Annotated in this window: 55 protein-coding genes and 1 riboswitch (2 of these 56 cut by a window edge); of the genes, 28 read left to right on the top strand and 27 right to left on the bottom strand. The window is 38.1% G+C overall.

The genetic code is table 11. The annotated features are described in order from the left end of the window. Both H5R88_RS00260 and H5R88_RS00265 read left to right on the top strand, forming a co-directional pair. A protein-coding gene (locus H5R88_RS00260) for a nucleoside hydrolase (RefSeq protein ID WP_182578645.1) crosses the window boundary here: on the top strand, window positions 1-374 show its end. It extends 589 nt beyond the left edge of the window; 374 of the gene's 963 nt are visible here — the last part of the coding sequence; the start codon falls outside the window, past its left edge; the stop codon is at window positions 372-374. 146 nt (window positions 375-520) lie between these two features. Next, window positions 521-1276 (top strand): glucose 1-dehydrogenase, encoded by a 756-nt coding sequence (locus tag H5R88_RS00265; RefSeq protein ID WP_003664876.1) that lies wholly within the window; start codon window positions 521-523, stop codon window positions 1274-1276. 67 nt (window positions 1277-1343) lie between these two features. Here H5R88_RS00265 and H5R88_RS00270 read toward each other — a convergent pair whose 3' ends face one another. Further along, window positions 1344-2129: a sulfite exporter TauE/SafE family protein gene (locus H5R88_RS00270; RefSeq protein ID WP_182599991.1), complete on the bottom strand. Its 786-nt coding sequence runs from the start codon at window positions 2127-2129 to the stop codon at window positions 1344-1346. 118 nt (window positions 2130-2247) lie between these two features. Further along, a riboswitch (TPP riboswitch) is annotated at window positions 2248-2337 on the top strand. Window positions 2338-2405: 68 nt separating this feature from the next. Here H5R88_RS00270 and H5R88_RS00275 point away from each other — a divergent pair. The 5 genes from H5R88_RS00275 (at window position 2406) to H5R88_RS00295 (ending at window position 7430) form a co-directional block, all read left to right on the top strand. Next, window positions 2406-2966, top strand: a complete 561-nt coding sequence (locus H5R88_RS00275; protein ID WP_182578643.1) for an ECF transporter S component — start codon at window positions 2406-2408, stop codon at window positions 2964-2966. A gap of 4 nt (window positions 2967-2970) precedes the next feature. Beyond that, complete coding sequence (locus H5R88_RS00280) at window positions 2971-4353, top strand: ATP-binding cassette domain-containing protein (protein WP_182599992.1); 1383 nt, start codon at window positions 2971-2973, stop codon at window positions 4351-4353. Continuing rightward, a complete protein-coding gene (locus tag H5R88_RS00285; RefSeq protein ID WP_182599993.1) occupies window positions 4343-4996 on the top strand; it encodes an energy-coupling factor transporter transmembrane component T family protein in 654 nt (217 codons plus the stop codon). Before H5R88_RS00280 ends, H5R88_RS00285 begins: the two co-directional genes overlap by 11 nt. Before the next feature lie 40 nt (window positions 4997-5036). Then, entirely contained in the window at window positions 5037-5378 is a 342-nt protein-coding gene (locus tag H5R88_RS00290; protein ID WP_182599994.1) for a magnetosome magnetite crystal formation protein family, read from the top strand. A 90-nt stretch (window positions 5379-5468) separates the two neighbouring features. Continuing rightward, entirely contained in the window at window positions 5469-7430 is a 1962-nt protein-coding gene (locus H5R88_RS00295; RefSeq protein WP_182599995.1) for a cation:proton antiporter, read from the top strand. A 48-nt stretch (window positions 7431-7478) separates the two neighbouring features. Here H5R88_RS00295 and H5R88_RS00300 read toward each other — a convergent pair whose 3' ends face one another. Together H5R88_RS00300 and H5R88_RS00305 are read right to left on the bottom strand one after the other, a co-directional pair. Continuing rightward, window positions 7479-7835 (bottom strand): DUF1304 domain-containing protein, encoded by a 357-nt coding sequence (locus H5R88_RS00300; RefSeq protein WP_182599996.1) that lies wholly within the window; start codon window positions 7833-7835, stop codon window positions 7479-7481. A 14-nt stretch (window positions 7836-7849) separates the two neighbouring features. Beyond that, window positions 7850-8830, bottom strand: coding sequence for an alpha/beta hydrolase (locus H5R88_RS00305; protein WP_182600027.1), 981 nt, complete (start codon window positions 8828-8830; stop codon window positions 7850-7852). 121 nt (window positions 8831-8951) lie between these two features. Here H5R88_RS00305 and H5R88_RS00310 point away from each other — a divergent pair, with 121 nt between their 5' ends. Then, window positions 8952-9365 carry a helix-turn-helix domain-containing protein gene (locus H5R88_RS00310; RefSeq protein ID WP_003664887.1) on the top strand — a complete coding sequence of 138 codons (414 nt, stop codon included), beginning with the start codon at window positions 8952-8954 and terminating at the stop codon, window positions 9363-9365. A gap of 10 nt (window positions 9366-9375) precedes the next feature. Then, a complete protein-coding gene (locus H5R88_RS00315) occupies window positions 9376-10233 on the top strand; it encodes an SAM-dependent methyltransferase (protein WP_182599997.1) in 858 nt (285 codons plus the stop codon). A gap of 348 nt (window positions 10234-10581) precedes the next feature. Here the strand turns inward: H5R88_RS00315 and H5R88_RS00320 are convergent, their stop codons facing one another. After that, window positions 10582-11994, bottom strand: a complete 1413-nt coding sequence (locus H5R88_RS00320) for a PTS transporter subunit IIC (RefSeq protein ID WP_182599998.1) — start codon at window positions 11992-11994, stop codon at window positions 10582-10584. Between the two features lie 154 nt (window positions 11995-12148). Between H5R88_RS00320 and H5R88_RS00325 the strand changes: the two genes are divergently transcribed. From H5R88_RS00325 to H5R88_RS00335, 3 genes are all read left to right on the top strand, one after another. Beyond that, window positions 12149-13318 (top strand): MFS transporter, encoded by a 1170-nt coding sequence (locus H5R88_RS00325; protein WP_182599999.1) that lies wholly within the window; start codon window positions 12149-12151, stop codon window positions 13316-13318. A gap of 260 nt (window positions 13319-13578) precedes the next feature. Continuing rightward, window positions 13579-14460 (top strand): XRE family transcriptional regulator, encoded by an 882-nt coding sequence (locus H5R88_RS00330; RefSeq protein ID WP_182600000.1) that lies wholly within the window; start codon window positions 13579-13581, stop codon window positions 14458-14460. 10 nt (window positions 14461-14470) lie between these two features. Next, window positions 14471-15181: a lantibiotic ABC transporter permease gene (locus H5R88_RS00335; protein WP_182600001.1), complete on the top strand. Its 711-nt coding sequence runs from the start codon at window positions 14471-14473 to the stop codon at window positions 15179-15181. A gap of 232 nt (window positions 15182-15413) precedes the next feature. On the opposite strand, the gene H5R88_RS00340 is transcribed toward H5R88_RS00335, so the two are convergent. The 3 genes from H5R88_RS00340 to lplA form a co-directional block, all read right to left on the bottom strand. Further along, window positions 15414-15872 carry a hypothetical protein gene (locus H5R88_RS00340; RefSeq protein ID WP_182578632.1) on the bottom strand — a complete coding sequence of 153 codons (459 nt, stop codon included), beginning with the start codon at window positions 15870-15872 and terminating at the stop codon, window positions 15414-15416. Then, entirely contained in the window at window positions 15869-16276 is a 408-nt protein-coding gene (locus tag H5R88_RS00345) for a hypothetical protein (RefSeq protein ID WP_182600002.1), read from the bottom strand. Before H5R88_RS00345 ends, H5R88_RS00340 begins: the two co-directional genes overlap by 4 nt. Before the next feature lie 129 nt (window positions 16277-16405). Next, on the bottom strand, window positions 16406-17419 hold the full coding sequence (lplA, locus tag H5R88_RS00350) for a lipoate--protein ligase (RefSeq protein WP_182578630.1): 1014 nt from the start codon (window positions 17417-17419) through the stop codon (window positions 16406-16408). Window positions 17420-17619: 200 nt separating this feature from the next. Between lplA and H5R88_RS00355 the strand changes: the two genes are divergently transcribed. Together H5R88_RS00355 and H5R88_RS00360 are read left to right on the top strand one after the other, a co-directional pair. Continuing rightward, complete coding sequence (locus H5R88_RS00355) at window positions 17620-18087, top strand: universal stress protein (protein WP_182578629.1); 468 nt, start codon at window positions 17620-17622, stop codon at window positions 18085-18087. A gap of 10 nt (window positions 18088-18097) precedes the next feature. Further along, a complete protein-coding gene (locus H5R88_RS00360) occupies window positions 18098-20026 on the top strand; it encodes an elongation factor G (RefSeq protein ID WP_182600003.1) in 1929 nt (642 codons plus the stop codon). 73 nt (window positions 20027-20099) lie between these two features. Here H5R88_RS00360 and H5R88_RS00365 read toward each other — a convergent pair whose 3' ends face one another. The 6 genes from H5R88_RS00365 to H5R88_RS00390 all read right to left on the bottom strand — a co-directional run bounded on the left by H5R88_RS00365 (window position 20100) and on the right by H5R88_RS00390 (window position 28237). Continuing rightward, a complete protein-coding gene (locus tag H5R88_RS00365; protein ID WP_182600004.1) occupies window positions 20100-21002 on the bottom strand; it encodes an ROK family protein in 903 nt (300 codons plus the stop codon). Between the two features lie 24 nt (window positions 21003-21026). Further along, window positions 21027-22379, bottom strand: coding sequence for a branched-chain amino acid transport system II carrier protein (gene brnQ, locus H5R88_RS00370; RefSeq protein ID WP_182578626.1), 1353 nt, complete (start codon window positions 22377-22379; stop codon window positions 21027-21029). 132 nt (window positions 22380-22511) lie between these two features. Beyond that, window positions 22512-23264, bottom strand: a complete 753-nt coding sequence (locus H5R88_RS00375) for an alpha/beta hydrolase (RefSeq protein WP_182600005.1) — start codon at window positions 23262-23264, stop codon at window positions 22512-22514. 24 nt (window positions 23265-23288) lie between these two features. Then, window positions 23289-24644, bottom strand: a complete 1356-nt coding sequence (locus tag H5R88_RS00380) for an APC family permease (RefSeq protein WP_182578624.1) — start codon at window positions 24642-24644, stop codon at window positions 23289-23291. Window positions 24645-24813: 169 nt separating this feature from the next. Next, window positions 24814-27225: a phosphoketolase family protein gene (locus H5R88_RS00385; protein ID WP_182600006.1), complete on the bottom strand. Its 2412-nt coding sequence runs from the start codon at window positions 27223-27225 to the stop codon at window positions 24814-24816. 280 nt (window positions 27226-27505) lie between these two features. Beyond that, entirely contained in the window at window positions 27506-28237 is a 732-nt protein-coding gene (locus H5R88_RS00390; protein WP_182578622.1) for a GntR family transcriptional regulator, read from the bottom strand. Window positions 28238-28366: 129 nt separating this feature from the next. Here H5R88_RS00390 and ybaK point away from each other — a divergent pair, with 129 nt between their 5' ends. Next, complete coding sequence (gene ybaK, locus H5R88_RS00395; protein WP_099979999.1) at window positions 28367-28873, top strand: Cys-tRNA(Pro) deacylase; 507 nt, start codon at window positions 28367-28369, stop codon at window positions 28871-28873. A 97-nt stretch (window positions 28874-28970) separates the two neighbouring features. Beyond that, the gene (locus tag H5R88_RS00400) at window positions 28971-30407 is read left to right on the top strand and encodes a C69 family dipeptidase (protein WP_182600007.1); all 1437 of its coding nucleotides are present in this window, start codon (window positions 28971-28973) and stop codon (window positions 30405-30407) included. Between the two features lie 247 nt (window positions 30408-30654). Here H5R88_RS00400 and H5R88_RS00405 read toward each other — a convergent pair whose 3' ends face one another. Then, window positions 30655-32487, bottom strand: coding sequence for an ABC transporter ATP-binding protein (locus tag H5R88_RS00405; protein ID WP_182578620.1), 1833 nt, complete (start codon window positions 32485-32487; stop codon window positions 30655-30657). After that, a complete protein-coding gene (locus tag H5R88_RS00410; protein ID WP_182600008.1) occupies window positions 32471-34213 on the bottom strand; it encodes an ABC transporter ATP-binding protein in 1743 nt (580 codons plus the stop codon). Before H5R88_RS00410 ends, H5R88_RS00405 begins: the two co-directional genes overlap by 17 nt. A gap of 175 nt (window positions 34214-34388) precedes the next feature. Between H5R88_RS00410 and H5R88_RS00415 the strand changes: the two genes are divergently transcribed. Then, window positions 34389-35393, top strand: coding sequence for a D-2-hydroxyacid dehydrogenase (locus H5R88_RS00415; RefSeq protein WP_182600009.1), 1005 nt, complete (start codon window positions 34389-34391; stop codon window positions 35391-35393). 64 nt (window positions 35394-35457) lie between these two features. Here H5R88_RS00415 and H5R88_RS00420 read toward each other — a convergent pair whose 3' ends face one another. Together H5R88_RS00420 and H5R88_RS00425 are read right to left on the bottom strand one after the other, a co-directional pair. After that, window positions 35458-36165, bottom strand: coding sequence for an MIP/aquaporin family protein (locus H5R88_RS00420; RefSeq protein ID WP_182600010.1), 708 nt, complete (start codon window positions 36163-36165; stop codon window positions 35458-35460). A gap of 161 nt (window positions 36166-36326) precedes the next feature. Next, window positions 36327-37271: a hypothetical protein gene (locus H5R88_RS00425; RefSeq protein ID WP_182600011.1), complete on the bottom strand. Its 945-nt coding sequence runs from the start codon at window positions 37269-37271 to the stop codon at window positions 36327-36329. A gap of 62 nt (window positions 37272-37333) precedes the next feature. Between H5R88_RS00425 and H5R88_RS00430 the strand changes: the two genes are divergently transcribed. Both H5R88_RS00430 and H5R88_RS00435 read left to right on the top strand, forming a co-directional pair. Next, the gene (locus H5R88_RS00430; RefSeq protein WP_182600012.1) at window positions 37334-38179 is read left to right on the top strand and encodes a sugar phosphate isomerase/epimerase family protein; all 846 of its coding nucleotides are present in this window, start codon (window positions 37334-37336) and stop codon (window positions 38177-38179) included. Next, entirely contained in the window at window positions 38176-39309 is a 1134-nt protein-coding gene (locus H5R88_RS00435) for an AI-2E family transporter (protein ID WP_182578614.1), read from the top strand. The genes H5R88_RS00430 and H5R88_RS00435 overlap by 4 nt, the downstream gene beginning before the upstream one ends. A 171-nt stretch (window positions 39310-39480) precedes the next feature. On the opposite strand, the gene H5R88_RS00440 is transcribed toward H5R88_RS00435, so the two are convergent. From H5R88_RS00440 to H5R88_RS00460, 5 genes are all read right to left on the bottom strand, one after another. Beyond that, window positions 39481-40206: a B3/B4 domain-containing protein gene (locus tag H5R88_RS00440; RefSeq protein ID WP_182600013.1), complete on the bottom strand. Its 726-nt coding sequence runs from the start codon at window positions 40204-40206 to the stop codon at window positions 39481-39483. A 23-nt stretch (window positions 40207-40229) separates the two neighbouring features. Further along, entirely contained in the window at window positions 40230-40682 is a 453-nt protein-coding gene (locus H5R88_RS00445) for a MarR family winged helix-turn-helix transcriptional regulator (protein ID WP_182600014.1), read from the bottom strand. A gap of 69 nt (window positions 40683-40751) precedes the next feature. Beyond that, complete coding sequence (locus tag H5R88_RS00450) at window positions 40752-41333, bottom strand: DUF1836 domain-containing protein (protein ID WP_182578611.1); 582 nt, start codon at window positions 41331-41333, stop codon at window positions 40752-40754. Next, on the bottom strand, window positions 41296-41820 hold the full coding sequence (locus tag H5R88_RS00455) for an NAD(P)H-binding protein (RefSeq protein WP_182600015.1): 525 nt from the start codon (window positions 41818-41820) through the stop codon (window positions 41296-41298). Before H5R88_RS00455 ends, H5R88_RS00450 begins: the two co-directional genes overlap by 38 nt. A 17-nt stretch (window positions 41821-41837) precedes the next feature. Then, complete coding sequence (locus H5R88_RS00460; protein ID WP_182600016.1) at window positions 41838-42701, bottom strand: P-loop NTPase family protein; 864 nt, start codon at window positions 42699-42701, stop codon at window positions 41838-41840. 157 nt (window positions 42702-42858) lie between these two features. Between H5R88_RS00460 and H5R88_RS00465 the strand changes: the two genes are divergently transcribed. Then, window positions 42859-44202, top strand: coding sequence for a hemolysin family protein (locus H5R88_RS00465; protein WP_182578689.1), 1344 nt, complete (start codon window positions 42859-42861; stop codon window positions 44200-44202). 111 nt (window positions 44203-44313) lie between these two features. Next, window positions 44314-44781, top strand: coding sequence for a class Ib ribonucleoside-diphosphate reductase assembly flavoprotein NrdI (gene nrdI / locus H5R88_RS00470; RefSeq protein ID WP_182578608.1), 468 nt, complete (start codon window positions 44314-44316; stop codon window positions 44779-44781). A gap of 36 nt (window positions 44782-44817) precedes the next feature. Here the strand turns inward: nrdI and H5R88_RS00475 are convergent, their stop codons facing one another. After that, the gene (locus H5R88_RS00475) at window positions 44818-45243 is read right to left on the bottom strand and encodes a VOC family protein (protein WP_182578607.1); all 426 of its coding nucleotides are present in this window, start codon (window positions 45241-45243) and stop codon (window positions 44818-44820) included. Window positions 45244-45409: 166 nt separating this feature from the next. On the opposite strand from H5R88_RS00475, the gene H5R88_RS00480 reads away from it, so the two are divergent. The 5 genes from H5R88_RS00480 (at window position 45410) to H5R88_RS00500 (ending at window position 52388) form a co-directional block, all read left to right on the top strand. After that, window positions 45410-46588 (top strand): CynX/NimT family MFS transporter, encoded by a 1179-nt coding sequence (locus H5R88_RS00480; protein WP_182600017.1) that lies wholly within the window; start codon window positions 45410-45412, stop codon window positions 46586-46588. A 291-nt stretch (window positions 46589-46879) separates the two neighbouring features. Beyond that, complete coding sequence (gene zwf, locus H5R88_RS00485; RefSeq protein ID WP_182578605.1) at window positions 46880-48361, top strand: glucose-6-phosphate dehydrogenase; 1482 nt, start codon at window positions 46880-46882, stop codon at window positions 48359-48361. 143 nt (window positions 48362-48504) lie between these two features. Continuing rightward, window positions 48505-49941, top strand: a complete 1437-nt coding sequence (gnd, locus tag H5R88_RS00490) for an NADP-dependent phosphogluconate dehydrogenase (RefSeq protein WP_182578604.1) — start codon at window positions 48505-48507, stop codon at window positions 49939-49941. A 109-nt stretch (window positions 49942-50050) separates the two neighbouring features. Beyond that, a complete protein-coding gene (locus H5R88_RS00495) occupies window positions 50051-50314 on the top strand; it encodes a hypothetical protein (RefSeq protein ID WP_182578603.1) in 264 nt (87 codons plus the stop codon). A gap of 127 nt (window positions 50315-50441) precedes the next feature. Beyond that, the gene (locus H5R88_RS00500) at window positions 50442-52388 is read left to right on the top strand and encodes a sugar MFS transporter (RefSeq protein ID WP_182600018.1); all 1947 of its coding nucleotides are present in this window, start codon (window positions 50442-50444) and stop codon (window positions 52386-52388) included. Between the two features lie 53 nt (window positions 52389-52441). Here H5R88_RS00500 and H5R88_RS00505 read toward each other — a convergent pair whose 3' ends face one another. Both H5R88_RS00505 and H5R88_RS00510 read right to left on the bottom strand, forming a co-directional pair. Beyond that, entirely contained in the window at window positions 52442-53548 is a 1107-nt protein-coding gene (locus H5R88_RS00505) for a low temperature requirement protein A (RefSeq protein ID WP_182600019.1), read from the bottom strand. Window positions 53549-53627: 79 nt separating this feature from the next. After that, window positions 53628-54092 (bottom strand): universal stress protein, encoded by a 465-nt coding sequence (locus H5R88_RS00510; protein ID WP_182578600.1) that lies wholly within the window; start codon window positions 54090-54092, stop codon window positions 53628-53630. Window positions 54093-54304: 212 nt separating this feature from the next. Between H5R88_RS00510 and H5R88_RS00515 the strand changes: the two genes are divergently transcribed. Next, complete coding sequence (locus H5R88_RS00515; RefSeq protein ID WP_182578599.1) at window positions 54305-54775, top strand: Lrp/AsnC family transcriptional regulator; 471 nt, start codon at window positions 54305-54307, stop codon at window positions 54773-54775. Window positions 54776-54825: 50 nt separating this feature from the next. Here the strand turns inward: H5R88_RS00515 and H5R88_RS00520 are convergent, their stop codons facing one another. After that, a complete protein-coding gene (locus H5R88_RS00520) occupies window positions 54826-56139 on the bottom strand; it encodes a cation:dicarboxylate symporter family transporter (protein ID WP_182578598.1) in 1314 nt (437 codons plus the stop codon). 251 nt (window positions 56140-56390) lie between these two features. Here H5R88_RS00520 and H5R88_RS00525 point away from each other — a divergent pair, with 251 nt between their 5' ends. Then, window positions 56391-57002 carry a DedA family protein gene (locus tag H5R88_RS00525; protein ID WP_182578597.1) on the top strand — a complete coding sequence of 204 codons (612 nt, stop codon included), beginning with the start codon at window positions 56391-56393 and terminating at the stop codon, window positions 57000-57002. Window positions 57003-57072: 70 nt separating this feature from the next. Here the strand turns inward: H5R88_RS00525 and H5R88_RS00530 are convergent, their stop codons facing one another. Further along, window positions 57073-57671 carry the 3' portion of a LacI family DNA-binding transcriptional regulator gene (locus tag H5R88_RS00530; protein WP_182600020.1) on the bottom strand. It continues 394 nt past the right edge of the window, so 599 of the gene's 993 nt are visible here — the last part of the coding sequence; its start codon lies off the right edge, out of view; the stop codon is at window positions 57073-57075.

Genomic DNA, 57671 nt, shown 5'->3' on the forward strand with positions numbered 1-57671 from the left:
TTACTCTTCGGACTCTCCTTACTAAGAACGAAACAAAGCAATGGCGTGAATTAGGCACTGCTTCTGGGAAGGCTTTTGCTGATATTACCGACTTCTACATCGACGCTTACTACAACCTTGATATTGATAAGCGTGGTTGTGCCCTCCATGATCCACTAGCTGTTGGTGTTGGTATTGACCCATCGTTTGTTTCAACAATTAGCTTATTCATGAAGGTTGTTTACGAAGAAGGTCCTTATTATGGTCGGACAATTGGTGACAACGCTAAGTTAAACGATCCTAACCCTAATGTTAAGGTTGCTGTTAACGTTGACAAAGAACGTTACCTCAAGGCCTTCATGGACCGCTTAAACAAGCTTTTCAAAGAAAATTAATTTATAGGCGTGTGAGACGTAACTATCCAGTTATTTCTCCCCGCCTTTTTATTTTACAAGGCATTATTCTCCTGTTTTTTTGCGATAGTTGTTATAATAAAATTGTAAAGGATTATTTTTGATTTTACTAAGGAAGTGTCTTATCAATGGGTCGTTTAGATAATAAAGTTGCAATTATTACTGGTGGTTCTAAAGGAATTGGAGCCGCTGTCGCAAAAAAGTTTATCGAAGAAGGCGCAAAGGTTGTTTTAACCGCTCGTAAGATGGATGAAGGACAAAAGGTCGCTGACCAACTAGGTGATAATGCGATCTTTATCCAACAAGACGTTGCTCGTAAAGGAGACTGGGACCGGGTAATTCGCCAAACTATCCAAGTCTTCGGCAAGCTCAATATTGTGGTTAACAACGCAGGAATTGCCGAATACGCCGATGTTGAAAAGACGAATGCTGAAATTTGGGATAAAACAATTGCCGTTAACCTTACTGGTACGATGTGGGGAACTAAACTCGGCATTGAAGCAATGAAGAACAACGGAGAAAAGAATTCAATCATCAATATGTCATCCATTGAAGGACTAATTGGTGATCCTGATCTCTTTGCATACAATGCTTCTAAGGGTGGTGTCCGCCTCTTAACGAAGTCCGCGGCGCTTGATTGTGCTCGGAAAGGCTATGACATCCGTGTAAATACAATTCATCCCGGCTATATCTCAACTCCACTAGTTGATAATTTAGTCAAGGATGATCCAAAAGCAGAAGGACACCTAGAAAGCCTTCATCCCCTTGGCCGTCTTGGAAAGCCAGAAGAGATTGCTAATCTTGCTTTATACCTTGCCTCAGATGAATCAAGCTTTAGTACTGGTTCAGAATTTGTCGCTGATGGTGGCTATACGGCTCAATAATAATTTCCACGTTATCTTAATAGTAAAGGCTGAGAGAAAATTTATTTTTCTCCCAGCCTTAATTGTTTTACATTAAATTCCGAATTACCAATGAAATTGCCAAAATCAATGATCCAATACCGACAATTATTTGCATAAGCCGGCTAGGTAAGTGACGAACAATAATCGGTCCTAAATAGCCCCCGATTACATTTCCAACCATCAATGGAATAACGTAATTCCAATAAATTGTCGTCTCAAGTGCGAACACTATCCAGGATGTTGTATTTGTCACAGTCATCGCAACGTTTTTTAGCGCATTATTAACCGCAAAGCTCTTTTGCCGATTGATCACTGTCAGCAAAGTTAGCATCAACACTCCGGCACCCGCATTAAAAAAGCCCGAATAAATTCCGACAATAAAGATACCAGTGATTGATAAAAATTGGCCGATTCGTGATTTACCAAATAATTTACTGTTTCCTGCTACTGTCCCCGTACTCTGCTTCGGATGATGGGGAAATAACAGGATAATGCCGGCCAACGCAATACATAATGGTACCAGTTCCGCAAACCACTTACTCGGGACAGCAAACAGCAAAAAAGCCCCAATAATGGAACCAGCAAAGACCAATGGCAAAATAATCCATAATTGTCGCCGATTATGCTCCAATTCCCTAAATGATGAAAAAACCGAACTATAACTACTGGTGATTGTTGAAAAAGCACTTGTTACGTTTGCCATCACTGGTGGTAATCCTAATGCAAGCAGTGAAGGATACGACACTAGTGATGCTAAACCAGCGGCGGCACTAATAATCCCCGCAAGAATCCCAATTCCTAATAATAATAAAATAAAAACTACGCCACTCATTCTTAAACCATCCCTTTAAATAACTAGTATTAATTGTAAACTACTTTCTTAAGATAGATAACCCTTACCTATATAATTAACGATTTGCATTCCGTTATAATATTAGCTATGATAATGGAAAATAAATCTGGGGTGCCAAACGGCTGAGATAATACCCATTGAACCTGCTCTGGTTAATACCAGCGAAGGGAGATTCAGTGATATTAACTTAATGATTAACTCCATGATTTTTTGTCATGGAGTTTTTTTTACCCTTATATCTTAAGGAGTTTTATTATGACTAAACGTTCACTTCATTTGCGTGACATTATTTTGCTTGCCCTGATTGGAATTATTTTTGGTGTAATTTATTTTGCAGCTGGCTTTGTCTATAACGGCCTAACCGTTCTGCTGACACCAATTGGCTATGGTCCAATGGCTAATGATTTAACAATGGGAATCTGGTGTATGGCTGGACCACTTGCCGGCTTTTTGCTGCGAACACCAGGAGCGGCTTTCCTCGGCGAGTTTTTGGGAGCAGCTGTTGAAATGCTTCTCGGTGATCAGTGGGGAGCGGTCAACTTAATTTCTGGTGTGGTTCAAGGTATCGGGTCTGAATTAGGTTTTACTTTTACACTTTATAAAATGTATAACTGGCTGACCCTGTTAATCTCATCTTTCACCCTTACATTTGTTACCTTTGGCTGGGATTGGTTCCGCAATGGCTATAATCACTTCAGCAGTCAAATGCTAATCATTATGCTCATTGCACGCTTCATTTCAATGTTTGTCTTCTCTGGAATTCTGGTTAAACTGATTACCAACCTTCTCCAACGAGCACACCTAATCAAACACTAAGACTATGAAAAATATACAATTTAAAGATCTTTCATTTAATTTTGATCAGCAACCCATTCTCAAAAATATCACCGCCGAATTTTCTACCGGAAGGATTCACTTGCTTACCGGGGTCTCTGGTAGCGGTAAATCCACGCTTCTCAAGTTAATCGCTGGTCTCCTGCCTAAATATGGCGGTGAAATAGTTAATGGAACAATCGAACGGCCAGCTGATGCCCAAATCGGGATGGTCTTCCAAGATCCGTTAATGCAGTTTGCCCTTGATACACCCCGCCACGAATTAGAATTCACCTTAGAAAATTGCCAGGTACCAACTAACAAAATTTCGGATCGCATTAAAGCAGCTTTACAATTCAGTAAAATTACCGACCTTGCTAACCGGTTAATCACAACTCTTTCCGGTGGTCAACAACAGCGGGTAGCTTTAGCAGCTGCTATGGCAATGCAACCTAATATTCTCTTATTAGACGAGCCCTTTGCTAATATTGATGAAGAAAACCGGCAATTTATTCTTAAACAATTAGTACGTCTTAACGTTGACTATCACTCAACAATCATTATTACAGACCATGATTTGCATGGCTACGAGCAGCTACATCCACTGGTTTGGCAATTAACAGAGAGTCACCTTATCCCACTCTCAAGTAAAGATAGTATCCAGCTTTTAACAGGGCATGCTAACCCCCAAGTTATTACTGAACTTCCTCCCTTAGCCTTACCAATTGCTATTAAATTTGACTGCTTATCAATAAAACGCGGTAACCAGCCCTTACTTTCACCAACCAATTTAGACATTCTTAAAAATAAAACAACTTTATTAACGGGGCCAAATGGTATTGGTAAATCTACCCTCTTAAAAGCGATTGCCCGGCTTTTAAAATATGAGGGAAAAATTAACTATGAAAGGAAAAATATTCAAAAAATATCACCTGGGAAATATTACAAGCATCTGGGATTAATTTTTCAACATGCAAACGATCAATTCCTAAATGTCACAGTTGGCGAAGAACTAGCGTTAGGCTTTAAAACTTGCCAAAACCCCTACTTTAATCAACAGCAAGTCAACGAAGCATTAACCGTGCTTGGGCTGAACGGGCGAGAAGATCAAGTTGTTTACTCCTTAAGTGGTGGTCAAAAGAAAAAGTTGCAAATCTTGCTAATGTTAATGCGGGGGCAAGAAACATTATTACTTGATGAGCCATTTACTGGTTTAGATCCAGCATCTTTAACGACTGTCCTACAACTAATCAAAGCATCGCAAAAAGAAAAGCCACAAACGTTACTAATCGTTAGTCATCAATTAAGCGGACTTGATGGTTTTGTTGATTATCACCTTGCAATGAATCATCATTGCCTTAATTATGTTGGAGGAAGTTATGAATCCTAGTTTAAAATTATTGTTGATTATCTTGATTTCACTTGAGCTGACTTTTGTGACTAAACTGTGGATTAACCTGATTGTCATTGTGGTATGTTTGTTAATCCTTATTCAGCGACGATTCCACTGGCAACAATTTTGTTGGTTAGCTTTTGTTCCTCTCTTCCCAGCCCTAGCTATTTTCATTACCATTGTCTTCTTTAGTCCTAGTCATAGCCTCTTTGATGGAACTGTTCTTTTCAGTCGCCTCTATGTTTATGTCTGCCTTGGAACGGTCTTTACCTTCACCACTAATACGTTAACTCTTGCTCGCTCATTAGAACAAAATTGTCATCTTCCAAGCAAATACGCTTACGGGGTGCTAGCCGCTTTGAACTTGATTCCAAAAATGAAACAGGCTGTTACGACTATTTATACCGCCGGGCAAATGCGGGGCGTTAATTTACATTGGTGGTCACCCACGCTTTACTTCAAAGCAATTCTGGTTGCACTTCAATGGTCGGATCAATTAGCGCAAGCCATGGAATCTCATGGCTTTGTTGAAGGACAAACACGAACCGCTACTGTGAATATTCCACTTACCGGCCGGGATTGGCGTTATTTTTTGAGTATTATTTGCATTGTTCAGATAATTGTAATTGCACTCCCCTAAGATTACATGCGATAATAATATAAAAGAAGGGACTGATACAGTGAACGATAGTAATTTAACTGACCGGATCGTTAATGCTTTATCCTATTTAAGTATCTTATTTTTACCAGTTATCTTTCCACTAATTGTGTGGATAATTGCCAAAAATAGCGATCGACCAACTATTGCTAAAAATGCTTGCTATGCATTTTGGAGTCAAATTTTCCCATTACTATACGTAATAGGTGCAATTCTAGTCTTTAGTGTCTTTTCATTAAACCTCGCTAACTTCCATGGGGGCGCCTTGTTTGGAATTCTTCTAACATTTGCTCTTTTATTAGCCCTTTTGTTATTTATTTATAATATTGCAATGGCCGTGAAGATGCTGATCGGTCGTGAGTAAGCTTAAGTAAGAGAGTAGAGACCCGGAAATGCTAGTATTTTTCCCGGTCTCTAATTTTTTATTAAAATTATCAAGTGAGGTGATTAATCGATGGAAATGATTTTGGGCATTGTTCTTCTATTAACTGCTGTTGTTGCAGCTAATGTTGTTCATCTTGTTTACCCTAAGATTCCACTATCCATCTATCAAATTATTGCAGGAATCCTTTTAGCATCCCTGCCTACTGAAGCTACTAACTTTACTATGCATCCTGAATTATTCATGATGGTAGTCATTGCCCCTTTAATGTTTAACGACGGACAGAATCAATCATTCCGTTATCTTTCGAGCAATATCAAGTCAATCTTATCACTGACTGTTGGATTAGCACTGGTGACGGTCTTGATTACTGGTAGCATTTTACATCTGCTCCAGCCAACAACTTTCTCCTTAGCGCTTGCCTTTATGCTAGCGGCAATTGTCACTCCGACTGATGCTGTCGCTGTAAAGTCAATTACTATTAATATGAAGGTCCCCAAAAACGTTAACGGTGCGCTGGAATATGAGTCACTCTTTAATGATGCATCGGGAATTGTTCTTTTAGATTTGGCACTTGAAACTTATCGTTCTGGACAATTTTCACTTAGTCATGGAATCTGGATCTTTGTTTATGTCTTCTTCGGTGGAATTATCTTCGGGGCAGTATTAGGAAGCTTATTAATTAGTCTTCGTACTAGTTTGATGCGGAAACACGTTGACATTGGCTCCATCGTTATTCCCATTAACGTAATGACGCCGATTGTTATTTACTGGTTTGCGGAAGAACTACACCTGTCGGGAATTTTAGCCGTTGTTGCTGCCGGAATTGTTCATAGTATTTTCTATGATCGAATGCGGTTAACATCTACTAAGGTCCAGATGTCTACTACCACTATTTGGAATATCATTAGTGATGCATTAAATGGATTAGTATTTGTTCTTTTAGGAGTTATGCTTCCGCAGGTACTTGGACGAACTTCTTGGCAAAATTTAGGGGCAATCATTGCACTAGCCTTTGTCATTTATGTTATTACAACCCTCTTAAGATTCTTATGGGTCCGCTTTAAGCTCGTTGACATTCAATCGACTAACCTTAATCGTGATAGTCTCTTAATGGCGCTAGGAGGAATTCATGGAACTATCACTCTGGCATTAGCTTTCTCGTTACCGGTCCTAATCAACAACCAACAATTTACTTTCCGGAATTCAATGATCCTGATTGCCGCAATTGTTATTTTGATTAGTATTGCTGTAGGCGCAATTGGGTATCCAATTATTTTACCGCCTAAATCTAAGAGTTATTCGAAGAGTGAGTTTCAAAAAGAACTTATTAAAACCGTTCAATATGCCATTAATGAACTACGAACTTCAGAAAAATATTCACCTGAAAAAGCAATTGTTATTGACCAATTGAGTAGTCAAATGACGCAATATCATGAATTTAATCGTAATGTTTACAGCCAATTAATGGGTAAAACTCATCAAATTGAATTAGCAACGTTGGATCGGCTTAACGAAGAAGGGCGCATTTCGGATAAGGAGGCCAATTTTCTCGTCAATTTTGTTACTCGGTCGATTTTCCGGGTAAATAAACACAGCTTTCTGGAATTATGGGTAATCTTATGGCACCGGTTAAAATGGCGCTTTGTTCGCTACCGTCATCTCAAAAAAGGATCTCGATACAATGTGGGACCACGGCATCAATTGACTAAGGAACAGCGTGCGGAAACAGCTGAGATCTTAGAAATAATTAATCGAGAAATTGATAAATACCTTCATTCGATTGAAACGCCACAAAATGCGAATGAAGTTGCAATGGTACGACGGACATACTTCCAACGCAAACGATTCTTCCTTCACGATATTTCTATGAATACTGACCTCATTACTTCTTTATTTATTGAAGCCTTTCAGCTAGAACACAGTTATGTTCAAATGCAACTTGCGGATGATCAATTCTCCCAAGAATTAGCAAACGCATTAAACGAACAGATTTCAACTGACGAATTGGTTTACACCCAATCACTAGACTAAAAAAGGAAATTGCCGCAACACCTTGCAAAGCAATTTCCTTTTTGGATTTTAAATAAATGTAAGTAAATATGCGATTAACGCTGGTAAAAATTGAATTAGAATAATTTTTTTGGTCGCAGTAAAAGCTCCAAATAATGCAACAACCATTATAAGAACCAATAACATCTGCCATACTAATACTAAGGTTGCCCCACTAAATAACCAGTAACTGGCGATGATAGCTGCTCCTAAAGCTCCGTTATAGATACCCTGGTTAGCGAATGAAACCCGGGCTTCATGCTGTTGCGTAAACTTAAGCGGTAAGTCAAACGCCTTGGCTTGCTGTACCGGGTTACCAAAGATTTCTAAGACCATAATACCTAAATGTTCGATTGCAACAAACATCGTAACAATAATTGCAAGCATCTTTTTTCCTCCAACTATTTAATATATTGATCTAAAAATCTTGTCAAATGGCGGCGATATTCGCTGGGATGAGTCGCATAGGACTTCGCATGCGCTGCTCCCGGCACCACCCATAATTCTTTACTTCCTTTTGTTGCCCGATAATTGCGATAAACCATGGCGGTTGGAACAAAATTATCTTTTGCTCCATGGATAAATAGCATTGGGCGATGATTATGATGCAACATATTTAAGGAGCTGGCTTCATGAATGTAAAAGCCATTCTTCACCCGGTTAATTAAACTCATCGTGCTTATTAATGGTACCCGTAAAAATTTCGGAATCCCATATAAATTACCAGCTTCATAATTCAATTCATCATTAAGACTAGTATATCCACAATCTTCTACAAATGCTTTTACTTGTGGTGGAAGGTTAATCCCACTAGTCATCATTGTTGTTGCACCACCCATGCTAACCCCAAATAAGACTACCTGACTATCTTCTCCATTATGACGAATAAGTTTATTAATCCATTTACGAATATCATAACGCTCTGGCCAGCCATAACCAATGTATTTTCCTTGACTTTGACCATGAGCACGCGCATCGGGCATTAAAACATTATACCCCATCTGGTGAAAAAGCGTGGCATATTCGCCCATCTTCTCTTTGTTACCCATAAAGCCATGAGCAATTACCACATTTTTAGTTGTCGGTTTAGCAGCCGGGATATAATCAGCAACTAACTTATAATTTCCGCCTGCCGATTTCATTATCCATTTTTCTTTATTCGCATGCTTAAACCACATTTTTTGCGCATACAATGGATCATTTCGTGAAATTTTAGTTGAATTATTAATGAAATTCTTATGCCCTGGTACCATTGCAACCGAGAAAAAATAGCTACTAGCCGCAAAAAGTGCTACGGCGATTACTACTATTAGCCCAATGAACCATCGCCAGGGATGCCATTGTTTCTTTTCTGTTTTTCTCTCCAAAATAATTAACCCCATGTCGTATTGTTTAATCAATGCGCCTAGTTTAGCACACTTTCTGTTATTTTGCATATACTTTTTATTCAAAATTGTTACGCTAATGTTAAAATAGATAATGATATATTAAGGGAGTGAAATAATGTTTCCAGAACGCCTACGAGCACTTCGCAAAGGACAAAAGATAACCTTAAAGGAGCTTGCTACTCATCTCAATGAAAACCTTGGCCCAAATGAAAAGCCAAACACTGCTTCACAAATCGGTAACTGGGAACGCGGTATTCGAACCCCGTCATACGTTGAAGCACGAAAATTAGCCGAATTCTTTGATGTCAGTCTGGACTATCTTACAGGAAAAACGGATCGTGATGACTTTGATTTAGCAAAATTATTTTTCTCTAGCAAGAATCTTTCGTTTAATCAAACGGTTCTTTCTAGTGATGATCGATATGAAATTTTTCAACTAATTGATGGTTACTTAAAAGGACGACATAATCGTCGGGATACGGATACATTCTATGGTAAGCAAGAACAACTAGACTTAAAACTTAAGTAAGGAGCTTCTGATGAATCCTAAAAAATTAAAACAGCTAAAAAAGCGTGTCAAAAAGGCACATCAAATTGTTAATGAACCCTCATATATTCAGGAATTAAATACTTATCGGGACCTATTCGATGACTTTCCGCCGGTAAAATACCTCATTAACAACGTTTTGGAAAGTGATCGCCTACTAAAGAACGGCTTATTGCCACAACCACTACCAAAATTACTATTACCGGATAACATTCAAGATACGATTTTCAAAAAGGTTAACGAACAGTTTCCACAAGGTGATCCACGTGGTGATAAACTTTGGAACAAATACAGTGAAGCACTACCAAAGTTAGATAAGGCGTTACGCAACTATCGGGATTATCTTGAAGAAACATACGGAATGTGGTCATACGTTAATGCTCCTTTTGCAAAGGCACTTTCTGATTATTTGGGTGGAGCACCAACACTGGAGATTATGGCTGGTAATGGTTATATTTCTAAAGGATTACGCAATAATAATGCTAACCAAAAAATTTATACTACTGATAGCCAAGCATGGGTAAAGGAAAATGAAACAGGTAAGCACCCTGTTACTAAAATTGAGAAATTAGATGCCCTAGCAGCAATCAAAAAGTACGGTGACGAGGTTGAATATGTCATTATGTCATGGGCTCCCGACAAAGGTGAAATTGACTGGGATGTCCTACAACTTCTTCGTTCAACATACCCTGAAGTCAAATTATTAGTTATTGGTGAAAAAGATGGCGCAACTAACTCTAAGAAATTCTGGCAAGCAGCACAATTGAGTCAAGATGATGAGTTACAGAAAGTTAATGCTAACTTGCATTCGTTTGATTTGATTGATGAACAGATTTATCTTGTTAATTAAAAGGGAGTGGAAAATAACCTTCTCAATAAGGCAGTAGAGTAAGCTAGAACGATGATTAGCACGGCACACGGGCTTGGATCGGACTGTTCATCATTCGTACTTAGACTCGAGCCTTGTGGTGACGTGCAGCTAGTTCCACGTTATCTTACTATTGTTTATAAAAGCAATTGAGGCCGAGAGAAAACAAAGATTTTCTCTCGACCTCTTTTATTTTATTCAATCTATTTTAACTACTGAGATCAGAACCAACACGCCCGCAAAATTCAAATCTTGCAATGAACAGTCTAATGTTTTTTCGACTACTAATGCTTTCATTTTTGGCTTTTTCTTAATTTTTCAACACTTTACCTAGGCATTCTTCATCGCCATCTTATTAAGGTAGCTCCAAATTTGTGAACGATATTTCCGTAGTCCGAATAACATCACAAGATAAATAATAACTGCTAGTGAAATCCAAACAGGACTTTCTGATATAAAGGCAGCAAAAACCAATGCATTCAATGGTCGTGCCACTAAATTAAAACTTGTTACCAAGACCACCCCAGTTGGAATTGCCACCCCATAGTGAGCCACTGCTGCCGTATAGACAGGACTAAGCCAACTTGCCGCATATAAGCCCAAACTAAACCACACAATTCCCGTCGCAATCACCTTTAGGATATTTCCACGAGTAACAGCGACAATTGATTCAATCATGTAAGGAATTGCAATTAAATCAACTACCGGAAGGGTCTTATTGCCAGGAAGAATAAAAGCAATTAAAACCATAATCGGAATTAAAATGATTCCTGAAATTAAAGTTGCTGATTCTCCATAGCCAACTCCATCATCCACTACTAGGAACCACCGCTTTTTATCATAACGGTTATTTTTATTTTCGCCATGTTGTTTCTTCTTCTGTTCATCAATTTCAGTGGCGATGGGGATAAATGCCTTTGCGAATACGTTTGTAACGAGGGGAAAAATCGCCATAACGGCAGCCAATTGAATCGCAAATTTAGTAATTTGTCCCCATGCACTTATTTTTCCTAGTGAAGATAAATTACCCAAGATTCCAATTATTAATCCCAAGATAATTCCCATTGTAATTGGTTCCCCAAAGACACCTAGTTTTTTTTGAAAACCTTTAGGAGTCATTTTTATTTTATTAAATCCCAATAAATTCCATACCGGATCTAAAATAATCGCTGGAATCACTTGTTCGATATTATGTAAGGCGTCGACGGTGGTATTCTCGATTCCATAATAGTCTGCCCACCGGTCTGCTTGAATCTCAGCTAAGGCTAGTGAGTACAGGAGCATAAAGAATTCTAATCCTAATGATAGCCAATAATTATGAGTTACATATAATGCTAGAGTCCCCCAAATCATATAACCAAAATTATTCCAAATATTAGAAGGCAGAAATACTTTGGTAACGCCAACCGCAAATAAAATCAATTCGGCCAATAACCCAAAAACAAAAAACGATAAACCAACCGTTGAGCCAAATGCCGCTAATGATCCTGCCTGCCAGCCAATATCAACTACTGGCAGCTTAATTCCTGTATTGTCAACCATCTGACGGACAATCTTAGTCACCACTGGCGTAAATTCCGTAATAATCCATGTAAAACCAGTTAGCCCAACACCAGCATAGAAGGCACTCATCATCGCTGTCTTAGGTTGTACTCGTAGTAACAAGGCAATGATAAAAATTATTATCGGAACAACTACACTTGCACCAAAGGTTTGAAAAATAGTATTAACTTCTTGAAGCATCCTTTACCCCCTTCATCGAATAAACTGTTACCTATATTTTCCCTAAGATCAATCTTTTTAGCAAGACAAAAGTTTTATCGTTGTTTGCTATAGAAATGCATTCAGAAATTTGCTACAGTATGGTGAGCTTAATCTATTAGGGAGGATACGTTTTATGAAATATCGCTTACAGGCTATTATTTTTGTATTTGTTGCTTTTATGCTTGGCTGTAACGAATATATGATTGTCGGCGTTTTACCTGATATCGCTCACGAATACCGTGATTCGCTTGGAAAATTAGGACTGCTTGTAACTGTCTTTGCCTTGGTTTATGCAATTTTCACTCCTATTATTACCTCAATGGCAAACCGGTGGCGACGACATCATGTGTTATTAGTTCTCATGGTGATCTTCTTTATTGGCAATACCTGGACAGCAATGGCATCAAACTTTACTTCAATGTTACTTTCACGGATCTTAACTGCAAGTGTTGCCGGCGCAATTATTTCAATGGTCCTCGTAATGGCAAGCTATGTTGCGCCGCGTGAAAAAAGGGCAAGTTTGGTATCATGGGTTTTCGCTGGCTTTAGTATCGCTTCTGTTATTGGAATTCCAATCGGGACCGTTATCAGTACTACTCTTACTTGGCATGACAGTTTTTGGATGATTTCGGGAATTACGATCATAGTTTTTGTAGCCTTAATCTGGCTCGTTCCACGTGATACCCCTCAATTTAAGAGTACCCTTAGCAAGCAATTCGTGTTATTTAAGGATTCACGAATCATTCTCGGTGTAGGTTTCATTGTTGCTATCTGTGCAGCTGACTACACAATCTATACCTATATTCGTCCCTTAATCACTAACGAAATGGGATTTGATAATACTTGGTTGAATTGGCTTTTATTCGGAATGGGTATTTTCTTCATTATTGGTAATAAATTTGGTGGGTACCTGGCTGACCGTGGCGGAATTCATCGTCTCAGTGGAATTTACGCAGCAATGACAATCTTATTTCTCATCTTTGGCCCCGTCTTACCATTCAAGTGGGGTGCCATTATTATTGTGGCTGTCTTATGTGTTGCCTTTTCATGCTATGGTTCTTCCACCCAGTTAATGTTTCTTGATATTGCCGAAAAACAATATCCCCAATCACTTGATTTAGCTTCATCTTTGAACTCGATTTTTGCTAATATTGGTATTTCACTTGGCTCTTTTACTGCCTCACAGGCTGTCACCTTCACTGCCATGAAAAATCTCGGTTACGTTGGATCAGTCTATGGACTTCTTGCAACAATCCTCGTAATGATCTTAAGCAAAAAGTATACTGGAATGCGTAATTACTAATCCGTTAGATGGAGAGTGAGAATGAATCTTCTCGACAAGGCAAGGCTAGTTCCATGTCATCTTACTATTGTTCGTGAAAGCAGTAGAGGCTGAGAGAAAGCAAAAGTTTTCTTCCAACCTCTACTTTTTTATTTCCCGGGAAATTTATATGCAACTAATAGTAGCGAGGTGAGCAATTGTTGTTATCCCAGGATTATATTGACCTTTTGATTAAATCCAATTAAATTCTAAATATAGATTTTGCAAAGGAGCTTTTTGCTATGTCGTACCCTTTTCCGCAGCAACTTCTCAAATTGCGGACTGAAAAACAATTATCACAAGCTGAACTAGCTACGCGTCTATTTGTTTCCCGCCAGGCCGTCTCCAAATGGGAAAATGGGGATGCTGAACCAAGTATCGATAAGCTAATTTTGCTTGCCAAAGTTTTTAATGTTTCATTAGACCGCCTCATTCTGGGAACAAACGACTTTAATCAACCACTGGTAAAACTTAATAATATTGTTAAAACTTTTAATTCACCAATTCTCAACAACCTTAATTTAACTATTCATAATAATGAACGCATTGCCCTTCTTGGTAGTAATGGCGCTGGTAAAACAACTTTAGTAAAGATAATTGAAGGGGCTTTGAATCCCAACGAAGGTACTGTTAAATGGTATTTTAATAAAAATGATTCTTTAAATATCATGTCACAAGAAAACATTTTAATTCCGACCCTAAAAGTTAAAGAGCAGATTATCTTGACAGCCGCCATAGCTAAGGTCGATTCAAAACAGCGAATTAATTATCTTCTTACTCAATTTAAATTATCATCCCAGCAAAATACAATTATTGCAAAACTATCAGGCGGACAAAAGCGCCGACTTTCGCTCTTGCTTAGCGTTCTCCGTCAGTCCAAACTTTTAATCTTAGATGAGCCGACTGTTGGGATGGATTTAGAATCAATTGACTATTTTTGGCATTTTATTGAAAAGGTTTCGGGAAGTATTTTAGTTATTACTCATGATTTCAATCAAATTGATAAATTCTTTTCCCGGGTTCTTCTCCTTAAAGACGGCCAAATCTCTCAAGACATCCCTGTTAAGGAAATCCACCAACATAATCAGACAATCGAACAGTGGTATCGTCAGCATAATCGTTAGGAGCTTTATTATGAGTATCATTGCAATTCAACTAAAACAAGTTTTACGTAATCGTCGTTTTTTTCTTTTTACTATTCTCTTGCCTGGTATTTGGTATGTATTTATGATTCAAATTGCTAGTCCATCCTTCCCCGCTACTGGCAATTTCCGGCTCGCTTTCCTCTTACTTGCTCTGCTGATGGGGATACTCGGTAATTCAATCGTTACTTTCAGCAAACGGATTTGTAGTAATAAAGACTTCTACATTCTTCAATCGCACATTAGCCACTACTCTCTGTGGAACTACCTATTTTCACAATTAATTACCCAAGTCATCATTAATTTATTCATTGCCACCGTGATTATCATTCTTGCTATGTTTCTTCATGCTATTGAGTTCAATTCCATTACCATCACCAGTATATTGTTAACCAATATCATTGGAATATATCTAAGCGTAATCGGGTTTGCAATTGGGCTTTCCTTTGATGCACCAACTGTCGATGCTGCTGGAACCCCAATCCTATTTACAATCGCAACCTTTATCACTCCATGGAAACAGCTCTTACCAGCTAATTCCTTTATTGATTTTTTTACTGATATTCAAAAACTATTTCCAACTTATTATCTTTACGCTGATCTTGATCAGCTCTCAGTTAGTCATCTTGGGCTACTGTTTGTAACTGCGATTATTACTCTTTTACCCTGGCTTGGCCTTATCTATCGAAAATTAATCAATTAAAAAAACCGGAATACCTAGTATTAAGCATACTAAGTATTCCGGTTTTTCGTGTATTGATATTATCTCAAGTCAATCAGCACTGTCCACATGGCTAATTAACTAGACACCTCACAATCCGGTGAGTTAATGTGTCCCACTGTCAAAATGTCAATGGTAGCTCTTAGGGTCGCTACCAGACCTCTCGACTCATCGTAAATTATAGTTTAACATATTAGATCCATCGGTGCAACTCTTATGCTCTTGCTTCCATTATGTCTGCAAGGTGTTCGGCTATCCATTCTTGAGTTTTAGTAACCAAATCAGTTATCTTTCCGCCTTGATCAGTTTCATTTGCTAGTTCATCGATCCGCAATCCCGTTTTATTAATATCTTCACTTTCCATTACTAAATAGAGATTAACAGGGTACTCAATCTCTTTATCCAATAATTTAACATCCAATCGCTCTGCCTCATCCATCGGTACGTTGATCAGGTTGGTTTCTAAGCGAAAGCTAACTGGATCACCTTTTTTCATTTTAATATTCATCTTATATTGCCCAAGGTGTCCCGTATCAAGCTGTTCAATCATAAAATTAATCGCAGTTGTTAATACTGTTTTTTGCTGTGATTGGGCAGCAGTTTTTTCAACTTCTTCTGTCACAACCTGATCGCTCGTCAACTGTGACAAATAATCAGCTACTGACATCTTCATTTTTTCATTTGCTCCTTCATTTTTTCAATTTTAGCTTTTGTATAGTCTGCACGCTGTTTTGCACCATAATAAACACCAGCAGCCCCTACTAAAATTCCAACAATACTTAGTGCTTGAATAAATAATCCGTATGCACTTTCTCGCGGACTTACCATTTGAAATGCTGCTAAACTAGCGATTGCAAAATAAAGGTTTACTAAAATAGTTGCATATCCACAAAAGCGCATCTTTAAAAATGATAAGCCATTAACAATAATTGCTAAAACGATAAAGAGGAGCAGGCGCGGCCATACAGATGATGATATCAGCGAGTGACCATGCTGAACAAACATAAAAGCATCAAGGACTAATGCAATTACTGCTGCTACTGATGTTACAATAACAACTTTTTCGTTATTTTTCATTTATTTTGCCAACTTTCCTTCTTGATATCCCCATGGATGACTAATATTTTTACATCCCCTTATTAACAAAAAAGGAATGTAACGATTAATTACACTCCTCATTTTACTAAATTAAGTTAAAAAGCTCAATTATGCGAGTAAGTCCGCTATTGCAACGGTTGGAATCCCTGTAATGTATTGTTGAGTCCCTTCTTGTTCAAGCACTTTTGCAATCTCGTCATGATCATACTTAACCCCTTGGAGCTTTTTTGCTAACTGGTTAATATCTTGTGGCCCAAAGAAATCACCATAGAATTTCACATTTTTGATTACGCCATCTTTAACATCAAAGCGGGCATCAATTGTCCCCATATCAAAGTGTTTCCGCCGCTTAACCGTAAATTCTGGCGACTTACCATAAACCCAATCCCAGTTGTTATAGTATTGCTCATAGATCTTATCAATTTCTTTTTGATCTTCGGGAGTAACCACGTATTGCTTATCCTTAATCTCATCAAGGTCATCAACATGGAAGAGACCCTTTAGCAATTCATCTCTAAATGTTGGCACATCAATATCTTGGTACTTTTCATCCAAGTATGGGCGGAGATTAGTAACCCGTGAACGAACGGATTTGATCCCTTTTGAAGCAATCTTATCTTTTGCCACATGGAGGGCATCAGCGACAACACTTAAGTCAACGTCAAGCATTAAAGTCCCATGGGAGAATGTCTTTCCATTACGTGAATACATTGCATTTCCCGAAAACTTCTTACCATCAACCAAAATATCATTACGACCGCTGACTTCTGCACTAGTAGCACCCATTTGATGAAGAACATTAACAATGGGCCGGGTAAACGACTTAAAGTCACCAAATTCTTCACTATCACTGGGAACTACAAAGCTAAAGCAAAGGTTTCCTAAGTCTTGATAAACAGCACCACCACCAGATAATCGACGGGTTACCCGGATATTGTGTTCTTTCACATAATCATGATTAATTTCTTCAAGCGTATTTTGGTTCCGTCCCACAATAATACATGGTTCTTCATAATAAAATAGTACTAAAGGTTCTTTACCAAAATCCTTATTATTCATTAAATATTGTTCTGTAGCCAAATTCATTCCAATATTATGGGAAGTCATTGAAACATAACGCATGTCTAGCACCCTCTTATAAAAACATCAACATAATTAAAATAAAGCTTTATTTTTGTCATTTAGTCATCCAATTGTAGTGTACGTCTTTCAGTAAGCGTTTGCAATATATTATTGAGAAAGTAAAAAATACTTTCTTTTTTACATCTTTTTAGGGCAAAAACATTTTATAATAAAGGTATAAACTTTCGGAGGTGTCTATTATGACAGAAATTTATCCATACAAACATATTTTGGTTGCTGTCGATGGCTCAAAAATTACTAGTAACGTCTTAGAAAGTGCCATTGATTCTGCACTACGGAATCATGCTAGCCTTGATATCTTACGGATTGTTCAAGTAACGCAACTAACAGATGGTTATAGTAATGCGGCTCTTAGCAACGAAGAAACATATAATATTGTTAAGACCACTAGGGAACGACTCAATGACTTAAAGAAACGTGCGGTTGATGCTGGGGTTGAAGACGTTAACGTTCATATCCGATTTGGCAATCCTAAACGCGTTATTGCCCATGAATTTCCATCAGATCACAATACAGACTTAATTGTCCTTGGTGCGACTGGTGTATCTGGTCTTGAGCGCTTTGTTCTTGGCTCTGTTACACACTATGTTAGTCGAATGGCAAAATGTGATGTTCTTGTTGTTCGCAAAAACGACCATGTTAACTAGGTGAAACAAGGTGAAACAAATTGTTACTGGTATCGTTGCTCATGTCGATGCTGGAAAAACAACTTTAACTGAAGCACTCATGTATGAAACCGGAGCTATTCGAAAGCTAGGCCGAGTGGATAATGGGGATGCTTTTTTAGATCCTAACACGCTTGAAAAGCAGCGCGGAATCACTCTTTTTACCCATCAAGCTGAACTAATATACAATGACCTTGCGCTTACCCTTCTCGATACCCCGGGACACGTCGATTTTGCTAGTCAAACAGAACAAGTCTTACCAGTTCTTGATTATGCAATTCTTGTAATTTCAGCTACTGACGGCATTCAAGGATACACACGTACATTATGGGATCTCCTTGCGCGTTATAATATCCCTACCTTCATTTTCATTAACAAAACTGACGTGATTGGTGCCGATCCTAGCGGCGTTCTTAAGCAACTGCAAAAAGAATTTTCACCGGGTTGCCTTAATTTTGCTGATCCATTAACTGATGAGGTTCGTGAAACGATTGCCATGCAGGATGACACAATTTTAGAGAACTACCTCAATACTGGCAGTCTTAGCGATCAAACAATTCAGCAATTGATTAAACAACGCAAAGTGTTCCCTTGTTATACTGGAGCAGCCCTAAAGTTAACTGGAATCACTAATTTCTTAATGGGCCTTGAGAAATGGACCGTTACTCCTGAGTTTACTAATGAGTTTGCGATGCGGGTATTTAAGATTTCCCATGATGACAAGGGTAACAGGCTTAGTTGGGTTCGCGTATTCGGTGGCAAAGTTCCAGCTAAATCAATTTTGTTAAACGAAGAAAAAGTGAACCAAATCCGAATATATAACGGGGCTAAATTTACCACAAGTCAAGTTTTAAGCGCTGGTCAAGTTGGTGCACTTACCGGTTTAACTTCCACATCCCCTGGACTGGGCCTCGGTAAAACAAAGTCACTCCCATCGCCACTTATAAAGCCAGTCCTAAATTATGCCGTTAAAGTTGATAAAGCGGACCTGCATACTTGTCTCAAGGCCTTAAAAGAGCTTGAAGATGAAGATCCACAACTACAAATTTCTTGGAATTCTCACATCCAAGAGATTCACGTTCAACTCATGGGAGAAATTCAACTTCAAATCCTACAACAATTGCTTCTGGAACGATACCAATTGAAGGTTACATTTGACGAGGGAAAAATTCTCTATCAAGAAACGATTACTAACAAAGTTGAAGGGGTCGGTCACTTTGAACCACTACGTCACTATGCCGAAGCTCACCTTCTTTTAGAACCCGGAAAACCAGGCTCTGGAATTACAATTAGTAGTGACTGCAGTCTGGATATTCTTGACCGTAATTGGCAACATCAAATCCTAACTAGTTTACAGGCTAAAGAGCATCTGGGGGTCCTTACGGGTACTCCACTTACCGATGTCAAAATTACCCTCATTGGTGGTCGCGGTCACATAAAACATACAGTCGGTGGAGATTTTCGTCAGGCTAGTTGGCGCGCTGTTCGTCAAGGATTGATGGAGTTGAAGAAACAAAACGAATGCCAATTATTAGAACCTTGGTATGCTTTTCATCTTAAAATCCCAAATGACCAAGTCGGACGTGCGATTAATGATATTCAACAAATGCATGGGACATTCGAACTTAAGGAAGCTAATGATCAAACCCTAACCACGATTACCGGGACAGCACCTGTTGTGGAAATGCGGGACTATGCCCAAAGTATTCGTACCTACACTCACGGCCAGGGACATCTCGATCTTGTCGTTGCCGGCTACCATCCATGCCATAATACTGAAGATGTTATCAGGGACATTGATTATGATCCGGTTGCTGACCTGGAAAACACTCCTGATTCTGTCTTCTGTACTCATGGTGCTGGCTTTCCCGTTCCCTGGAATGAAGTTCCCGTAATGGCGCATTATCCGTACAGAAAATAGGCCGTTGACATTGCTCTTAATAAAGAGGGAGGCAGAGAGAAAAAAGTTTTCTCTCTGCCTCCCTCTTTATTTTTCATTCAATTGTCAATAATAACCCATATAATGCACCTAATAAATTAGCTTCATTGCCAAATTTTGCGGTCATTATTTCTGGCATCGTAACATCATCACGAAGACGGTAATCATCCTTTTGCAGAATCATAAATTGCTTTTTTATTTCATCAATTAAAATTTTTTGTGCACTAATGCCACCGCCAATGAGCACACGTTCTAAATCAACAACTGTCTGAATATTTAAGATCAATACGGCTACCCGACGACAAAAGCCTTCAAATAAGGACCAAATAACTGGATTATGACGATTGATTTCTTTAAATACTCGCCGGCCATCTGTTTTATCCTTAATATCACAAATGTCAGCCATTGTTTCAATCATCTTAACTGCTGAAGTAGTAGCCCCCATGGTTGAATAGTGAAGTTCTGGCGCATCATTATCAATGATCATGGCACTTAATTCACCCGCCTGAAAATGTGGTCCATGCAAGAGCTGGCTATTAATAACAATCCCGCCCCCAACTGAAGTCCCTAATGTGATCACAGCACCATTACTGATACCGTTGAGATTGCCAAGCCACATTTCCGCCAATGTCGCACAATTAGCATCATTACCAACATATACTGGACAATGAGCTCGTAATTCCAGATAGGCCGCAAAGTTAAAGGTCCCCATAAAGCCAAGGGCACCAGTAAACTTTACCTCTCCCGTTGCCGGATTAACGACACCTGGAAGACTGACACAAATCGCAGTAACCTTGTCTAAAACTGGCTCAACAACAGCATAGATTGCAGCCAGAAACGCTTCTTTTTGATGAGGAGTTGCAACATGATTTTTCTCAAAGATGTTACCAGAGTGGTCAATTAAAGCACTCTTTATCTCTGTTCCACCAATATCAATACTTAAATACTGTCGTTGCATAACTCCTCACCTCATTCTCTTATATTATACACGACTCCGCTGATGAGAGTACCAAATACAAATACTGATGAATAGGCCAACAAAGGTAAAAGGTAACCAGCTAAAGCCAAGTTGGTACAAAGGAAAATACTTTTCTGCAAAATGGATCAATGTCATACTAATTGAGGTATCCCGTAAAACCGGTGGAAAGGCATTTACCATATCAAAAAAAGCTGGAATCATTGTTATACCTGTCGTGATCCGGTAAATTAAGGAAGCTCCCTTGAATAGGGGCGAAAAAATACCTAGTAGAATCAACACGATGGCTAGAGGGTAAAGAAACATTAAAACTGGTATCGACCATGAAACGATCCGGTCTAATCCCATGTTAGCAACCAGAAATGATAATAGGCAATTTCCTCGTAAAAAGGTTTTATAAGAAATCTGGGGAAAACGATAGTGAAAGTCTTGAGCAAAAGCGACCACTAACCCCATCGCCGTCGTCATACAAGTAATCGTCGCAAGAGTTAGCAATAATATATTTCCAAAATTTCCCATATAATAATGAGCAATTTGATTTAGGGTTGTTCCTCCATTATCTGCGATTGCGAATTGGTGCCGACTCGTTGTCCCCAGGTAAATTAGCCCGATGTACAAAACCCCAATTCCTAAAATCCCAATCATTCCTCCCTTAGTAGTAGCAAGTGAAACTGATTGTTGAGATTTAAAACCGAGTTGACGAATTGCGGTGATAATCGTAACACCAAAAACCAATGCCGCTAACGCATCAACGGTGTTATATCCTTGAATAAAACCATTACTAAAGGCATGATTAACATATTCTGGAGTTGGTTGGGGAGCAGTTGTACTTCCCATTGGATGAATAAAAGCAAGAAGAAAGATCAAAAATAACATAATGAGGAAAAGCGGATTTAAAACTTTTCCAATTATCTCGGTAATTTTCCCTTCCCGCACTGCAAAAAAGTAAACAATCAGGAAAAATGCCCCGGTATAGACTAATAATCCCCACCCTTGCATCCCCTTACTTAAATATGGCGCAACACCAATTGTATAGGGAACAGTTGCTGTGCGCGGGGTTGCACATAAGGGTCCAATAATTATTTGAACCAGAATAAGAAAAACAAGGGCAAATTTTTTCCCGTTTGGCAAAGCCAGTTCATATAATCCGTTTGCATGTGTAATACTAATCGCTAGTAATGCAAATAATGGTAGAAGAACACCGGAAAGCAAGAATCCACCCGTTGCTGATATCCACTGGTTACCGGCTAATTGTCCTAAGTGTACCGGAAAAATTAAGTTTCCCGCCCCAAATAACATTCCAAAAATTAGCGACCCAATTACCAAGTAGGTTTTACACACTGCTTTAATTGAGTTCATAGTTAATCACTCGCTCCTTTTCTTTAATTTAATCTGATGCTAAATTATACCATGAAATAAGCACTCAGATAGGGCGACATTTTAATCAAAAAGACCGTTACATTCTCTCAAACGTTAACGATCCTTTAATTATTAACCTAATTTTTTCAGAAACTTAGCTACCAGTTCCAGAATTTCTTGCCGTCGTGATCCATTAAACATATGTCCCTCTCCAGGAATTAAATGTAACTCACTATTAGGCATGATCACATTATATTTTTTGGAAGCCTCCGGGGAAACTACATTATCAGCTAATCCATGAATTAGCAGTGTAGGCCCTTGATAATGCTGCGCCGTTTCGTAAATTGGCAAGAGTTGCCCTGTGCGGAAATAGTTGCCTCCTACAGAAAAGCCATGCACATCAACTGTTTCTGGAATATGATTAGGATCATACTTACTTCCCTGACAAACTCCTTTTAAAGCGTCATCTTTCAAGGTTGCTGCAGGTGCCAGTAGTACAAGTTTTGTAACAATATCGCGGTAATAAGCTGCTAACATCGAGGCAACTACCCCACCTTGAGAATGGCCAATTAGGTAAATTTTCTTTGCTTGCATCGTTGTGTGAGCATAGTCGATGATTTTCATTCCATCTAAGATTTCACTGAAAACTGTCATATCCTTAAATTCACCATCACTATGACCAGTCCCATCAAAATCAAAACGTAATGTTGGAATTCCTTGTTGGTTTAAATAGTGCGAAAGAGCATAGATAATCTTGGAATCATCATATCCAAGGTCGCCCTTAAATCCATGCATAAGAATTGCAACTGTATCATTTTTGATCGTCGTTGTTCCTTCAAGAAGGCCATATAGTTTTAGACCATCTCGTTTGATTGTTATTTCCATTAAACCACCTCTCACCTAGTATAATTAATGTTTTAGCTTCTCCAACATTGCGTGATGATGAGCCTCGTGCTTCTCATCAACCTTAATAAAGAAGTAAGAAACCGCAGCTAATACGGCCACAACAACTCCAACTGTAATCGTTTTAATCGTGAAATTAGTTACCATATAGCATGAAATTAAGAGTGCTAGCACTGGAATGATATATTTCCCAGGAAGTTTAAATCCATGATTAGGAAATTCATTAGTATGTTTAAACTTAATTACTGCTAAAATTGATGGGACGTATTGAACAAACGAAGCCAGCACAATACAAGAAACAAGAAAGAGGTAAGATTGTGTAACTAATAACATTGAAACAATCGCCGTAAGAATGATTGCTACCCAGGGTGCATCATGGGTATTCTTTTTCCCAATCCACTTTGGTAACATTGCGTGTTCGTTTGCTAAAGACGAAATCAATGAAGGAGTATTAAAGGAGGCCGTAAAAGCAACCCCAAAGATACTAATTAGCATCCCTACGATCACCAAAATGTAACCCCATTTACCAACCCCTGCTTCAAAGGCATTTGCAATTGGCGTACTATAACGAACCATTTTTGCCCCTAATATCCCGATTGCAACTAACATCATTAGCGAGTATAAAATCGTTACACTAACCATTACAGCGATCAATACCCGAGGAATATTTTTCTCAGGATCAGTCATTTGTTTTGCAGCAATCGGAATAAAGGAAAAGCCAGTAAACATATAGAAGACAACACTAAATGCCGCTCCAAAATGTTTTGCAAGCGGCATTGCCCCAGTAGTTGCTGCATGCGGAATTACCGGCGAAAAATTAACAAAATGAATGCAAAAAGCGCCAACAACAATAAAGACAATAATTGTAATCATTTTTGCAGCTGAAGAGAGGTTATCGACTAACTTAACAAGTGTCCGACCGAATAAATTAATAATTGAGAATAATAAAATTAATCCAAAAACAGAGACATAGTACACCCAATGAGTATTAAAAACCGGCAAGAAACTTCGGAGAGTGGTCAACAAAGCTACTACTTCTGCGGATAAAGTACAACACCCCAGAAACCACGTAAAGATACCTAGCTCATAGCCAGTAAACCGGCCAAATGCATTATAGGAATAAAGCCATGCCGCACCTGAGCCTGTAAACCGACTAGAAAGGTCTGCGTAACATAACGCAACCATACTAACAGTAATTGCTGCACATAGTAAGACAAGGACACTTGTTAAATTCATATCCTTATAGATAACTTGGGGTAGCAAAAAAGCACCTGAGCCAATAACGCCATTAATACCTAAAAAATAAATTGAAATAAATGATAACTTTTTAGGACTTTTTTCTTTTGTATTGATAAGCTCCACCTTCCATCTTTTATAACAAAAATAATATTACCTTCGTTTAAAGTCTATTCTTATTTTAAAGAGTTTACAAGTAAGGTAAGTTCACCAATTTTTAAACGAAAAAGAGACCGAGTTAAACTCGATCTCTTTTCTTAATTTATTAAGTGTTTAATTAGCAATCAGTAGCTGATTACTTAAGACCCTTCCAAGTCCAGTTAGTAACTTCTGGTAAGTCCTTACCTTCTGAACGGATGTAGTGGTTGTGCTTGTTGATCATGTTGTCCATCTTGGCAACAAATGCAGCACTCTTTTGTTCGTAACCAGGAACACTTTGGATAGCGTCCTTAGCTAAGTGGAACCGGTCAAGTTCATTTAATACACGCATGTCAAATGGAGTAGTGATATCACCATTTTCTTCGTATGAGTGAATGTGAACGTTACGGTTAGCACGATCAAAGAACAATGCTTGGATCATGTCACGGAATCCGTGCCATGCAAAGATAACTGGCTTGTCAGTAGTGAAGTAACTATTGAATTCAGCATCAGTTAAACCTTCAGGGTTCTTGTCAGTGTTCATCAAACGCATAATTTCGATGATGTTGATGTAACGAATCTTCAATTCAGGGAAGTTGTCATGAAGAATGTCAATAGCTGCAAGAGCTTCTTCAGTAGGTTCAGTACCAGAAGATGCAAATACAACATCTGGTTCAGCACCTTGGTCAGTAGATGCCCAGTCAATGTAGCCAAGACCATTGTCAGCCAATTGAGTAGCTTCATCAATAGAGAACCATTGTGCACGTGGGTGCTTAGAAGTTACGAAGAGGTTGATACATTCTTGGTTACGGAATGCCTTGTTAGATACAGCCATTAATGAGTTAGTATCTGCTGGCAAGTATTCCTTAACGAGGTCTGGACGTTCCTTTTCAAATAAGTGAGTCAATAGACCTGGATCTTGGTGAGTGTAACCGTTGTGGTCTTGTTGGAATACAGTAGAAGTATCAACAAAGTTCAATGCTGGGTATTGGTGACGCCAGTAAAGATCCTTAGCCTTACGTAACCACTTCATGTGTTGAGTAAGCATTGAGTCAACAACACGACCGAATGCTTCGTAAGTTGCGAAGAATCCATGACGACCAGTTAATGTGTAACCTTCAAGGAATCCTTCAGCTTGGTGTTCTGAAAGTTGTGAATCGATCATCCGACCTTGTGGAGCCACATCTTCGTCGTTTGGTTCGTGGACACTTTCCATCCATTGACGCTTTTGACCATCAAGGAAGGCGTAAAGACGGTTTGACTTAGATTCATCAGGACCAAATCCACGGAAGTTAGTTGGGTTCAATTCAGCCATCTTGTTGAGGTACTTACCCCATTCAAGCATGTCTTGCTTTACAACAGAACCAGGATTTTGAACATCAATAGCAAAATCACGGTAGTTTGGCAATACAAGTGGCTTAGGATCGATACCACCATTAGTGATAGGGTTCATAGCCATACGACGGTTACCTTCAGGTGTGTTCTCTTCAACAAGAGCAACTGGGTGACCATTTTCGTCAAATAATTCTTCTGGCTTGTATGACTTCAACCAGTCAACAAGAACATCCTTGTGTTCCATGTCGTCTTGAGATACCGGAACTGGAATTTGGTGTGCACGGAATGAGTTTTCAATTGGGTTACCATCAAGGTCAGTCTTAGGACCAGTCCAACCCTTAGGTGCACGGAAGATAATCATTGGCCATTGTGGTAATGAGTTATCATTGTTTTCACGAGCATTCTTTTGAATAGCCTTGATTTCTTCAACAACCTTGTCCAAAGTCTTAGCCATTTCTTCGTGAACTTCCATGTGAGGCTTGTAACCCTTGAATTCACCATCACGGTCAGCTTCTTTGTAAGCTGAAACAAAGTATGGCTTCCAGCCCATACCTTCGAAGTACTTAGTAAGTTCTTCGTCGCTCATCCGTGAAAGGATAGTAGGGTTAGAAATCTTGAATCCGTTAACTTGGATGATTGGTAATACCGCACCATCCTTGATTGGGTTGATGAACTTGTCTGAGAACCATGATGCCATTAATGGACCAGTTTCAGCTTCACCATCACCGACTTCAACAGCGGCAATAACTTCTGGGTTATCTAAGATAGCACCAACACCGTGTGAAAGTGAGTAACCAAGTTCCCCACCTTCGTGGATTGAACCTGGTGTTTCAGGTGCAGCGTGTGATGCAGTACCGCCTGGGAATGAGAAGTGCTTAAATAACTTAGCCATTCCCTTAGTGTCTTGTGTATATTCAGGATAAATTTCAGTGTATGAACCATCCAAGTATGAGTTGTTAACCATAACTTGGCCACCGTGACCTGAACCTTCGATGTAGAACATATCAAGGTCATACTTCTTAATTACACGGTTCAAGTGTGCGTAAATGAAGTTTTGAGGAACAATAGTACCCCAGTGACCAATTGGCTTAGGCTTAACATCTTCTGCCTTTAATGGGTGGCGAAGTAATGGATCACCCATTAAGTATAATGTACCAACTGAAAGGTAGTTAGCTGCACGCCAGTAAGCATCAACACTTTCCAAGTATTTCTTGGAATCGTAATCTACTGCCATCTAATAAACACTCCTTCTATAATAAATCAATACGTCCTGTGCTTTCTAACAACATAACGTAAATCATTAAATTTACAATGTTAATGATAAACTGTTTTTTCAAAAAGTCAACCTTTTTACAAATTGATACGGTCCAATTATAAAAAATTAATAATTTTAAGCCGTTTTTAGTTTAGCTTTATCTTTGTAAACTGGCTAACATCTTTAGTCTAACATCATTTGCTACCCTTTATAGCTATATTCAGAAAACTTATGACAATCTAATAAACTTAAATTAATATTAGCCTTCTTGGTCTAAGCTAACAAACGTGCTATATTTCATATATTTATAGTGAATACGCATATTTGAAACCTCAAATGGTGTCCCATCATCTAAAAAGAAGATCCCATCAATTATGCCTACTGGTTCTGTCGAGCTCAATTTTAGTAAATCTTGATCTTGTTTATCTGATGGTGATACACCAATGGTCATGAATGACTTGGTAACTCGTTTTCCCATCTTATCCTCAAGATAATTAAAAATAGAGCCATTAACAATTTCAGGAGATAATGTTGGCGTAATCTTAATCGGAATAAAACCTGTTTCAATCATAAAAGGTTGGTTATCAATTAGCCGTAACCGCTTGATTTGGTAAACAAAGTCATTTTCATTAAGGAACAGCTCTTCTTGAACATCCTTATTTGCGGGAACAACTTGGTAATCAAGCAATTTAATCCCCTGCTTCTTCCCATCAGTACGGAAACTATCTGTAACCCCCAAATTACTCCCCTCATAATGAAATAAGGATTGATTTTTTAGGTAGAGCGGATTAATGAAGGTTCCCGAACCGCGCTTTTTGAAAATAATTCCTTCTTGTGCCAGTACACCTAGTGCTCGTTTGATGGAACTTCGACTTACCGCGTAAATCTCACTTAAGCTTCGTTCATCCGGTAGCCGCATTCCGGGGTATTCATTATCTAAAATTTTTTGTTTTATATCACGCATTACTGAGCGGTATACTAAGTCTGCCATCTAATTAACTCCTCGGATTTATTTAATTCGAATTTTAATGATACACTTTAAGTATAGCAGACCTATTTTAAATTGGGATCTTTTTGTAAAATATTGGTGCGATCCAGATAAATTTAGGAGGATCTTCTTATGAGTAAAAAGAATAAAAAAAGTAAAATGAAAAAAACGCAGGTAGAACAAATCTTAGATAAAAATAATATTTCATATGAACAAGCTGAGTTTCCTACACATCAAGATGGCGATGTCCGTTCCATGAGTGTTGACCATACTGGCATTGACGAACACATTATTTATAAAACCCTTGTTCTTACTGGTAATGTAACTGGCCCATTAGTCGGTGTTATCCCCGTTGATACTCACCTTGATGAAAAGAAATTAGCCAAGGTTTCCGGCAACAAAAAAGTTAACATGGTTCCTCTTAAAAACTTGTTAAAGACAACGGGGTATGTTCATGGTGCTAACACACCCGTAGGAATCTATGAAAAATTTCAATATCCGATTTTTATTGATAATGAAGCAAAAGAACAAGGCGAAATTTATGTTTCATCTGGAAAAGTTGGTCGATCGGTTAAACTAAACGCTGAAGACCTAGCTGGATTAGTTCATGCCACTTTTGCTGATTTAGAACAAAAGTAGTCTACCATTGATTGACCTCCCTAGGTGTGAAGACTAAACTTATTACTATAGTTTTATTTAAGGTCATTTAAGGTCATTATAGAAAGGTCCTGAAAAAATGAAGAAAAATTTATCTGCTTGTACAACCGTCCTTGTAGGCCGTAATGCTACAATTGACGGTTCGACCATGGCAGCACGGAACGATGATACTTTCGCTCCACTTACACCACAGCGCTTTGTAACTTATCCGGCATATCATAATCACCCCAATCAAGTTAAAGCTTATTTAAATAAGTGCGTAATTGATCGCCCTGCCGATGGTTATCGCTACCAAGGTACTCCTAATGTCAACTACAAAACTGAAGGGGTCTTTGACGAAAGTGGCTTTAACGAAAAAAACGTCGGAATGAGCGCCACAGAAAGTGTTTATGCTAATGCACGGGTTTTAGCGTGTGATCCGCTTAATACTGAAACAGGAATTAATGAAGACCTTATCGTCGCCGCTACTCTTCCCTTCATCGATAGTGCGCGAGACGGAGTGACTTACCTCGGTAAATTAATCGCTAAATACGGTTCTGCAGAAGGAAACGGGGTTATCTTCAGTGATAAAGATGATGTTTGGTATATGGAAATCGTTACCGGACATCATTGGGTTGCGCAACGGATTCCAGATGATGCATACGCTGTTACCGGAAACCGAATTGCTATTCAACAAGTTGATTTTAATGATAAAGCTAACTTTATGTGGTCGAACGGAATTCAAGAATTTGTTGCAAAGAACCACTTAAATCCAGACAAGTATGAATGGAATTTCCGCCATATTTTCGGAACTGCTGATATTTTTGATCAACACTACAATACTCCACGACAATGGTACGGTCATAAGGTGCTAAATCCGGAAACTGAATTTGATCCGCTTGATTTTGATATTCCATTTATTATGCAAACAGACCACCGAATTACCCTTGAAGACGTGGAAAAAATCCTCAGTAGTCACTACCAAGGAACTCCTTACGATCCACTAGGCCATGAAGGTACTGAGCAGCAAAAGCATATGTTCCGGCCAATTTCACTAAACCGGACGCAAAATTCCCATGTCCTTCAGGTTCGTAATGACTTACCGGAAGCTGCCTCAACGATTATGTGGATGAGCTTCGGTATTCCTACCTTTACCCCATACGTCCCATTCTTTGGTAATGCTGAAGATATCGATGTAAGCTATCGGGAAACACCAAAGAAACTTAATATGGATTTAAAGAGTGCTTACTGGATGTATCGGGCACTTTCAATGATTGTAGAATCACACCATGCGAAATTTTCTAAGGCAGACTTGGATTATCTCAAAGATGCCCGTGAATATCTCTACCGCTGGGTTAATGATGTGGCTCCGCAGGTTAAGGGGATGTCATCTTCTGAAGTCAGTGCTTTCTTAAGTTCAAAGACCCATGAAATGGTTACCGAAATGGCTAAACGAACAAAAGATTTAATGGCTGAATTAGTAATGAATGGTTTGGAACTTTCTAAGTTAACATTCCAAATGGATAAAAATTTGTAAAAATGGATAAAAAAGCGGGGGCTCGAAAACGAAACTAGCCTCTAAGACCCTCCAAGTAACATAGGCCTCCAATGTTCGGATTTACCGAGCGTTGGAGGCCTATTATTGTACTACGCTATTTGTCTTTTGTGAAAGGAACCTGACTTATGTCACAGCCCCTCAACTGTTTTCACAAACAATAGCAAGGTAATGTGGAACTAGCTTAATCCGCTGCCTTGTCAAGAAGGCTATTTTCCACTTTCATTCTTTAACTATTTCCAGCAAATTGACTATTATAAAGCTGAGCATAGAAGCCCTTTTTACCCATCAGTGATTCATGATTACCGGTCTCGATAATCTTTCCATGGTTAACAACCACAATCTGGTCAGCCTTACGAATTGTTGACAAACGGTGTGCAACAACAAAACTGGTTCGTTCTTGTTGCAAAGCATTCATTGCTTCTTGAATTAACACTTCTGTTCGGGTATCAACAGAACTAGTTGCTTCATCTAATATTAGAATTTCTGGGTCCGCTAAAAATGCACGAGCAATCGTTAATAGTTGACGCTGACCCTGTGAAATATTAGATGCTGACTCATCTAATACAGTTTGGTAGCCATCTGGCAATTCACGAATAAATGCATCGGCACGAGCCATTTTCGCCGCATGATAAACCTCTTCATCTGTAGCGTTCTCATTACCATATTTAATATTCGCAAAAATTGTTCCGGTAAAAAGCCATGTATCTTGAAGGACAATTGCAATATGTTTGCGCAAAGTATTCCGTGTCATCGAACGGGTATCTTGCCCGTCTAGATAAATATGGCCACCTTGCGGATCGTAAAAACGTTCTAACAGATTGATGATGGTTGTCTTTCCTGCTCCAGTCGGACCAACAATTGCGACCATCTGATCTCGGGGGGCTTTAAGGTTAAAGTCCTGGATAAGCGGTTCATCAGTATAGCTAAATTTAATATCTTTAAATTCAACTTTGGGAATCCCTTCTCCTTTTAGGGCAGGCACATCTTTAATCTCAGTATCCATTTCTGGCTCATCAAGTACTGCAAAAATCCGTTCCGCCGATGCAATTGTTTGCTGAATCGTATTGCTAAGGTTAGCAATTTGGGCAATTGGTTGAGAAAACTGATTAGTATATTGCAGAAACGCTTGTACATTACCAAGGGTGATCTGTCCATGAATCACTTGAATTGCCCCCACAACCGCTACAACAAGGTAACCAAGATTGCGAATAAAAATCATCATCGGCATCATTAAGCTAGAGAAAAATTGTGCTTTCCATGCCGCTTGGTAGTATTGATGGTTTTCTTTATTAAACTTTTTTTCTTCATCTTGTTCCTTGTTAAACGTCCGTACGATTGTATGAGCAGCATATGTTTCTTCAACTTGATCATTTATTTTTCCCAAAGCTGCTTGTTGGCGACCAAATAACCGTTGTGAAGTAGGTGCTATGAATGTAACCACTAAAACACTAAGAGGAATAGTGACAAGGGCAATGAGCGTTAATTTCCAACTAATTGTAAGCATTATAATGAAAACACCAATAAAAGTTAACAAACTCGTAATGATCTGGATCAAACTTTGCTGGAGTGTTCCTGCAATATTATCCATATCATTAACCATTCGACTCATAATGTCTCCATTATTATGCGTATCATAATATTTAATTGGTACTCGACGCATTTTTTCTTCAAAATCTTGCCGTAAATTATAAACAACACGTTGCGATATCCGTGTCATAATTTGTAATTGCAAGAAACTAAATAATCCGGAGAAAAGATACAGGAGAATAACAGTAATGCCAATCTGCCAAATACGATGGAAGTTAATCGGCAAAGTACTTAAATGGGCACCCGCCTTCATCTCTGCATAGCCCTTTAGCATCCCATCATAAATAATCGTAGTAGCTTCACCTAAGATCTTTGGGGCCAAAATTGAAAGAATCACGGAAACAATAGCCAGGAGAATGGAGATAATGACTCCTACCCGCCATGGCCGTAAATAGGCGATCAACCGTTTAGTAGTTGGCCAAAAATGCTGGGCTTGTTCAGGTACTCGTGGTCCTCTACGCACGATCGACATCTCCTTTCTCAACTTGTGACTGAATAATTTGTTGGTAAGTCTTATTATGGGCTTTCAATTCCTGATGAGTCCCTTGGCCAACTACTCGTCCTTCATCAAGGACAATAATCTGATCAGCATCAACAACGGTAGAGATTCGTTGCGCCACAATTACGGTAACTGCTTGTTGAATTTGAGGATCCTTTGCCAAGGCAGCCCGTAATTTAGCATCGGTTTCAAAGTCTAGTGCCGAGAACGAATCATCAAAAATATAGATTGAAGCGGGTTTTATAATTGTCCGCGCAATTGCCAACCGCTGGCGTTGACCACCAGAAAAGTTACTCCCATTTTGCTCGACAACTGTATCCAATCCACCTTCTTCACGAACAAAATCAGCCGCCTGGGCAATTTCAAGGGCCCGCCACATTTCCTTATCTGTTGCCTCTTCATAACCAAACTTAAGGTTGGAGCGGATCGTTCCACTAAAAAGAACGGCTTGTTGCTGAGTAATTGAAATAACCTCATGGAGATCATGCTGACTAAGTTTCTTAATCGGCACTCCATCGACTTTAATCTCACCCCGCTCGACATCAAAGAGCCGCGGAATCAAATTAACCAAAGCTGATTTACCTGAACCGGTTCCCCCGATAATTGCTAAGGTTTGGCCTGCAGAGACTTTAAAATTTAAATCCTGCAATGCTAATCTTTCGGCCCCATTAAAGCGAAAATCAACATCCTTAAATTCAAGGGAAGCGGGGTGATCAACGCTAATTTTGGCTTGATCTTTTTCTGGTGCATTATGAATACTAATTGGTTGGTCCAAAACAGCGTTAACCCGCGCTGCTGATGCTGAGGCCCGCGGAACAAAGACAAAGATCATCGAAAGCATCATAAAACTAATCATGATCTGATTAGCATAAGTCATAAATGCAATTAAATCCCCCACTTGCATGCTCATATTTGCTACCAGATGGCCTCCAAGTAAAATAATAGCAACATTTGTCATTCCTAAAATAAGCGTTACAACAGGAAACAATGTCGAAACAATTGTAAAAGCTTTAATTCCGGTTTGCGTATAATCTTCATTAGCTGCTTTAAAGCGTTTCTGCTCCCGTTCTTCTTGCCGGAAAGCGCGAATCACTCTCACTCCTGTCAATCCTTCGCGAAAAACTAGGTTAATCCGGTCAGTCTTTTTCTGAATACTCTTAAATAAAGGCACGGCAAAATACATAACTGCCATTACAATAATCGCTAGTACTGGCAAACTAATAAAAAATATTTTGGTAAGCTGCGGCTCACGAACATAGGCGAGTACACAAGCCGCAATCAACATAACCGGCGACTGCAACATCATCCGCAACATTTGAACCATCACATTTTGAATTTGTACAATATCATTAGTCGAACGTGTAATTAGTGAAGAATCACCAAATTCATCCATTTCACGATTTGAGAAGCGTAAAACTTTATGATAAATTTGACTCCTTAATTTTTCACCGACCTTCATTGATTGGGTTGCCGCAAAGTAAACATTTAACCCGGCGGCCACTAATCCGATTGCGGCTACAATCAGCATTTTAATTCCTTTATTCCAAATCACGCCCATATCTTTTTGGACAATTCCGCGATTGACAAGATCAGCGGTAACTGTTGGTAAATATAGGTCACACGAAACTTGGATTAGCAGGAAGAAAATTGCCCCAATTGTTGCCCAGAAGGCTAAATTTTTTCGTGCTATTCTTATCACATTAATCCTTCCTTCATCTATAATTTTAGTCATCTTGAACTATTATACAGACTTTTGGAGAAATTAGCTTTTATTCTGATAATCTCTTTACTTAATACTTTTGTATAAGATAAAATATTATATGAAAGCCGTTACATAATTTTGGCACATACAGACAGAAAGAAGACAGATATTTATGGTTAAAAAAATTTTCGCTTTTAGCATTAGAAAAGATGAAGTGCCCTACGTTAAAGAATGGGTGGAAAATCATCCTGAAGTAGAAGTAGAATATACGGATGAATTACTGACCCCTAAAACTGCAGCAAAGGCTAAAGGTGCTGATGGGGTAATTGTATATCAACAACTCGATTACACACCAGAAACGCTTCAAGCACTGGCTGACGAAGGAATTACCAAGATGTCATTACGAAATGTTGGCGTTGATAACATTGATATGGATAAGGCAAAAGAACTTGGCTTTGAAATCACGAATGTTCCTGTTTATTCACCAAACGCAATTGCTGAACATGCTGCTATTCAAACAGCACGAATTCTTCGCCAAACCAAAGTTTTAGATAAAAAAATTGCTAATGGTGATTTACGTTGGGCCCCCACAATTGGTCGAGAAGTGCGTGATCAAACTATTGGTGTTATCGGAACTGGTCATATTGGACGAGTTTACATGCAAATTATGGAAGGTTTCGGTGCTAAGGTAATTGCGTACGATCCATTTGAAAATCCAGAATTAAAGAAGCAAGGATACTATGTTAATAGCCTCGATGATCTATATGCTCAAGCTGATGTGATTTCTCTTCACGTTCCGGCTACCAAAGAGAACTTCCACATGATCGATAAAGACGCAATTGCTAAAATGAAAGATAACGTTGTAATTGTTAACTGTTCACGAGGCGCATTAGTTGATACAGATGCTGTAATCGAAGGCCTTGATAGCGGAAAGATCTTTGGTTTTGTAATGGACACTTACGAAGATGAAGTTGGAATCTTTAATGAAGATTGGCGAGGCAAAGAATTCCCTGACAAGCGACTTAAAGACCTGATAGATCGTTCAAATGTTCTTATTACTCCCCATACAGCTTTCTATACTACTCATGCTGTTCGTAACATGGTTCTTAATGCTTTTGACAACAATCTTGAATTAATTAATGGTGAAGAAGCTGATACACCGGTTAAAGTTAACTAATAATAATCTTTATCTTAAAAAGCTCGACTATTAGTGCAAGACTAATAATCGGGCTTTTTGGTTACTAAACTAGTGCTGTTTGTAATGCACATGCAAGAAGGCCCCCAACAATTGGACCACACATTGGAACCCATGCATACCACCATTCTGAGGCTCCCTTATTAGGAACTGGCAAAATAGTATATGCTAAACGTGGTGACCAATCACGGGCCGGATTTAAGGCGAAGCCAGTAGTTGTCCCAAGACATGTACCAACAACTGCAATAACCATTCCTACAATAAATGGCTTCAATCCCTGCGTAAAGTTGCCAAGATTTAAGAGTACAAAAATAAATGCAAAAGTTGCAATCACTTCTGAAAAAAAGTTAAAAATTGGACTATTTATTGCTGGACGAGTAGCAAATATCCCAACATTATTTCCTTCTTCTTCATTGGGAGTTGCTTTAAATTGTGGATAGAATTGAATAATTACTAATACTGCACCAACAAATGCACCTAAAAATTGACCGAGCAGGTAAGGAATAACATTACTCCATGGGAATAATCCGAATACTGCAAAAGGAATTGTTACCGCCGGATTCAAGTGTCCTAATGAACCGAGAAATCCAGCAACATAAACTCCCATCGTAACTGCTAATCCCCATGAAATACAGATAAACCACCAGCCACTTTGCTTACCATACGTTTTATTTAGACTATTACCAGCACAACATCCTGCTCCTAAGAGGATTAAAACCATGGTGCCAAAAAATTCACCAATAAATCCATGCATGTCTGAACACCAACCTTTTTTATACATCGTTTCCAAATTGTATGCGCTTTCTATACATGATACTAACACATTAATTATGTATTTTATTGTATCAATTGTTCAATAACGGCAATATTTTACAAATTAATACACAAAAAAATCATGTTCATAATTAGAAATTATTAGATTTTTTTCAAACTAAAACCTAATATCAAGAAAATAATCACCAAAAGAATCCCACAGTAAATATATCTTTGTGGGTGTCCTTTTACATGCCCATATCGATAATCATTATTATAGCGTTGCATTGCTCCTATTATTAATCCACTGATTCCGTTTATTGTTGGACTGAGCGCAAAACACGCCGACACTATGCTTATTTCGGTATTATTAAAGTTAAAAACAATAAAAAGTACCCCACTCACTACTGTTGAAATTATTGTTGCAAGATTAATTCCAATTAACAGTTCATAGATAATACTATTATTAGCTGGAACCATAACAAGTATTCTTGGTATCTCCTGCCAACTTCTTGCAATAAAAAAAACGAGTAAAATGCAATCCCCAATAATGAACGGTAAAGTCCAACCATTATGTAATTCTAAACTTGGGGGAGTTATAACTCCTGCACTGCATAAAACTACTATTGGCCAATACATCGAAGCAAATTTTCGACGTGATTGCGGCCGTTCTAGGAGAGCAAAAAATTGTCCCAAAAGAGCTTGTAAGAAATTTAAAACGATAAATATCATGACCCAAATATTTAAGTAGCTAGGAATTAGAACTACTTTAGGCTGTCCCCAGGCTAAGACAATCGAAATAATTAAAATAAGAGCTAATAGCAAAGCCCTTGGTGCATAAGGAGAAAGATTTCGATACTTTTCTGTTCGTTGATAAATTAATATTAAATTATAAATATTCATTACTAAAATGACAGCTGAAACCAGTAAAACAGAGTCCTGCAACTGATTTGGAGATGGTGGTTGTCCACCTAAAATAATATACGCTGACATTGTACAAAGCCATCCCACTGTCCACATCAACGGAATAGTTGGTGTCAAGATTAATGGCTGACGCGGCAACCATTGTTCCATGTGAAACACCTCCTCAATATGGTATCTTACCATAAGAAATTACTCAAAATCTGGTAAGATAAAATAGTAGTTAGTTTTTTAGGAGGTAAATTTTTATGTTCTTACCACAATTAGGATTAAAAGGGAGCAGTCAACTAAACCAAATTGATGACCGCTTACAGTACAATCCTACTACTTATGAATTTTACACTGATGCTCATGACTTTACTGACGAGGGTTATCGTCATCTCTATGATGCAATCCAATACGTTAAAGATGCTGGTATTAAAAATATTATTCTGCATCATCCAATGCAATTTCAAGCTCATCATTCAGAAGTAGTTGCCCCTGAAAAACAATATCCCGACCTATATCGCTTCATCGAATTTACAACTGAAAAACTACTTTATTTAGCTGATGACCTTGATGTTCAAGTTTTGATTCATGGTGGCTATGCCGGTCCAGAATCACGTTACTTTGTTTCACTTTATCCTAGTGTAGAAGATGCCCGAGACGCTGTTTATCAGCGATTGGATCATTTTGCAGATGCCGGTGGGGAGCATATTATGTTTGAAAATTCGATTGCACCCGTCTTTGCTTATGGCGATCCCTTTCAAGAAGATGAAATTCTTGCGCATGATTATCGCCTTGCCTTTGATACCTCCCATTGTTTTATTGAACTTCATGGAAATAACCGAAAATTAGCAGCATCCCTAGAACACTTAAAAGAGCGGGTTGTTCATTATCACCTAGTTGATTCAATGGGTGAGACTCATGATAGTCTTACTCTCGGGACTGGTAAAATCGACTGGGCTAATGTTTTACCCCACTTAAACCCGGCTGCTACTAGTATTTATGAAATTAACCTACATGATCAAAATAATTGTCATGAACAAGTGGACAGTCATAATTATTTAGTTAAACTTTATCAAAAGCTTAATAATAGAGGAGATTTATCGTGAAGCAATATATTAATCGTCGTCATATTTCCTTAGTATTGGCCCTATTTATCCTCTACTTAGCAATTACCTACTGGGAAATCATCGCTAAATTTATCCAAACAATTTTTTCGGCAACCATACCTCTCATAATTGGAGGGATCGTTGCCTATATTATTAACCTATTATTGAAACAGTATGAATACCTATACTCGTATTTATTTAAAAAACCAAGTGCGCAAAAATTCAAGCGACCCGTTGGAATAGTGATGTCCTATTTAACAATTATTCTAATAATCGCCGTTGTCTTTGCCTTGGTAATTCCTGAACTTATTACGTGTGTAAAACTGCTCATTGCAAATCATAGTCATATTATCAACCATTTTATCGATTACTTTGAACACAGTAGTGATCTTAAAGGCCTCATCAATAGCTTTGATATTAATAAAATTCAATGGGATAAAATTGGGAAATACCTTACGTCTGGTGTTGGGGGAACTTTTCGTACGGTTATTTCAACAGCCTCGTCTGTATTTTCAGCTGCCACAACTGCAATTATTGCATTTTTCTTTTCAATCTACCTCTTGATTTATAAAGAAATGTTGCAACATCAATTTACTAAGTTACTTTCAACATACTTTAGCCGATACCATTCACAAATAATTAGAGTCCTAAAAGTCTTTGATGAAAGTTACAGTAACTATATCGTTGGGCAGTGTAAAGATGCCGCTATTCTTGGAATCTCATGTTTTATCGGGATGACGATCTTACGAATGCCATATGCCTCAATGATCGGAGTTGTAACTGCATTTGGTGCTTTAATTCCAATAATTGGGGCCATCCTTGGAGCCAGTGTCGGCGTAGTTATCATTTTTGCTGTTTCGCCACTTCAAGCCGGTATTTTCTTGATCTTTATTATTCTCCTTCAACAATTAGATAACCGTATTACCTATCCCCTAGTGGTTGGAAGATCAATCGGGCTCCCAAGTGTATGGGTATTTGCCGCTGTTATTATCGGTGGGGGAATTTCTGGAATTCTTGGAATGATGTTCACTGTCCCCTTATTTGCAGCCCTTTATAAATTATTAAGTGCCGATACAAGAAACAGAATAACAATAAAAAAAGAAAATGAGAGTGGGGAACAACCTTCTTGAAAAGGTGGTGGGCTAAGCTAGAATAATGGTTAGTACGGTACGGGCTGATCATTGTTCGTACTTAGGTTTGAGCCTTGTGGCGGCGCGAAGCTAGTTCCATGTTATCTTGCTATCGTTCGTGAAAACAGTTGAGGCTGAGAAAAAACTTTTGTTTTTTCTCAGCCTCATTTTTTATAAATTATCTGGAACCTTTGTAACAGGCTGGTCCTTAGTTAACTGATAGACCTGCGATGTATTTACACCAAAGTATTGGTTAATTAACTTACTCAATTCTTTCATCGCTTCATTAGCACGTTCAATTTGTTCTGGATTAATTGCTTCCATAACTGCAACTACATTTTGCGAATCTTCTGTCAACATTGTTCGTTGAGCTTCGCGCCAGTTTAGGCAACGACATACGGCACCTTCATCGTCATAATAAATGACTTCACCCTCCAAAGCTGGTTCATCTTCTTCAGCACCAACTGGACGAAATACTTCGCCACCTTTTGCGACACCAAGGTGAAGGTCTCCAGCAATCTTGTTTCGGTCTTCAATCCCCACTGGAACACCATAACTTAGAGAAACACTATTGTAGACATCAACAAGCGGTTCAATTGGTTCAAATTTCCGTCCTTGGTTGGCACGCTTTAATAAGGCCTCAATTGATGAACGCGCACCCTTCTTTTTCTTAAATTGTTGAAATGCTTGACGCCATTGCTCAACAACTGGATTCAAGCGAAATGTTTCATTAGTTAAAAACTTATCAGCATCATGAGTAGCATTTGCTAATAGTTTCTTTCGTTCATCATAGTTGTCATCAGCATTATGATTATCAATACCATTCGCAAACAAGATATTTACTTGTGCATCTGGAAAAAGCTCCCAAAAACTTGGATCAATCGTCACTTGCTTCATGAAAATAATCTCCTTTTTATAAATTAATATTGACGTTTGCCACCATGCTTTACGGTATTCCAATCACCATCAATATTTTGACGGATACGAACTAGATAATCATGAACCTGCTGAGCCTCTTTTTCCGAGAACCCCTTCAATGCCTCATTATTTGAAAATTGGTTTTCACGAATAATAAAGGGATAAATCTCTTTTCCTTTTTGAGTAACATAAAGTCGTTTAATTTTCTTATTCGTTGGATCACTTTTTCTTTCAATAAAGCCATTTTTTTCAAGTTTTTTTACAGCACGGGCAATCGTTGTTCGGTCAACTTTTATCAAGTTTGATAATTGTTCTGAAATAATTCCTGGGTGCTCATAAATACGCACAACATATAGATATTGACCACGTGCTAAATCGATTTTCTTGAACTCAATATTAGCAATCGAATCGAGAGCTCGATCAATCATCCCTACTTCACGTAAAATATCAATCATTGATAAAAATTCTCCTTGTTTACAATATTAAAGCATTTTTATTGCAATTGCAACAAAACCTGATTAGAGTTAATTATTTTCCAATGGAGCTGGTTGAGCAACTTTTTGCATTGTCATTAATAATTGAGCAGCGTCCATTCGCGATAAGACTGACTTCAGTGCTAATGTCATTAATCGATCATTCTGTGGATTAATAACACTATTACTTGGAATTTCTTCTCCGGCTAAAAGTGCATTTAAAATTTCAACAAAACGATCATAAGCAGCTTGCGGGTAAGAATTCATAGTAACCTGAGCAATTCCTGCACGAATATCGTCCAGTGAAAAATTCGATTTTAATAATCCAATAAGCAAAAGATCTACTAATTGGTTAACAGCATACTTTTTTTTGATTGGTGCTTGAATAACTTTCTTTTTCACATAATTATTTACCATTGATTTAGTAAGCGGCTCAATTCCCAAATGATTTAATTGTTCATTTACAATTGCCACTACTTGATCAACATACAAACCCAGTGTAGGCAATTCCTTCCATCGTGGAAACCGCACCCGTGCTAAATTATTTTGCCATCGTTGATATTCTTCTAATTTATCCATATCACAACCTGCTTTCTTATGGTACAATTCCGATCGATTGATTCCGAAAATCATCGGTAGTAACTGCTTGTTCAATTATCTGTGCTACTTGTCCTAATCCAATCTCTTTACCTTCTAAAGCATTACCTTCACTAACAACCTTAAGGGAAGTTTTTTCATTGGTAATTGGCAAAGCTCTAATAATAGTATATGGCAGCTCAAATTCATCAATCATTTTAACCGCATACTGATGAGCAAGGACTACCTGAGTTGCCTGTTGTCCATACCATTCCTGTAATTGCTGATTTGTCGCATCATCTGCTGTTCCTGCAATCGAAAGCATTACTATTTTTGATGGTAAAAACAGTGAATGATCAATCAATTCAGCTAACTCTTGTACTTCATCATCAACAAATTCATTAACAGTAGGGAGCCAACATAATATATCTCCACGTTGGATTTCAAATTTAAAACTAGTAAGCGCAACTGCTTCTGGAACCTTTTTGATAATAGTTGGTACTAAATCGTCATGCCGGTGACTAATAAAAACTATCCGCCCCATCGCAACCTCCAAAATTATTAGTAAGCCATTAATTCATCTTCAATCGTTGCGTCTTCAATTCGAACATCAGTAATTGTGCTTTGCTCTAGCAATGGCAATAATGTTTGAATATTTCCAGTGAAAAGAAAACGGGTCTCATCACTTGCTTCCTCTAACATATGTGCCCCTAGTTTTATTGCATTGTCGATTGGGAAACCAGTTCCCATTACTGTCACAGTGCAATCTACCCCATCATTCATTGATAAATCACGCGCAGAAGTCAAGTGACTACCATTAAAGTAATAAAGAGTATGGGCAAATCGCATCAATGTCGAAATGTTTTTACTTGTGAAAAGAACTAAAGCATCCACCTTTTGAGCATAGTCTTTAACAAGGTGGCCAATCATTTGTCGTTTGTCTTCTTCCAGGCCGTCAAAGGCATCACTTAAAATTACGATTGGGCACTGCCATGTCAAGAGGAGGGCTATCCTTAATTCTAGTTGTTCAGTCTCACTTAATGCGGCAATCATTTGATCTGGTTCAAATTTTAAAGATTTAAGCATTTGAAGTGCTTGTTCCGGCTTCAAAGCATTTTTACGATGACGTAATGTATGTTCAACAGCTTTTGCCACTGTTTTTCCCTTTAAGACTACATCGTCAATTCGGCCGATTTCTTTTTTACTTTGACGCTTATATTTTTTGAAGGGGACCCCGTTAATGGTTATATCCCCATTTAAGATTTTTCCCCGAACTGTTAATAAGTCTTCTAGGGCAGTTGTTGCGCCTGTATCATTACTGCAAATTCCAACTACTTGTGGGGACTTTAGTTCTAATGAAACGTTATCTAATTGATCTCCTGATTTAGCATTATAGACTAAATCATTAATTGTAATACTACTCACTATATAACCTCTTTTCTTAAGCTATCTACCTTTACCAATTTTATCATTTTTTAGGTGTTGAACGAAATAAACACATCTTTCTTTTTAATATGCTTTAATTTATAACGACTTATTTGAATGGTAAAATAAAATATATAAATTGTACTTATTAATCGAAATGAGGAATGTTATTTTGAATGAGGGCCAGCTACTCACTAATTTTGTAATTATAATTATTACGTTTATCTTCGCAGCATTCTTTGTGGCTGCTGAATTTGCGCTTGTTCAGGCACGGGTAACCGCCCTAGAAGAAATGCAAGCAAAGCGTAATAAGCCATCTACTAAAATTAATCGCGCAATCAAAATGGTTACAAATCTAACGGAATATCTTTCTACCACTCAAGTAGGAGTCTCAATTTGTGGAATTATCCTCGGCTGGGTCGGTGAAGGAACAATCGAAGCTCTTCTAACCGATGCTCTTTCACTACCAAGCTGGTCACTAAATAATAGTGTGGTTCATGTCATAAGTGCCATTGTGGGGGTTCTTCTTCTAACATATTTTGAAGTGGTCTTAACTGAAATTGTGCCCAAAAATATCAGTATTGATATCCCAATCAAGACCCTGATGTTTGTTACCACCCCACTCCACTATTTTCACATCGCTTTTTATCCTTTTGTCTGGTTACTTAATAGTTCAGCCAATGGAATTGTTCGAATGCTAGGCATGAAACCGGCTGATGAGAGTCAAGACGTCCTCTCGCAAAGTGAAATTATTAGCCTATCGCGCAACGCTGTAAAAGGCGGTGAACTTGAGCACAATGACCTGTTATATATGGAACGAGCGTTTGACTTTAATGATAAGGTTGCTAAAGATATTATGATTGATCGGACTCAATTAACAGTCATTGATATAAATAAAACCGTTAATGATGCGATTAAACTATATCTTAAAACGAAATATAGTCGTTTACCAGTGGTTGCTAATAATGATAAAGATAAGATTTTAGGGTATGTTTTTAACTATGACCTAATTCGCCAAAAGCAAATTAACGGAGATGTATCTCTAGCAAAAGTTCTTCGTCATATGCCTACTACTCCTGAGACCACACCTATTACCGAAGTCCTTAAGTTAATGATTAGGACTCGTGTACCAATGGTAGTTGTTGTTGATGAGTATGGGGGTACTAGTGGAATTATTACCGATAAAGATATCTACGAAGAGCTCTTTGGCACGGTAAGAGACGAAATTGACAATGTTTCAGATAATATGATTTCTAAAATTGGGAAAAATCAATACCGCGTTGATGGGAAAACGACCATTTATGATTTTGAACGCTTCTTCCATGTTGAACTTAAAAATTCTGAAGATAGTGACGTGGTAACTTTATCGGGATATGTGTTAGATAATTATCATAATATTCATGAAGGAGAAACGATCAAATTGGCTAACCTTGATTTAAAAATCCAAGATTATCGTCACTCATATATTGATAGTTTTATTGTTACTACTCTATCTAAGTAAAATTTTACATTTTGGCAACAATAAGAAAATTATCCTTTTATTTATCACTTAACTCTATTAAAATAATTTTATAATATTAAAATAAATCTAAACTAGAAGGAAGAAATTCACATGGTACCAATGAATATTATTTATATCTCGCTTGAGGGAAATACCCGTTCCTTCTTAACGCGGCTGCAGGGATATGCTAAACAACAACACAGTATTAGCGAAGATCGTCCACTCATTGAACTAAAAGAAGTCAGTGACCAAACCATTCCTGCCGATGAAACAGCCCCATTCTTTGCCTTTGTGCCCACATATTTAAATGGTGGTAACGGTATTGATTCTGGTTTCACTGAAATTATGACAAATGCACTAGGTGAATATATTGCTTACAATGATAATGCTAAACAATGCGTAGGAGTCGTAGGCAGTGGTAATAAGAATTTTAACGAGCAATATTGTTTAACTGCTCGTAAATACGCGCACGACTTTGCGGCACCATTTCTCGCAGACTATGAATTACGCGGCACTTCACAAGACATCGAACGAATTTATACTATCTTAACTAAACGGTGGAGTGAAATTAACGCCTAAATAAAAAGCGACTTGGAAATCCAAGTCGCTTTTTATTTAGCCTTGTTTGTTAGCACTTATCAACCATGTTATCCCATACTTATCTACAATCTGCCCCATTACATTATTTAGGACCCAATCACCAAACGGTATCGTTACCCGTTGATTTTCCGATTTTGCTAAATGATTAAACAAATCACGTGCTTTATCTTCCTCTTCTTCAAAATCAAGCAAAATTGAAATTAAAGTCGAAGTTTGGGGGTTACCCATCGTTGCATCCGCACAAATAATTTTTTGCCCAGCAATCATAAATTCACCACGCATTGTTGTTTGGTTCAATTGATCAACGGGTAATCCAAGACTTTCCGCCTGCTCTTTTGTCAGGGCCTCATGATATATAATTTGAGCGCCAAAGTCTTGCTCATAATAATCCATTGCTTCCTTCGCATTCTCAAATGTTAGGTATGGGTATATAGCCGTCATAGTGTTCCTCCAAAAATATTCATTGTTGATTATATATTTTGAATCGCTTTCCGTCAAACTGGCCTCTAATTGGATTAACTACTTCTAACCGTATATTAATCATAACTAAGGACCCGTTATGATATAATTGTCTAGTCTATTATCAAGCTAATTTTAAGATGAAAGGATGAATTTTTTGGAAAAAATTAAAAAGCACAGTCCACTTCTGATCCTCGGATTATTTTTCCTCGGAGTTTGCATGCGGATGCCGATTACTGCAATACCATCTGTCATTAAAGATATTGCACAAACTTTTAACGTTGAAACTACCAGCCTGGGAATTTTAACAACGATTCCCCTTCTTTGTTTTGGATTATTAGCATCAGTAGTTTCGGCGCTCGCTCAGCGAATTGGTAATGAACTAACAATTGAGTTAGCAATGGTTTTGATGTTTATCGGTTCCTATTTACGAATTTTAAATTTCTCATCATTAATGATCGGAACAATATTAGTCGGGGCTTCCATCACTTGTATTAACGTCTTATTGCCTGCAATTATTTCTGATAAACTTCCTAATCAAATTGGAAGTGTAACAGGGATGTATAATGTTGCAATGACTTTATTTGCTGCAATTGGCGCTTACGCAATTACGCCAATTACCCACGCTACTAGTTGGCAAACAGCTGTTATCATTATTAGCATTGTTGCTTTAATTGCAGCTATTATCTGGGTACCGAACTTACGCTATAATCAACGTGCTACTAACGAAAGCAGTTCTACTGATCGAGGAACTAACATGTGGAAAAACGCAAATGCATGGTGGTTACTCTTATTCTTTGGGGGACAATGTTTCGTCTTCTATAGTATTGTTGCCTGGTTGCCTACGATTGCCATGGATGCCGGCTTAAGCAGTGATAATGCGAGTCTAGTTGCTGGATTACTACAGCTATTGTCAATGCCATTCGCCTTTGCAATCCCCGTACTTGCAACCAAGATGAAGAATCGGCAACCAATTATGCTATTTGCGGGAACCATTTCTTTAATCGGAACTGGCATGATGTTCTTTCCGGTAAATTCCCTTGTTTACTATATATTTGTTGCACTATTTCTCGGTGCCGGTACAACCACTACTTTCGTTCTTGCAATGACTTTATTCGGACTAAAGACCAAGAGTTCCACTGATACCCGAAACCTTTCTGGAATGGTTCAATCAGTAGGATACTTAATTTCTGCATTAGGGCCGATCATTGTCGGTAACCTTTATTCACAAACCCATAATTGGTTTGCAAGTTTAATCGTGATTGCTGTTGCTGCTATCTTCTTCACCGTTTGTGGTGTGATAGCAGAACGGAAACAATTTGTTTAAGATCCGTCTTAAAGCTGAGGAATTTCCCCAGCTTTTTTATTTAGTTTAACTTTCACAGGTCATGACTTTAATCAACTACAAATTTATTTTAAAAGTTTTTTTGATCTAGACCATTAATTGATAAGCGTTTACCTAAGGCTAATCAATAAGCCATTTATCGGAAATGGTCCATTTTCACTTCCTAAGATATCTTCTCAGAAAACGTTTCCCTTGATAGTGCAGATTGTGCTTTAAGAGTATATAATTGTCACGGTATAAGAATTTTCTGAAATTTCAGAAGGAGTGAACATTTTGGCTACAGAAAATAAGGCTGTCATTACATTATTTGGTGCTACTGGTGACCTTGCAAAGCGTAAACTTTATACTGCTTTGTTTAAGTTATATCAAAAGGGTTACCTAGCTGACCATTTTGCATTACTAGGAACTTCTCGTCGTCCACTAACTGACGAAGAATTCCAACAAATCGTTCGTGAATCTATTAGTAACATTCCAGAAACTGAGGATGGCCAAGCAGAAGCATTCTCAAAACACTTTTTCTACAAGTCACATGATGTTACTAAGCCAGAACATTACGAAATCCTAAAACAACGCCTTGCTGAATTGGATAAACAATTCGGTGCTGAAGGCAACCGTCTCTTCTACATGTCAATGGCACCACAATTCTTTGGTACGATTGCATTGAACTTGAAGAAGCAAGGATTATTAACTGACAACGGCTTTAATCGTCTTGTTATTGAAAAGCCATTTGGTCGTGATTTTGAATCTGCTAAGAAGCTTAATGATGAACTATCACAAACATTTAGTGAAAATCAAATTTTCCGGATTGACCATTATCTTGGTAAGGAAATGGTGCAAAATATTCAAGCACTACGCTTTGGTAACACAATGATTGAATCACTCTGGAATAACCGTTACATTGACAACATCCAAGTAACATTGAGTGAAAAGCTCGGGGTTGAAGAACGTGCTGGTTACTATGACCAATCTGGTGCATTACGTGATATGGTACAAAACCACATCATGCAAATTGTTGCCCAATTAGCAATGGAACAACCCGTTGCATTTACTGATGCTGATGTTCGAGTTGAAAAGATTAAGGCTCTTCGTAGTCTGCGCCTCTACACACCATCAGAAGCAGCTGCTAACTTTGTTCGTGGACAATATGATGCTGGTGATGGAACCAACGCTTACCGTCATGAAGATGGTGTCGATCCAGAATCTGGTACTGAAACCTTTGTTGCTGCTAAGTTAATGTTTGATAACTATCGTTGGTCTGGTGTACCATTTTACGTTCGAACTGGTAAGAAGTTAGCAGACAAGTTTACTCGTATTGATGTCGTCTTTAAGAAGCCATTAATCGATATCTTTGCTAACCCACGTTCTGAAAGTGACCAATCCCTTAACTCAAATATATTAACTATTTTTGTTGAACCCAACTCAGGTTTTGCAATTCAATTAAATGCTAAGCGTGCGGGACAAGGCTTCACCACAGAACCTGTTGATTTACGCTTCTTACAAAGTGATTCTGATAAGAAGGAATCTCCAGAACCATATGAACGTCTTTTCCACGATGCACTTGAGGGTAACCATACAAACTTTGCCTCATGGGCTGAAATTGCTTATGCATGGAAGTTCGTCGACGTTATCCGGAAGCTTTGGGATATTGAAAAGCCTCAATTCCCTAACTACGCTCCCGGTTCCATGGGTCCAGCTGCTTCTGATGAACTGTTGGCTCGTGATGGACGTAAGTGGGTTTATCGTTTAAATCATTAGTTACTAAAAGTAATTTACAGTGTTCTTACTGTAAATTACTTTTTTATAATAAAAATTGATGTTTAGCGTTTGCACTATCTTTAATTTTTGTTATAATCGAGGTTGTGAATTATATTACATAAGTATTGAGGAGAGTGACTTTAATGTCTGATCAAAAAGCACAAATTGGTGTTGTTGGTTTAGCTGTTATGGGTAAGAACCTTGCACTAAACATTGAAAGTCGTGGCTTCACGGTTGGTGTATATAACCGTCACCGTAACCGTACTGACGACATGATGCGTGACCACAGCGATAAGAAGTTAGTACCTAGCTACACTATTAAGGAATTCGTAGACTCACTAGAAAAACCTCGTCGAATTCTTATGATGGTTAAGGCCGGTAAGCCAACTGATGCTCTTATCGACGAATTATTGCCATTACTTGACAAAGGTGATGTTCTAATCGATGGTGGTAACACTAACTTCCACGATACCATGGCTCGTAACGCTAAGTTAGACAAGTCTGGTATTAACTTCATCGGAATGGGTGTTTCCGGTGGTGAATTAGGTGCCCTCCATGGTCCTTCACTTATGCCAGGTGGTCAAAAAGAAGCTTACGACTTAGTTGCTCCAATCCTTACTAAGATTGCTGCTAAGGCTGAAGAAGATGGAAAGCCATGTGTTGCTTACATTGGACCAAACGGTGCTGGTCACTACGTTAAGATGGTTCACAACGGTATCGAATACGGTGATGAAGAATTAATTGATGAAAGTTACAACATCATGCGTAATGTATTAAAGATGCCTGTTGATGACATTGCCAAGACTTTTGCTGAATGGAACAAGGGTGAATTAAGCAGCTACCTTGTTGACATCACTGCTGATATCCTTACTCGTAAGGATGACCTTGGCGACGACAAGAACAAGCCTATTGTTGACATGATCCTTGACCGTGGTGCTAACAAAGGTACTGGTAAGTGGAGTTCAATGACTGCTCTTGATGGTGGTGCTCCTCAATCAGTTATTACAGAAGCTGTTTATGCTCGTTACATTTCAATGATGAAGGACGAACGTGTACAAGCAAGCAAGGAATTGCCTGTTGAAACTGAAGCTATTTCAATCGATGACAAGAAGGAAATGATTGAAAAAGTACGTCAAGCTCTTTACTTTGGTAAGCTTATGAGTTACGCACAAGGTTTCGAACAAATGCGGATTGACTCCGAACGTTACGACTGGAACCTTAAGTATGGTGAATTAGCTCAAATCTGGCGTGCAGGATGCATTATTCGTGCACAATTCTTACAAAACATTACTGATGCTTTCACTAAGAACCCAGACTTGAAGAACTTACTTCTTGATGATTACTTCAAGGATATTGCTAAGAAGTACCAAAAGGCAACTCGTGACGTTGTTGCTCTTGCTGTTAAGGCTGGTATTCCTGTTCCTTCACTTAGTGCTGCTATTAGTTACTACGACTCATACCGTTCAGAGGTGCTTCCTGCTAACTTGCTTCAAGCTCAACGTGACTACTTCGGTGCTCACACTTACGAACGTACTGACCGTCCTGGTAACTTCCACTACAGCTGGTACGAAGAACAATAATCAAATAAATTTTGATTTAACGACTGAGATCTATTCTCGGTCGTTTTTATTTTTAAATTTCTTAACAAGAACATAGAAACGTGGTTTGATTAGAATAGAGGTGATGATAATGAATAAAACATTTATGAGCGGTTATTACCAAGGTATCATCGAAGCAGCCCCTGCTACCCTTTCGGCTGCCAAAACAGAACAGTTAGCAATTACAATGACAATTCTCCATTTACGCCATGCCGGAATAAACATTACATCGATCCACGATTTTCTTATCAACGATCTTCATGCAAATGAACGCCTTGTAAATAAATATATTAATTTAAATGCAGATGACTTAGAAACTGCCCAAGCCCAAGTTATGGCAATCGCTTTCAATTAATAATTATTTTGATATTCTTTCTTTTTCGTAAAATTTTACTAAAAGTGCATTGACTTTTTCTATGAAAACGCTTACCATTATTCGTGTAAGATATTATATGTAGTTGTAGAAAAAGAGGAGTTTTAACATGGATGCAAAAATTGATACTGCACAGAAAGACCCACATGTTGTCCGCTCTCGTTTAGCCTATTCTTTAGGTGCGTTTGGACATGACGCTTTCTTTGCATTACTTTCTACTTATTTTATGATGTATGTTACTGGGCACTTGTTTATTTCAAGTGATAAGCACTTTGACAACAAGATGGTCTGGTATGTCACAATAATCATTATGGCGTTACGAATTGTTGAGCTAGTTATTGACCCATTAATTGGTAACGCAATTGATCGTACCAATACACGTTGGGGTAAATTTAAACCATGGGTGGTTGGTGGTGGTATTATTTCTGCCATCTTACTTGCCGCCCTTTTTACCCCGCTTGGCGGCTTAAATACGAGTAATCCAGTCCTTTACTTAATCATCTTTGCTATTATTTATATTGTTATGGATGTGTTTTACTCGTTTAATGACGTTGGTTTCTGGTCAATGGTTCCAGCAATGTCATTTGATTCACATGAACGTGATAAAATAGCTACCTTTGCCCGGGTTGGTTCAACTATTGGTGGTCAAATTATCGGGTTTGTCATCATGCCAATGGTTCTATTCTTCTCTGTAAACCAAAATGATGGTACGGGTGATGATCGTGGTTGGTTCATTTTTGCCGCAATTGTCGCTGCAATTTCAGCGATTACTGCTATTGGTGTTGGGATGTTTACCCATGAACAAAAATCATTACTTCGTGAAAACAAAGAACAAACTAAATTCAAGGATATCCTTAAGATCCTAGTAAAGAATGACCAACTTCTGGCTATCGCTATGTCTTACCTATTCTTTACTACTGGTCAAACACTATTAAATAGTTTTGAACTTTACTACTTTACTTATATTCTTGGTAATTCTAAGGCCTTCTCAATCCTTGGTGGTTTGAACACAATTGTCGGTGTAATCTCTGTGTTCGCCTTCCCACTTTTCTCCGGAAAGATTGGTCGGCACAAACTATTTTATGGTGCCGCTTCAATTGAAGTTCTTGGTGCATTGATCTTTGCCTTTGCTGGTAAGTCCTTAGCATTAGTTCTTCTTGGTGCTGAATTATTCTTCATTCCACAACCAATTATTTTCTTAGTCATTCTTATGACAATTACTGACTCTGTTGAATATGGTCAATTAAAATTAGGACACCGTGATGAATCACTTACTTTATCGGTTCGCCCATTACTAGATAAGTTTGGTGGAGCAGTTGCTAATGGTGTTGTTGGGGCTGCTACTGTTGCTGCTGGTATGACTGGTGGTGCTACTGCAGCTACTGTTACTGCTCATGGAGTAAGCATCTTCAAGATCTATATGTTCTTAATCCCTATTGCTTTAATTCTTGTCGGTATTATCATCTTTGCGCTCAAAGTTAAACTTGATGAAAAGTCGCATGCTCAAATCGTTACTAAGCTTGAACACACTTGGGGTAAGCAATTCAATAACGACAATGATACAACAAGTAAATCTACTCCTACCCCACAACCTGGTGTTACTGATATTACATCACCAGTTGCCGGCACGCTTGTTAACTTAAAGGATGTTAATGATGAAAACTTTGCTTCTGGTAACATGGGTAAAGGATTTGCTATTAAACCATCTGATGGTAAAGTAATTGCTCCATTTAGTGGGACTGTACGAGCAACCTTCTCTACTCGTCATGCGATCGGTCTTGAATCTGATAATGGTATTATGTTGCTGATTCACGTTGGTATTGATACCGTTAAACTTCATGGTACTGGATTCATTAGTTACTTTGATAAAAATCAACACTTTGACAAGGGACAAGAATTAATGGAATTCTGGGACCCAGCAATCAAGAAAGCTGGCCTTGATGATACCGTTATGGTAACAGTTACTAACAGTAAGAACTTCGATATAAAATTATTGAAGAATGCTGGTGAAAAGGTAACGACTACGGATATCGTCATGGAAGTTACTAAAAAGTAATTAAATATCTTCTCTATTAAAAAAGGAACTGCTCTGATTTGAGCAGTTCCTTTTTAATCTACATATTTTATTCTGAATCTTGTTAATGTTACAGCATTAATCAACGTTACAGCGGTCATAATGATAACCACAAGCGTAAACGCTGAATAAAACCATGAAATTCCAAAGCCAGCAATTGTTGAAACAATAAAAATACTTACAACAGTCTTATTCACTCTTACCTTATTGTAATAATTAGCAATCCCAAGACCAATATAAAATAAGGCAAAGCCAAAATACATGCATGTTACTGCAAACCGCGGATCGGCCTCTGTATCATCAATAAACTTCATCGCCACAGTTACTAGACTGAGCCCAAATAAAATAAAGTAATGAAGATAGATCATTAAATTTCCAGTCTCATGACGTTGATGTTCGTTAATTAAATGGTCAAATTCAACAATGTAGGTAAAGAATAGCGCTGCAACTGTGGTAAAAATAAGAATAGACTGAACTGAGAAATTTGTGGCGGTAAAGTAATCAGCAATACCAACAATCGTCTCCCCAAACATCACGATAATTAATGCTGTAAGCCGTTCAAGCAGGTGCGAAAAGATGATGGGATGATGCTTTGTATATTTTCCGGTAAAGCCGGGCGCAATCCAACTGATAATAATACCGGCAAAAGCAATTGCCACTCCAACTTTACTTTGATAAAAAATCCCACCAATAAAAAGAGTAACAGACCTAAAAATCAAAATTCCAATAAATGCTTGTGTAATCTGTTTATCTATCTTCTTTTCTGTCTGAAAGTAAACTAAAACATATTGGATACATAACGTTAATGATAACAAGCCAGCAGCTACGAAAAAAATTGCTAAATGCCAATCGAATGTTGTTGAAAACGAATTTGACATATAGAGGAGAATTGCCATATCGACGAACGAAAAAACGATATTTGTTCCCGAAAGCTTCCCATACCGATTTGTAAAAACCATCTGCACCATCCAGGAATTAATAAATACAATCACAACAATTGCAAAGATTCCTAAAACCGGCAATCCAACAATCCCATGGTGCAAGTGGTGAATCATTTCTGTCGCTCGAGAAACCATGTAAACGAACACTAAATCGTAAAATAATTCTACCAAGGAAACTCGCTTAGTAATTTCATCTGCCACGCTAACACATCCTTCATTTTTTATAAAAAAGAGTTAATGGTAACATTTACCACTAACCCTTATTGCTAATATTCAATGACTATTTAACCTGATCTACATCAGTCCGAACAACCAGCACATCAACTGGCGCATTACGCTTTACATATGACGTAACTGAACCCATGACAGCTCGTTGCATCCGTGATAATCCACTAGCACCGATAATAATCATGTCGTTGTGGTGGTCACGAGGAAAATCAAATGAAATAATTGTCTTTGGATTGCCAAGACGAATATGGATGTCAAGGTTATCAAAGTCATCCTTGTTTTTAGCATCCTTCAATAAATCATCAAGGTATTGCTTCGATTTATCAACTAATTGGTAAGCAATACTTCCATCTGACATTCCAGCAAAGTTATAAGCCATTGCTCGCGTATCAATCACATTTAAGATGTCTATATGTGCCCCATTACGTTTTGCAATCGCAACAGCCCGGTGAAATGCATATTCTGATTCCTTAGAACCATCAACTGGAACTAAGATATTTTGATATTCTTGATCCATAAGTTTGAACCTCCAAACAAACAAGTGATACGTTTACTTAAATTATACCATTTTTTTGAATAATAAAGCGAAGGAAACCAGAATAATACTGACTTCCGATAAAATTCAATTAATTCAAGATTTCCGAAATTTAGGCTATACATTAATCTTTAATTAGAGTAATCTTAATATATCCAATATACCTTTAATATTTGAAAGTGAGGCCGCATCTTATGGACAAGATCGATAGGAAAATTATTAATCTTCTTCAAAAAAACGCCCGTACTTCGTTGAAAGAACTCTCTAAAGAATGTTTCATCTCATCACCAGCCATTGCGGCGCGAATCAATAAACTTGAACGAAATGGGATTATTACTGGCTACCATACAAGTGTTAATATGGAAAAAATCAACTTTCATGTTAAAGCCTTTATTCAAGTTCAACTAGAGCCCCGCCAAAAACAAGAATTCTATCCCTACATCCAACAAATCCCCAATGTGATTGAATGTAACTGTGTAACTGGTGATTATTCAGAAATTATGGAAGTTGTTTTCCCATCTACCACCGATTTAGATGATTTCATCAATACTATTCAACAACGCTTTGGAAAGACAAGTACACAAATCGTATTTAGTACAAGCGTTGATCACCGGGGAGTTAAGTTAGCACCAGCAAAAGATCCTATTAATTCAGAAGAAGATTAAAAAGCGAAGATGGGGAATTTCCCCATCTTCGCTTTTACGCTTATTTAATTTTATTTAGCTTCAACATCAGTATCTACTGGTGTCTTTTCTTTGCCGTAATTATCCAAATATGTATTATATTTTTTACGATCAAGAGCACCTTCTGATTCACCGATAACAAGTGTGGCAATTGAATTACCAACTACGTTTACAGCAGTTCGTCCCATATCAACAAAACGATCAATTCCGGCAATAAAAGTCAAACCAGCCATCGGTACCCCAATTGTGGAAACACTAGCGAGTAACACCACAAAGGAAGCTCCTGGTACTCCCGCCATCCCCTTACTAGTAATCATCAAAACTACTAGTAACGTAATTTGGTGAGAAATACTGAGATGGAGACCATATGCTTGGGCTAAAAAGATCGCTGCTAATGATTGATAAATAGCTGATCCATCAAGGTTAAAAGTATAACCAGTTGGGATAACAAAGGCCGTAATTCCCTTGCTTACCCCCATTTCATGTGTCTTTTTCATCAAGCGCGGCAACGTAACTTCTGAACTAGCAGTAGTGAATGCCAAAACAATTTCGTCCAGGATAGCACGCATTGTCTTCCAATAACGTAAATGGAAAATATGAGCAGTAATACCGAGGACAACAATAATGAAGATAAGCATTGTCGCATATGCAATCAAAATAAATAATCCTAATGGGAGCAAAGCACTAATACCCATTTCGGCGATTGTCATCCCAATTAAACCAAAGACCCCAATTGGTGCAAACTTCATGACCCAATTAGTAACTTTAAACATAACTTCCGAGACTGCATTTAATACATCAATTAAAATTTTAGCCTTTTCACCAACAGCAGCAATTCCTAATCCAAAGAGTACGGAGAACAAGATGACGGGCATCATATCGCCATCTGACATCGATTTAAAAATATTGATTGGAATAATCGATAAAATCAATGGCCAAAAACCACTATTGTGTTCTGCTGATTTTGCAGTAGACATATATTGCGAAATATCAGTTGCGTGAAGTTTATGAATATCAATAAATGAACCTGGATGAGTAATGTTAGCTATTACTATCCCTAAGATCAACGCAATCGTGGTTAAAACTTCAAAATAAATTAATGTTTTTCCACCAATTCGTCCTAACTTTTTAATATCACCAATATTGGCAATTCCGACAGTCAAGCAAGAAACAACAATTGGCATTACGATCATTTGAATCAGCCGGATAAAGATTGTTCCTAAGCTCTGCATAACAGTGATAGCACCCTTATTTTGGTAAAAAATTAATCCACAAATAATACCAAGGGCTAGCCCAATCATGATTTGCCAGCCCATACTTAGGCGCCCCAAACGATATCGCTTCACTTTATATCAATCTCCCTTATGTAGTCTTATTATACTTTAGCACATTTTTTAGTCAGATTTTAGCAAATTCTAAGATTTTATTTAATTAAATCCGAACGCTTTTTACCCTTTTTGGTTATTTTATTCACTTCAATATAATATATTCTAATTTATAATTTGTAATTTTCACTAAAGAAAAATAAGACCGCTATTAAGTATTTCTCTAATATGATAGAGTGTTTAGAGAATATTAATTAATATAGGAGTAATTTATGAACGCTTGGCTAACGGAATTTATTAATCAGTTTGGTTATTTTGCGATTGCCGCATTAATCGCCCTTGAAAACGTTTTTCCACCACTACCGTCCGAAATTATTCTTACAATGAGTGGCTTCATGACAACCACCACCTCGTTATCAATTCTTGGGGTAATTATCGCCGCGACAATTGGCTCACTTATGGGGGCGCTTATTTTATATGCTCTCGGCCGCCAATTAACTGTTAAACGGCTTGAACGTCTTCTTGGACATCGCTTATTTAAACTTTTAGGTTTCCATCAAGATGATGCTAAAAAGGCAGTTAATTGGTTTAATAAGCATGGGGCAGGCGGAATTCTTTATGGGCGCTGCATTCCCGTCATTCGCAGTTTAATCTCTATTCCTGCAGGGATCGCACAAACTTCATTAGGAAAATTCTGTATTTTAACTACTATTGGAAGCGTAATTTGGAATACCTTGCTCGTTGTTCTTGGTGCTTGGGTCGGCCAATCGTGGAATAAAATTGTCATTATTTTCAACGACTACACAATAGTTGCAATTATCATCATGGCGATCATTTGCTTATACTTTGCTTATCGGTGGTATCAAAAAAGAATTAAAAAATAAAATGATTCAGTTTCTATTAATAAAAGCTCTTACGCCCTTACTATCAAAACTGAATCATTTTTTTCATATACTATCGGGTTGTTTGCCGTTTGATCAAGTGAGTTCCGACAACTGTCTTACATGGATCACTATTTGGATTCTGCAGACGTTTAATCATCATATCAACTGCGGCATGTGCCATTTCATCAGTAGCAACATGTACTGCTGACATACTTGGGTAAACATACTTAACAATTGCCGTATCATTAAAACTAATCAAGGCAATCCGATTTGGAACATTAATTTTGGCTTCTTGAATCGCTTTAAGTGCACCAACGGCCATTGGATCATTGGCTATAAAGATTCCATGCGGCATACGGTCACCAAGCGTCGCAATTGCCTTTTTCATCGCATTATATCCTGACATCGAGGTGTAGTTGCCAGCAAACATAAATTCTGGATGATAGAGGTTTTGTTGACGTAAGTTACTTTCAAAATAGAATCGCCGTAAATCAGGAACAATTTGTTGGTCCGTTGTTTTTTCAGTTCCTGCTAGCATCCCGATATCGTTAATTCCTTCGCTAACAAATTCTGAAATAACTGACCGCACTGCATTTTCAAAGTCCGGCACTAAGCAATCGTAACCAGCAGCCAGACTATCGTAATCAACAAACACAATATTAGAAGTTA

This window comes from Limosilactobacillus agrestis (assembly GCF_014145585.1).
GTDB classification, from domain to species: domain Bacteria; phylum Bacillota; class Bacilli; order Lactobacillales; family Lactobacillaceae; genus Limosilactobacillus; species Limosilactobacillus agrestis.

Bases quoted from the DNA above. Each gene is read 5' to 3' on its own strand.
- H5R88_RS00265 (WP_003664876.1), top strand. From the start codon at position 521: ATGGGTCGTTTAGATAATAAAGTTGCAATTATTACTGGTGGTTCTAAA.
- H5R88_RS00270 (WP_182599991.1), bottom strand. From the start codon at position 2,129: ATGAGTGGCGTAGTTTTTATTTTATTATTATTAGGAATTGGGATTCTT.
- H5R88_RS00275 (WP_182578643.1), top strand. From the start codon at position 2,406: ATGACTAAACGTTCACTTCATTTGCGTGACATTATTTTGCTTGCCCTG.
- H5R88_RS00280 (WP_182599992.1), top strand. From the start codon at position 2,971: ATGAAAAATATACAATTTAAAGATCTTTCATTTAATTTTGATCAGCAA.
- H5R88_RS00285 (WP_182599993.1), top strand. From the start codon at position 4,343: ATGAATCCTAGTTTAAAATTATTGTTGATTATCTTGATTTCACTTGAG.
- H5R88_RS00295 (WP_182599995.1), top strand. From the start codon at position 5,469: ATGGAAATGATTTTGGGCATTGTTCTTCTATTAACTGCTGTTGTTGCA.
- H5R88_RS00300 (WP_182599996.1), bottom strand. From the start codon at position 7,835: ATGCTTGCAATTATTGTTACGATGTTTGTTGCAATCGAACATTTAGGT.
- H5R88_RS00305 (WP_182600027.1), bottom strand. From the start codon at position 8,830: ATGGGGTTAATTATTTTGGAGAGAAAAACAGAAAAGAAACAATGGCAT.
- H5R88_RS00310 (WP_003664887.1), top strand. From the start codon at position 8,952: ATGTTTCCAGAACGCCTACGAGCACTTCGCAAAGGACAAAAGATAACC.
- H5R88_RS00315 (WP_182599997.1), top strand. From the start codon at position 9,376: ATGAATCCTAAAAAATTAAAACAGCTAAAAAAGCGTGTCAAAAAGGCA.
- H5R88_RS00320 (WP_182599998.1), bottom strand. From the start codon at position 11,994: ATGCTTCAAGAAGTTAATACTATTTTTCAAACCTTTGGTGCAAGTGTA.
- H5R88_RS00325 (WP_182599999.1), top strand. From the start codon at position 12,149: ATGAAATATCGCTTACAGGCTATTATTTTTGTATTTGTTGCTTTTATG.
- H5R88_RS00330 (WP_182600000.1), top strand. From the start codon at position 13,579: ATGTCGTACCCTTTTCCGCAGCAACTTCTCAAATTGCGGACTGAAAAA.
- H5R88_RS00335 (WP_182600001.1), top strand. From the start codon at position 14,471: ATGAGTATCATTGCAATTCAACTAAAACAAGTTTTACGTAATCGTCGT.
- H5R88_RS00340 (WP_182578632.1), bottom strand. From the start codon at position 15,872: ATGAAGATGTCAGTAGCTGATTATTTGTCACAGTTGACGAGCGATCAG.
- H5R88_RS00345 (WP_182600002.1), bottom strand. From the start codon at position 16,276: ATGAAAAATAACGAAAAAGTTGTTATTGTAACATCAGTAGCAGCAGTA.
- lplA (WP_182578630.1), bottom strand. From the start codon at position 17,419: ATGCGTTATGTTTCAATGACTTCCCATAATATTGGAATGAATTTGGCT.
- H5R88_RS00355 (WP_182578629.1), top strand. From the start codon at position 17,620: ATGACAGAAATTTATCCATACAAACATATTTTGGTTGCTGTCGATGGC.
- H5R88_RS00365 (WP_182600004.1), bottom strand. From the start codon at position 21,002: ATGCAACGACAGTATTTAAGTATTGATATTGGTGGAACAGAGATAAAG.
- brnQ (WP_182578626.1), bottom strand. From the start codon at position 22,379: ATGAACTCAATTAAAGCAGTGTGTAAAACCTACTTGGTAATTGGGTCG.
- H5R88_RS00375 (WP_182600005.1), bottom strand. From the start codon at position 23,264: ATGGAAATAACAATCAAACGAGATGGTCTAAAACTATATGGCCTTCTT.
- H5R88_RS00385 (WP_182600006.1), bottom strand. From the start codon at position 27,225: ATGGCAGTAGATTACGATTCCAAGAAATACTTGGAAAGTGTTGATGCT.
- H5R88_RS00390 (WP_182578622.1), bottom strand. From the start codon at position 28,237: ATGGCAGACTTAGTATACCGCTCAGTAATGCGTGATATAAAACAAAAA.
- ybaK (WP_099979999.1), top strand. From the start codon at position 28,367: ATGAGTAAAAAGAATAAAAAAAGTAAAATGAAAAAAACGCAGGTAGAA.
- H5R88_RS00400 (WP_182600007.1), top strand. From the start codon at position 28,971: ATGAAGAAAAATTTATCTGCTTGTACAACCGTCCTTGTAGGCCGTAAT.
- H5R88_RS00405 (WP_182578620.1), bottom strand. From the start codon at position 32,487: ATGTCGATCGTGCGTAGAGGACCACGAGTACCTGAACAAGCCCAGCAT.
- H5R88_RS00415 (WP_182600009.1), top strand. From the start codon at position 34,389: ATGGTTAAAAAAATTTTCGCTTTTAGCATTAGAAAAGATGAAGTGCCC.
- H5R88_RS00420 (WP_182600010.1), bottom strand. From the start codon at position 36,165: ATGCATGGATTTATTGGTGAATTTTTTGGCACCATGGTTTTAATCCTC.
- H5R88_RS00425 (WP_182600011.1), bottom strand. From the start codon at position 37,271: ATGGTAAGATACCATATTGAGGAGGTGTTTCACATGGAACAATGGTTG.
- H5R88_RS00430 (WP_182600012.1), top strand. From the start codon at position 37,334: ATGTTCTTACCACAATTAGGATTAAAAGGGAGCAGTCAACTAAACCAA.
- H5R88_RS00440 (WP_182600013.1), bottom strand. From the start codon at position 40,206: ATGAAGCAAGTGACGATTGATCCAAGTTTTTGGGAGCTTTTTCCAGAT.
- H5R88_RS00445 (WP_182600014.1), bottom strand. From the start codon at position 40,682: ATGATTGATATTTTACGTGAAGTAGGGATGATTGATCGAGCTCTCGAT.
- H5R88_RS00450 (WP_182578611.1), bottom strand. From the start codon at position 41,333: ATGATTTTCGGAATCAATCGATCGGAATTGTACCATAAGAAAGCAGGT.
- H5R88_RS00455 (WP_182600015.1), bottom strand. From the start codon at position 41,820: ATGGGGCGGATAGTTTTTATTAGTCACCGGCATGACGATTTAGTACCA.
- H5R88_RS00465 (WP_182578689.1), top strand. From the start codon at position 42,859: ATGAGGAATGTTATTTTGAATGAGGGCCAGCTACTCACTAATTTTGTA.
- nrdI (WP_182578608.1), top strand. From the start codon at position 44,314: ATGGTACCAATGAATATTATTTATATCTCGCTTGAGGGAAATACCCGT.
- H5R88_RS00475 (WP_182578607.1), bottom strand. From the start codon at position 45,243: ATGACGGCTATATACCCATACCTAACATTTGAGAATGCGAAGGAAGCA.
- H5R88_RS00480 (WP_182600017.1), top strand. From the start codon at position 45,410: ATGAATTTTTTGGAAAAAATTAAAAAGCACAGTCCACTTCTGATCCTC.
- gnd (WP_182578604.1), top strand. From the start codon at position 48,505: ATGTCTGATCAAAAAGCACAAATTGGTGTTGTTGGTTTAGCTGTTATG.
- H5R88_RS00495 (WP_182578603.1), top strand. From the start codon at position 50,051: ATGAATAAAACATTTATGAGCGGTTATTACCAAGGTATCATCGAAGCA.
- H5R88_RS00500 (WP_182600018.1), top strand. From the start codon at position 50,442: ATGGATGCAAAAATTGATACTGCACAGAAAGACCCACATGTTGTCCGC.
- H5R88_RS00510 (WP_182578600.1), bottom strand. From the start codon at position 54,092: ATGGATCAAGAATATCAAAATATCTTAGTTCCAGTTGATGGTTCTAAG.
- H5R88_RS00515 (WP_182578599.1), top strand. From the start codon at position 54,305: ATGGACAAGATCGATAGGAAAATTATTAATCTTCTTCAAAAAAACGCC.
- H5R88_RS00525 (WP_182578597.1), top strand. From the start codon at position 56,391: ATGAACGCTTGGCTAACGGAATTTATTAATCAGTTTGGTTATTTTGCG.